General features: G+C 69.9%; 51 protein-coding genes and 2 tRNA genes (2 of these 53 running past the window's edge). 43 read left to right on the forward strand and 10 right to left on the reverse strand.

The features are described from left to right. Positions 1-996 carry the 3' end of a pyruvate, phosphate dikinase gene (gene ppdK / locus ACLJOK_RS00560; RefSeq protein WP_410815438.1) on the forward strand. It extends 1,713 nt beyond the left edge of the window, so only the last 996 of its 2,709 coding nucleotides appear in the window; the start codon falls outside the window, past its left edge; the stop codon is at positions 994-996. 41 nt (positions 997-1,037) lie between these two features. Here ppdK and ACLJOK_RS00565 read toward each other — a convergent pair whose 3' ends face one another. Further along, on the reverse strand, positions 1,038-1,538 hold the full coding sequence (locus ACLJOK_RS00565; RefSeq protein WP_410815440.1) for a roadblock/LC7 domain-containing protein: 501 nt from the start codon (positions 1,536-1,538) through the stop codon (positions 1,038-1,040). A gap of 254 nt (positions 1,539-1,792) precedes the next feature. Here ACLJOK_RS00565 and ACLJOK_RS00570 point away from each other — a divergent pair, with 254 nt between their 5' ends. The 3 genes from ACLJOK_RS00570 to ACLJOK_RS00580 are packed head-to-tail and all read left to right on the forward strand — an operon-like array spanning position 1,793 to position 4,265. Then, the gene (locus ACLJOK_RS00570; protein WP_410815441.1) at positions 1,793-2,146 is read left to right on the forward strand and encodes a VOC family protein; all 354 of its coding nucleotides are present in this window, start codon (positions 1,793-1,795) and stop codon (positions 2,144-2,146) included. Then, the gene (locus ACLJOK_RS00575) at positions 2,130-3,401 is read left to right on the forward strand and encodes a deoxyguanosinetriphosphate triphosphohydrolase (protein ID WP_410815442.1); all 1,272 of its coding nucleotides are present in this window, start codon (positions 2,130-2,132) and stop codon (positions 3,399-3,401) included. Before ACLJOK_RS00570 ends, ACLJOK_RS00575 begins: the two co-directional genes overlap by 17 nt. Before the next feature lie 15 nt (positions 3,402-3,416). Beyond that, a complete protein-coding gene (locus ACLJOK_RS00580) occupies positions 3,417-4,265 on the forward strand; it encodes a siderophore-interacting protein (protein ID WP_410815444.1) in 849 nt (282 codons plus the stop codon). Between the two features lie 7 nt (positions 4,266-4,272). Here ACLJOK_RS00580 and ACLJOK_RS00585 read toward each other — a convergent pair whose 3' ends face one another. Next, entirely contained in the window at positions 4,273-5,475 is a 1,203-nt protein-coding gene (locus ACLJOK_RS00585; protein ID WP_410815446.1) for a low temperature requirement protein A, read from the reverse strand. Between the two features lie 135 nt (positions 5,476-5,610). On the opposite strand from ACLJOK_RS00585, the gene dnaG reads away from it, so the two are divergent. After that, a complete protein-coding gene (dnaG, locus tag ACLJOK_RS00590) occupies positions 5,611-7,491 on the forward strand; it encodes a DNA primase (protein ID WP_410815448.1) in 1,881 nt (626 codons plus the stop codon). Next, positions 7,492-8,028 (forward strand): hypothetical protein, encoded by a 537-nt coding sequence (locus ACLJOK_RS00595; protein WP_410815449.1) that lies wholly within the window; start codon positions 7,492-7,494, stop codon positions 8,026-8,028. A gap of 9 nt (positions 8,029-8,037) precedes the next feature. On the opposite strand, the gene ACLJOK_RS00600 is transcribed toward ACLJOK_RS00595, so the two are convergent. Both ACLJOK_RS00600 and ACLJOK_RS00605 read right to left on the reverse strand, forming a co-directional pair. Next, a complete protein-coding gene (locus ACLJOK_RS00600; RefSeq protein WP_410815450.1) occupies positions 8,038-9,057 on the reverse strand; it encodes a TAXI family TRAP transporter solute-binding subunit in 1,020 nt (339 codons plus the stop codon). After that, a complete protein-coding gene (locus ACLJOK_RS00605; protein ID WP_410815451.1) occupies positions 9,054-11,120 on the reverse strand; it encodes a TRAP transporter permease in 2,067 nt (688 codons plus the stop codon). The genes ACLJOK_RS00600 and ACLJOK_RS00605 overlap by 4 nt, the downstream gene beginning before the upstream one ends. Before the next feature lie 330 nt (positions 11,121-11,450). Here ACLJOK_RS00605 and ACLJOK_RS00610 point away from each other — a divergent pair, with 330 nt between their 5' ends. Both ACLJOK_RS00610 and ACLJOK_RS00615 read left to right on the forward strand, forming a co-directional pair. Beyond that, the gene (locus ACLJOK_RS00610) at positions 11,451-12,383 is read left to right on the forward strand and encodes an ABC transporter ATP-binding protein (RefSeq protein ID WP_410815452.1); all 933 of its coding nucleotides are present in this window, start codon (positions 11,451-11,453) and stop codon (positions 12,381-12,383) included. A gap of 141 nt (positions 12,384-12,524) precedes the next feature. Beyond that, the gene (locus ACLJOK_RS00615) at positions 12,525-13,064 is read left to right on the forward strand and encodes a hypothetical protein (RefSeq protein ID WP_410815453.1); all 540 of its coding nucleotides are present in this window, start codon (positions 12,525-12,527) and stop codon (positions 13,062-13,064) included. A gap of 21 nt (positions 13,065-13,085) precedes the next feature. Here the strand turns inward: ACLJOK_RS00615 and ACLJOK_RS00620 are convergent, their stop codons facing one another. After that, positions 13,086-13,322 carry a flavin reductase gene (locus ACLJOK_RS00620; protein WP_410815454.1) on the reverse strand — a complete coding sequence of 79 codons (237 nt, stop codon included), beginning with the start codon at positions 13,320-13,322 and terminating at the stop codon, positions 13,086-13,088. A 272-nt stretch (positions 13,323-13,594) separates the two neighbouring features. Between ACLJOK_RS00620 and ACLJOK_RS00625 the strand changes: the two genes are divergently transcribed. The 5 genes from ACLJOK_RS00625 (at position 13,595) to ACLJOK_RS00645 (ending at position 17,913) form a co-directional block, all read left to right on the forward strand. Beyond that, entirely contained in the window at positions 13,595-14,383 is a 789-nt protein-coding gene (locus ACLJOK_RS00625; protein ID WP_410815455.1) for a helix-turn-helix domain-containing protein, read from the forward strand. Further along, on the forward strand, positions 14,374-14,565 hold the full coding sequence (locus ACLJOK_RS00630) for a DUF397 domain-containing protein (protein WP_410815457.1): 192 nt from the start codon (positions 14,374-14,376) through the stop codon (positions 14,563-14,565). The genes ACLJOK_RS00625 and ACLJOK_RS00630 overlap by 10 nt, the downstream gene beginning before the upstream one ends. Positions 14,566-15,156: 591 nt before the next feature. Then, complete coding sequence (locus ACLJOK_RS00635) at positions 15,157-15,945, forward strand: ABC transporter permease (RefSeq protein ID WP_410815459.1); 789 nt, start codon at positions 15,157-15,159, stop codon at positions 15,943-15,945. A 68-nt stretch (positions 15,946-16,013) separates the two neighbouring features. Further along, complete coding sequence (locus tag ACLJOK_RS00640; RefSeq protein ID WP_410815460.1) at positions 16,014-16,823, forward strand: ABC transporter permease; 810 nt, start codon at positions 16,014-16,016, stop codon at positions 16,821-16,823. A 61-nt stretch (positions 16,824-16,884) separates the two neighbouring features. Then, a complete protein-coding gene (locus tag ACLJOK_RS00645) occupies positions 16,885-17,913 on the forward strand; it encodes a YihY/virulence factor BrkB family protein (RefSeq protein WP_410815461.1) in 1,029 nt (342 codons plus the stop codon). A gap of 72 nt (positions 17,914-17,985) precedes the next feature. On the opposite strand, the gene ACLJOK_RS00650 is transcribed toward ACLJOK_RS00645, so the two are convergent. Beyond that, positions 17,986-18,459 (reverse strand): hypothetical protein, encoded by a 474-nt coding sequence (locus ACLJOK_RS00650; protein ID WP_410815462.1) that lies wholly within the window; start codon positions 18,457-18,459, stop codon positions 17,986-17,988. A 545-nt stretch (positions 18,460-19,004) separates the two neighbouring features. On the opposite strand from ACLJOK_RS00650, the gene ACLJOK_RS00655 reads away from it, so the two are divergent. The 17 genes from ACLJOK_RS00655 (at position 19,005) to ACLJOK_RS00735 (ending at position 41,358) form a co-directional block, all read left to right on the forward strand. Further along, complete coding sequence (locus ACLJOK_RS00655) at positions 19,005-20,183, forward strand: ROK family protein (RefSeq protein WP_410815463.1); 1,179 nt, start codon at positions 19,005-19,007, stop codon at positions 20,181-20,183. A 133-nt stretch (positions 20,184-20,316) separates the two neighbouring features. Further along, complete coding sequence (locus tag ACLJOK_RS00660) at positions 20,317-21,825, forward strand: sugar ABC transporter ATP-binding protein (RefSeq protein WP_410819187.1); 1,509 nt, start codon at positions 20,317-20,319, stop codon at positions 21,823-21,825. Beyond that, on the forward strand, positions 21,822-22,952 hold the full coding sequence (locus ACLJOK_RS00665) for an ABC transporter permease (protein WP_410815464.1): 1,131 nt from the start codon (positions 21,822-21,824) through the stop codon (positions 22,950-22,952). Before ACLJOK_RS00660 ends, ACLJOK_RS00665 begins: the two co-directional genes overlap by 4 nt. Before the next feature lie 97 nt (positions 22,953-23,049). Then, on the forward strand, positions 23,050-24,102 hold the full coding sequence (locus ACLJOK_RS00670; protein WP_410815465.1) for a substrate-binding domain-containing protein: 1,053 nt from the start codon (positions 23,050-23,052) through the stop codon (positions 24,100-24,102). A gap of 54 nt (positions 24,103-24,156) precedes the next feature. Then, positions 24,157-25,332: a Gfo/Idh/MocA family protein gene (locus tag ACLJOK_RS00675; RefSeq protein WP_372488403.1), complete on the forward strand. Its 1,176-nt coding sequence runs from the start codon at positions 24,157-24,159 to the stop codon at positions 25,330-25,332. Positions 25,333-25,976: 644 nt separating this feature from the next. Beyond that, entirely contained in the window at positions 25,977-27,143 is a 1,167-nt protein-coding gene (locus tag ACLJOK_RS00680) for an inositol-3-phosphate synthase (protein ID WP_410815466.1), read from the forward strand. Beyond that, the gene (locus ACLJOK_RS00685) at positions 27,127-28,086 is read left to right on the forward strand and encodes an SCO3242 family prenyltransferase (RefSeq protein WP_410815467.1); all 960 of its coding nucleotides are present in this window, start codon (positions 27,127-27,129) and stop codon (positions 28,084-28,086) included. The genes ACLJOK_RS00680 and ACLJOK_RS00685 overlap by 17 nt, the downstream gene beginning before the upstream one ends. After that, entirely contained in the window at positions 28,083-29,009 is a 927-nt protein-coding gene (locus tag ACLJOK_RS00690) for a sugar phosphate isomerase/epimerase family protein (protein ID WP_410815468.1), read from the forward strand. Before ACLJOK_RS00685 ends, ACLJOK_RS00690 begins: the two co-directional genes overlap by 4 nt. Before the next feature lie 20 nt (positions 29,010-29,029). After that, positions 29,030-29,638, forward strand: a complete 609-nt coding sequence (locus ACLJOK_RS00695; protein ID WP_410815469.1) for an EboA domain-containing protein — start codon at positions 29,030-29,032, stop codon at positions 29,636-29,638. After that, complete coding sequence (locus tag ACLJOK_RS00700; RefSeq protein WP_410815470.1) at positions 29,639-30,496, forward strand: TatD family hydrolase; 858 nt, start codon at positions 29,639-29,641, stop codon at positions 30,494-30,496. Then, positions 30,496-31,695, forward strand: coding sequence for a metabolite traffic protein EboE (gene eboE / locus ACLJOK_RS00705; RefSeq protein WP_410815471.1), 1,200 nt, complete (start codon positions 30,496-30,498; stop codon positions 31,693-31,695). Before ACLJOK_RS00700 ends, eboE begins: the two co-directional genes overlap by 1 nt. Then, entirely contained in the window at positions 31,692-33,107 is a 1,416-nt protein-coding gene (locus tag ACLJOK_RS00710) for an alkaline phosphatase family protein (protein WP_410815473.1), read from the forward strand. Before eboE ends, ACLJOK_RS00710 begins: the two co-directional genes overlap by 4 nt. Next, positions 33,104-34,171 (forward strand): polyprenyl synthetase family protein, encoded by a 1,068-nt coding sequence (locus ACLJOK_RS00715; protein ID WP_410815474.1) that lies wholly within the window; start codon positions 33,104-33,106, stop codon positions 34,169-34,171. The genes ACLJOK_RS00710 and ACLJOK_RS00715 overlap by 4 nt, the downstream gene beginning before the upstream one ends. 218 nt (positions 34,172-34,389) lie before the next feature. Further along, positions 34,390-37,248 carry a PQQ-dependent sugar dehydrogenase gene (locus ACLJOK_RS00720; RefSeq protein ID WP_410815476.1) on the forward strand — a complete coding sequence of 953 codons (2,859 nt, stop codon included), beginning with the start codon at positions 34,390-34,392 and terminating at the stop codon, positions 37,246-37,248. A gap of 76 nt (positions 37,249-37,324) precedes the next feature. After that, complete coding sequence (locus ACLJOK_RS00725) at positions 37,325-39,433, forward strand: ThuA domain-containing protein (RefSeq protein ID WP_410815477.1); 2,109 nt, start codon at positions 37,325-37,327, stop codon at positions 39,431-39,433. A 201-nt stretch (positions 39,434-39,634) separates the two neighbouring features. Next, positions 39,635-40,138 carry a sensor histidine kinase gene (locus ACLJOK_RS00730; RefSeq protein WP_410815479.1) on the forward strand — a complete coding sequence of 168 codons (504 nt, stop codon included), beginning with the start codon at positions 39,635-39,637 and terminating at the stop codon, positions 40,136-40,138. Positions 40,139-40,350: 212 nt separating this feature from the next. Further along, the gene (locus ACLJOK_RS00735; protein WP_030488695.1) at positions 40,351-41,358 is read left to right on the forward strand and encodes a sugar phosphate isomerase/epimerase family protein; all 1,008 of its coding nucleotides are present in this window, start codon (positions 40,351-40,353) and stop codon (positions 41,356-41,358) included. A 64-nt stretch (positions 41,359-41,422) separates the two neighbouring features. On the opposite strand, the gene ACLJOK_RS00740 is transcribed toward ACLJOK_RS00735, so the two are convergent. Next, a complete protein-coding gene (locus ACLJOK_RS00740) occupies positions 41,423-41,827 on the reverse strand; it encodes a hypothetical protein (protein ID WP_238678565.1) in 405 nt (134 codons plus the stop codon). Between the two features lie 264 nt (positions 41,828-42,091). On the opposite strand from ACLJOK_RS00740, the gene ACLJOK_RS00745 reads away from it, so the two are divergent. The 7 genes from ACLJOK_RS00745 (at position 42,092) to ACLJOK_RS00775 (ending at position 49,919) form a co-directional block, all read left to right on the forward strand. Beyond that, positions 42,092-42,164: transfer RNA gene (locus tag ACLJOK_RS00745), tRNA-Asn, on the forward strand. A gap of 157 nt (positions 42,165-42,321) precedes the next feature. Continuing rightward, positions 42,322-44,439, forward strand: coding sequence for an MMPL family transporter (locus tag ACLJOK_RS00750; RefSeq protein WP_410815480.1), 2,118 nt, complete (start codon positions 42,322-42,324; stop codon positions 44,437-44,439). Beyond that, positions 44,429-45,667: an FAD-dependent oxidoreductase gene (locus tag ACLJOK_RS00755; protein ID WP_410815482.1), complete on the forward strand. Its 1,239-nt coding sequence runs from the start codon at positions 44,429-44,431 to the stop codon at positions 45,665-45,667. The genes ACLJOK_RS00750 and ACLJOK_RS00755 overlap by 11 nt, the downstream gene beginning before the upstream one ends. 55 nt (positions 45,668-45,722) lie before the next feature. Further along, positions 45,723-46,670: a hypothetical protein gene (locus ACLJOK_RS00760; RefSeq protein WP_410815484.1), complete on the forward strand. Its 948-nt coding sequence runs from the start codon at positions 45,723-45,725 to the stop codon at positions 46,668-46,670. After that, complete coding sequence (locus ACLJOK_RS00765; protein WP_410815485.1) at positions 46,667-48,358, forward strand: M16 family metallopeptidase; 1,692 nt, start codon at positions 46,667-46,669, stop codon at positions 48,356-48,358. The genes ACLJOK_RS00760 and ACLJOK_RS00765 overlap by 4 nt, the downstream gene beginning before the upstream one ends. Positions 48,359-48,421: 63 nt before the next feature. Next, positions 48,422-48,498: transfer RNA gene (locus ACLJOK_RS00770), tRNA-Ile, on the forward strand. A 68-nt stretch (positions 48,499-48,566) separates the two neighbouring features. After that, a complete protein-coding gene (locus ACLJOK_RS00775) occupies positions 48,567-49,919 on the forward strand; it encodes a tyrosine-type recombinase/integrase (RefSeq protein WP_410815486.1) in 1,353 nt (450 codons plus the stop codon). Here ACLJOK_RS00775 and ACLJOK_RS00780 read toward each other — a convergent pair. Next, the gene (locus ACLJOK_RS00780) at positions 49,839-52,784 is read right to left on the reverse strand and encodes an NACHT domain-containing protein (protein ID WP_410815487.1); all 2,946 of its coding nucleotides are present in this window, start codon (positions 52,782-52,784) and stop codon (positions 49,839-49,841) included. The two genes, ACLJOK_RS00775 and ACLJOK_RS00780, sit on opposite strands and share 81 nt — an antisense overlap. 99 nt (positions 52,785-52,883) lie before the next feature. Here ACLJOK_RS00780 and ACLJOK_RS00785 point away from each other — a divergent pair, with 99 nt between their 5' ends. Then, positions 52,884-53,432 carry an HD domain-containing protein gene (locus tag ACLJOK_RS00785; protein ID WP_410815488.1) on the forward strand — a complete coding sequence of 183 codons (549 nt, stop codon included), beginning with the start codon at positions 52,884-52,886 and terminating at the stop codon, positions 53,430-53,432. 7 nt (positions 53,433-53,439) lie between these two features. Here the strand turns inward: ACLJOK_RS00785 and ACLJOK_RS00790 are convergent, their stop codons facing one another. Both ACLJOK_RS00790 and ACLJOK_RS00795 read right to left on the reverse strand, forming a co-directional pair. Beyond that, positions 53,440-53,910 carry an NUDIX hydrolase gene (locus tag ACLJOK_RS00790; RefSeq protein ID WP_410815489.1) on the reverse strand — a complete coding sequence of 157 codons (471 nt, stop codon included), beginning with the start codon at positions 53,908-53,910 and terminating at the stop codon, positions 53,440-53,442. Positions 53,911-53,914: 4 nt separating this feature from the next. Further along, on the reverse strand, positions 53,915-54,673 hold the full coding sequence (locus ACLJOK_RS00795; RefSeq protein ID WP_410815491.1) for a helix-turn-helix domain-containing protein: 759 nt from the start codon (positions 54,671-54,673) through the stop codon (positions 53,915-53,917). A gap of 135 nt (positions 54,674-54,808) precedes the next feature. Here ACLJOK_RS00795 and ACLJOK_RS00800 point away from each other — a divergent pair, with 135 nt between their 5' ends. From ACLJOK_RS00800 to ACLJOK_RS00820, 5 genes are all read left to right on the forward strand, one after another. After that, positions 54,809-55,048 carry a helix-turn-helix domain-containing protein gene (locus ACLJOK_RS00800; RefSeq protein WP_410815493.1) on the forward strand — a complete coding sequence of 80 codons (240 nt, stop codon included), beginning with the start codon at positions 54,809-54,811 and terminating at the stop codon, positions 55,046-55,048. Beyond that, positions 55,048-55,281 (forward strand): DUF6284 family protein, encoded by a 234-nt coding sequence (locus tag ACLJOK_RS00805; protein ID WP_410815494.1) that lies wholly within the window; start codon positions 55,048-55,050, stop codon positions 55,279-55,281. The genes ACLJOK_RS00800 and ACLJOK_RS00805 overlap by 1 nt, the downstream gene beginning before the upstream one ends. Continuing rightward, on the forward strand, positions 55,281-55,655 hold the full coding sequence (locus tag ACLJOK_RS00810) for an RRQRL motif-containing zinc-binding protein (RefSeq protein ID WP_410815495.1): 375 nt from the start codon (positions 55,281-55,283) through the stop codon (positions 55,653-55,655). Before ACLJOK_RS00805 ends, ACLJOK_RS00810 begins: the two co-directional genes overlap by 1 nt. After that, positions 55,652-56,572 (forward strand): ABC transporter permease, encoded by a 921-nt coding sequence (locus ACLJOK_RS00815; protein ID WP_410815496.1) that lies wholly within the window; start codon positions 55,652-55,654, stop codon positions 56,570-56,572. Before ACLJOK_RS00810 ends, ACLJOK_RS00815 begins: the two co-directional genes overlap by 4 nt. An 89-nt stretch (positions 56,573-56,661) precedes the next feature. Continuing rightward, positions 56,662-56,912: the 5' end (the start) of a cell division protein FtsK gene (locus ACLJOK_RS00820; protein ID WP_410815497.1), read on the forward strand. Its footprint extends 1,969 nt past the window's final position; only the first 251 of its 2,220 coding nucleotides appear in the window; its start codon is at positions 56,662-56,664; the stop codon falls past the right edge of the window.

Consider the following 56,912-nt stretch of genomic DNA (forward strand, 5'->3'; position numbering starts at 1 on the left):
CGCTTCGGTGCCGAGGGCATCGGGCTGTGCCGCACCGAGCACATGTTCCTCGGTGACCGGCGGGAGCTGGTCGAGCGGCTGATCCTGGCCCGAGCCCCGGGCGAGCGGGAGGCGGCGCTGGCGGCGCTGCTGCCGTTGCAGCGGGCCGACTTCGAGGAGATCTTCCGCGAGATGGACGGGCTGCCGGTCACCGTGCGGCTCATCGACCCGCCGTTGCACGAATTCCTGCCGCCGTTGGAGCAGCTCGCCGTGAACGTGGCGGTCGCTCAGGAACGCGGCGAGGACGTGGCCAAGGAGGAGGCGCTGCTCGCCGCCGTCCGGCGGATGCACGAGGAGAACCCGATGCTGGGGCTGCGGGGCGTACGCCTCGGCCTGGTCATCCCCGGCCTGTTCGCGATGCAGGTCCGGGCCATCGCCGAGGCGGCGGTCAGTTGCGTCCGCAACGGGGGCGTGGCCAAGCCGGAGATCATGGTGCCGCTGGTCGGGGCGGTGCAGGAGCTGGAGACGGTTCGCGCCGAGGCGGAGAAGATCATTGCCGAGGTGGTCGGGGACAGCGGCGTCGAGGTGCTGATCGGCACCATGATCGAGGTACCCCGGGCGGCGCTGACCGCCGGGCAGATCGCCGAGGCCGCCGAGTTCTTCTCCTTCGGCACCAACGACCTGACCCAGATGGGCTGGGGCTTCTCCCGCGACGACGTCGAGGGCGCGTTCTTCTGGCGCTACCTGGAGTTGGGCATCTTTGGCATCTCGCCGTTCGAGTCGATCGACCGCGACGGCGTCGGTCGGCTGGTGCGGATCGCCGCCGAGGAGGGTCGGGCCGCCCGACCCGGGCTGAAGCTCGGCATCTGCGGTGAGCACGGTGGTGACCCGGACTCGGTGCACTTCTTCCACGAGGTCGGCCTGGACTACGTGTCCTGCTCGCCGTTCCGGGTGCCGGTGGCCCGGCTGGAAGCCGGACGGGCGGTCGTGGAGACCGGCGGGTCGGACAGCCGCTGACGCACGTCGGCGGCGGCTGGTCACCCGGCCGCCGCCGGCGCTCAGATCGGCGGGCGACGCCAGGTGGGTCGGGACGAGCGGCGCAACTGCGCCGGCAGGGTCGCCATCGGGGTACGCGTGGCCAGCGGGGCGTGCGCGTCCGGCACGGAGGTCGCGCCGATGCCTGCGCCGCGAACGTCCAGGAAGGACCCCGCCCGACGGGCAACCGCCCGCGCCTCCTCGTGCAGCGCCTCCAGGTCCCCCGCCGTCGACACTGTGACCAGGGTCAGCAGGGCGCGGCGCCCGGCCGGGTAGGTGACCACGCAGCCGGCGGTGGTGCACACGACCGACTCCCGGAACTCACCCTGCCGGACGGTGTCGGCCACCCGGTGACCGAGCCCGAAACTCGCGGCGGCGAGCGCGGCGAGATGGGTGGCGTCGGTGCTGGGCAGGTCGCTGGAGATGAGCAGGCCGTCGGTGCCCGCGAGCACCGTGCCGGCGATGTCGGGTCGGCGTCGGCGCAGCCCGCGTAGCTCCGTTCCCATCACCGTGTCTGCGTCCACGAGCGTTACCCCTCACCGGTCGGGCTCTGCGTGTCAGTCGGCTGGTCACGTTCCGCGCTGGGAAGGCTACCGGTGGCGACTTCCGGCCGCGAGCCCGTAACCCTCGGCGATCGGTTGGCAACTGCGGGCCAATCGGTGGTTGTGTGGCCTTCGTCGATGCGTCGTGAGCGGGTCGAGCAGTGGTGGCGGGCGTAATCTTGGCTCGCTCGCACACGGCCGATTGGGCGCCGCGTCGAACGGGAAGAGGTGATTGCATGACCAGTGTCTGGGAGAGCCTGACTGTCGACGCCCGCGATCCGGCCCGACTGGCCCGTTGGTGGGCCGAGGCGCTCGGCTATCAGGTCGTCACCGAGACTCCGAGCGGCGTGGAGATCCGCCAGTCCCCGGACCAGTTGCCCGCCCTGTTCTTCGGCCCGGTGGCCGACGGCAAGGAGCGCAAGAACCGGCTGCACCTCGACCTGCGCCCCGCCAGCCGGGAGGCCGAGGTCGAGCGCCTGGTCGACATGGGCGCCCGGCACGTCGACATCGGTCAGGGCGACGTCGACTGGACGGTGCTGGCCGACCCGGAAGGCAACGAGTTCTGCGTGTTGCGTGAGCGCGAGGAGTGAGCCGGGGGCGGCGGACGCGCGGTTGGTCGAGGAGCCGCCCAAGGACACCGGGCATCGCCGGTCGCCGTACGAGCGCGACCGGGCCCGGGTGCTGCACTCGGCGGCGTTTCGTCGGCTGGCCACCAAGACCCAGGTGCACACCGCCGGCACTGACGACTTCCTGCGTACGCGGCTGACCCACTCGTTGGAGGTGGCCCAGATCGCCCGGGAGATGGGTGCCCGGCTGGGCTGCGACCCGGACGTGGTGGACGTCGCGGGGCTCGCGCACGACCTCGGGCACCCGCCGTTCGGGCACAACGGCGAGGCTGCGCTGGACCTGCTCGCCACACCGTGCGGCGGCTTCGAGGGCAACGCGCAGACCCTGCGGGTGTTGACCCGCCTGGAGGCGAAGGTGCTCGCCGCGGACGGCTCGTCCGCCGGGCTGAACCTGACCCGGGCGTCGCTGGACGCGATCGGCAAGTACCCCTGGCCGCGCCGGCCGGGGGAGCGCAAGTTCGGGGTGTACGCCGACGACGCGGCCGTCTTCGACTGGATCCGGGCCGGCGCGCCCGGCGACCGGCGCTGCCTGGAGGCCCAGGTGATGGACTGGGCCGACGACGTCGCGTACTCGGTGCACGACGTGGAGGACGGCATCCATGGTGGCTACGTCACGTTGCACCCGCTGCTCACCGACGCCGACGAGCGGGCCGCGCTCTGCGCCGACGTGGCCGCCGCCTACTCCGGGGAGTCGGCGGCGGACCTGGCCGAGGTACTCGTCGATCTGCTGGCCGGTCCGCTGCTCGCCCCGTTCGCCGGGTACGACGGCAGCCATCGCGCGCAGGTCGCGTTGAAGGCCACCACCAGCGGGGTGACCGGGCTGTTCGTGTCCGCGGCGGTGGCGGCGACGGAGGAACGCTTCGGTCCGGGCCCGCACCGCCGTTACGCCGCCGACCTGGTGGTGCCCCGCCTGGTACGGGCGCAGTGCGCGCTGCTCAAGGGCATCGCGCTGCGGTACGTGATGCGTCGCAGTGGCTTCCGGGGCCGCTATGAGCGGCAGCGGACGATGCTGGCGGAGTTGGTCGCCGCGCTGGTCCGGCACGCCCCGGAAGGGCTCGACCCGATCTTCGCCCCGCTGTGGCAGGCCGCCCCGGACGACCGGGCCAGGCTGCGGGTGGTGATCGACCAGGTCGCCTCGCTCACCGACCCGGCGGCGGTGACCTGGCACACCCGCCTGGTCGGCAAGGGGACACCCCCGACCGACCACGAGGCAGCTTAGGCTAACCTAACTGGCATGACGGAACGCTCCAGGAACGTCACCTCGGCCCGGGTGCTGCGCACCGAGCGGCCCACCCCGCACCTGATCCGGCTCGTCCTCGGTGGGGACGAACTGGTTGGCCTGCCGGTGGGCGAGTTCACCGACCACTACATCAAGGTGGTGTTCCCGCAGCCGGGGGTCGCGTACCCGCAGCCGTTGGACCTCGCCGCGATCCGTCGGGACCTGCCCCGGGAGCAGTGGCCCCGGCTCCGCGCGTACACGGTGCGGCGCTGGGATCCGCTGTCCGGGGAGCTGACCGTCGACGTGGTGTACCACGGCGACGAGGGGTTGGCCGGCCCGTGGGCCGCCGCGCTGCGTCCCGGCGATCCGGTGCACTTCGTCGGCCCCGGCGGCGCGTACGCCCCGAGCCCGGACGCGGACTGGCACCTGCTGGTCGGTGACGAGAGCGCCCTGCCGGCGATCGCCGCCGCGCTGGAGCGCCTCCCGCTGGGTGCCCCGGCCCACGTCTTCGTGGAGGTCGCCGACCCGGCGGAGGAGCAGAAGCTGCTCAGCCCCGGGGCCGTGGAGCTGACCTGGCTGCATCGTGGCGAACGCCCGGTGGGCGAGGCGTTGGTCGAGGCGGTGCGGGCGTTGGAGTTCCCGGCCGGCCAGGTGCACGCGTTCGTGCACGGCGAGGCCGCCTTCGTCCGGGAGTTGCGCCGATTGCTGCGCGGCGAGCGGGGCGTACCCCTGGACCAGCTCTCCATCTCCGGCTACTGGCGGCGCGGCATGGACGACGAGGGCTGGCGTTCCACCAAGGCCGACTGGAACCAGCAGGTGGCGGCCGAGGAGACAGTCATTCCGGAGCCCGCCGCGGCGGCCTGAGCGCCGCTCATCCCTCGGGGGTGTTCTCCTGGCCGGCCCGGGCGAGGCGCCGACTGAGCAGGACGGCGTACCCGACGACGGCCAGGGAGAGCAGCGACAGCATCAGCCTCGGCTGGTGCACCGTCGCGGTGATGAGGCTGACCGAGACCACCCCGTAGGCGGCGATCGCCAACCGGGCGGTGCTCGGTCGGGTCCACAGCCAGTACAGGGCGAGCCCGCAGGCCGTCCACACCACCATCGAGGCGCCCAGCAGCAGCCGCAGCTCCAGCGGCAGCCGGTTCGCGTTGTCGTCGACCAGCCGCACCACCTGCCCGAGCGCCCAGCCGAGCAGCAGCAGTGCACCGCCCAGCGGGATGTGCAGGTAGCTGTACGCCTGCCCGCCGCGTAGCCGGCTCTGGGTCAGTCGAGTGGTGACGAAGGTGGTGTAGACCCACCAGACGGCCGCCGGGATCAGGAAGGCCAACCCGGCGGTGAGGATCATGTGGGGCGGGGGGTGGTCCGGCACCGCGAAGAGCAGGCTGGCAAGGGCGCTACCCAGCACGATGATCGTGAACTGCCCGATCCGTTCCGGCAGGTGCCGGTTGTCCACCGGCCAGCGGTTGAGCCAGCGCGCACCGACCCAGGGCGTGGCCAGTTCGATGACCATCGCGACCACCCAGAGCACCGGGCGCTGCCGGGTGGGCGTGGTCAGCGACACCAGCCAGATCAGCCAACCCGCCCCGAAGCCGATCAGATAGATCGTCGTCACCAGCCGGGCCATCGGGCTGGTCGGCCGGGCACGCAGGTACAGAAGGAGCAGCACACCCCGCACGATCAGGTACCCGACCGGCAGGAGCACGCTCTCCGGGACCTCGTCGACCCCGAGGGTCATGGCGCCCGCGCCGACCAACGCGACCAGCACCAGCAGTCGGTGCAACGCGTCGTCCGGATCGAACCGGGTGTCGTAGTACACCTGCCCCAACCAGGCCCACTGGATCACCACGAAGAGCCCGATCACGGCCAGTACGGCCCTCGGCGACGGAGCCGGTTCGTTGCCCAGTCGGGCCACCACCGCCGCCAGCGCGTACACGAAGATGAGGTCGAGGAAGAGCTCCAACCAGGTGGCGTGGCGGTGTCCGGCCTCGTCTGCCGGAGGGGACTGTCCGCTCAGCCCGATCCGACCGGCAAGCCATTTGGGCAGGCGGGGGACGTCGGTCCGTACCCTGCGCATCTGGTCATGGTCCCCGTGCGGACCCGGCCTGCGGGCCGGAACCGCCCAGCCGGCAGCGGCCGTCGCCACACCGGCGTCCCCCGGCCGGCGTGTCGACGGTCCGGCAGGGCAGGATGTACGGCGAGGGGGTGGCGCATGGCTGGGCGGATCCGGGACGAGGACATCGCACTGGTCCGGGAACGCACCTCGATCGGGGATGTGATCTCCGAGACGGTCACCCTGAAGTCCGCCGGCGGCGGCAACCTCAAGGGTCTGTGCCCGTTCCACGACGAGAAGAGTCCGTCGTTCAACGTGTCCCCGGCCCGCAACGTCTGGTACTGCTTCGGCTGCGGGGCCGGCGGGGACGCGATCAAGTTCCTGATGGACGCCGACCACCTCAGCTTCGTGGAGTCCGTCGAGCGGCTGGCCGGCCGCGCCGGCATCCAACTGCGCTACATCGAGGACGACAAGGGCAACCCGCGCCCCCGCCCGCAGCAGGGTCAGCGGCAGCGCCTGGTCGCCGCGCACGCCGCCGCCGTCGAGTTCTACAGCGCGCAACTGAGCACCGCCGGCGCCCGGCCGGCACGGGAGTTCCTGGCGCGCCGGGGCTTCGACCGTGCCGCCGCCGAGCGCTACGGCTGTGGCTTCGCGCCGGACGGGTGGGACCTGCTCACCAAGCACCTGCGCCAGCAGGGCTTCACCCACCAGGAGCTGGTCACCGCCGGGCTGTCCCGGGAGTCCCGTTCCGGCACCCTGATCGACAGGTTCCGCCGTCGGCTGCTCTGGCCGATCCGCGACCTCGCCGGCGACGTGATCGGCTTCGGCGCGCGCAAGCTGTTCGACGACGACGACGGCCCGAAGTACCTGAACACCCCCGAGACGCCGATCTACAAGAAGTCGCACGTGCTCTACGGCATCGACCAGGCCAAGCGGGAGATCGCCAAGCAGGGTCGGGCGGTGATCGTCGAGGGTTACACCGACGTGATGGCCTGTCACCTGGCCGGAGTGACCACGGCGGTGGCGACCTGCGGCACCGCCTTCGCCGCTGACCACATCTCGGTCCTGCGTCGGCTCCTGTTCGACAGCGACGAGGTGGCCGGCGAGATCATCTTCACCTTCGACGGCGACGCCGCCGGGCAGAAGGCAGCGCTGCGCGCCTTCGAAGACGATCAGCGGTTCGTCGGGCGCACGTTCATCGCGGTCAGCCCGGACAACATGGACCCGTGTGATCTGCGGCTGGCCAAGGGCGACCTGGCGGTGCGTGACCTGGTCGCCCGCCGCGAGCCGCTCGTCGACTTCGCGCTGCGACACATGATCAGCCGCTTCGACCTGGACACCGTCGACGGCCGGGTCGAGGCGATGCGCCACGCCGCGCCGCTGGTCGCGCGACTCAAGGACCGGGAGAAGCGCCCGGAGTACGTCCGCAAGCTCGCCATGGACCTCGGCATGGAGATCGAGCCGGTGCAGCGGGCGGTGCTCGCCGCCAGCAACACTCCGCCGTCCAGTGCCCGCGACGCGGCCCCCGCCGCCCGGCCAACCTCGGCCCGCCCCGAGCCGGCACTGGACAGCCCGCAGTCGATGGTCGAGCGGGAGGCGCTCAAGCTCGCCCTCCAGCAACCGGTCCTGGCCGGGCCGATGTTCGACGCGGTCGAGGCCACCGAATACCGCCACCCGGTGCACGTCGGGGTGCGTACGGCCATCGCGGCGGCCGGTGGTGCCGCGTCGGCGGCCGGCGGCGCGGTCTGGATCGAGTCGGTCCGCGACGCCTGCGACGACCTGGCGGCCGCGGCGCTGGTCGGTGAGTTGGCCGTCGAACCACTGCGGATCGACGGCGAACCGGACCCGCGCTACGTGTCGATCACCATGGCCCGCGTGCAGTTCGGGTCGGTGACCGCCCGGGTCCGGGACCTCAAGTCACGCATCCAGCGGATCAACCCGGTCAACAACAAGGACGAGTACTTCGCCGCCTTCGGTGAGCTGCTGTCCCTGGAGCAGCACGCCCGGGCGTTGCGCGAGCAGGCTGCGGGAGGCCTCTAGATGGGACTGTTCAGCCGCAAGCCGAAGCTGCCGCCGGCCGACCGGCCGCCGCTGACCGCCGACGAGCGGGTGTTGGCCTGGGCCGCCGCCGGCAACGGCGAGGGCGACGGGGTGGTGGTCGCCACCAACCTCGGATTGTGGCTGCCCGGTCGAGGGCACCGGCTCGGGTGGCACACCATCCTCAAGGCGGTCTGGTCCGGCCGGGAGCTGACAGTCACCCCCGCCGAGCCGCTCGTCGAGCGGGACGGCTACACGGTGGTCGCCGACGGTCCGGCCGAGACGTACCTGCTGCTCGACCCGGGGGAGTTGCCGCACCAGGTGCGGGCTCGGGTGACCCGTTCGGTCGCGTACACCGAGCACCAGCCGGTGCCCGGCGGCGCGGCGCGGGTCGCGGCCCGGCGCGTGGCCGGGGTCGACGGTCTGACCTGGACGGTCCGACTCGACCCCGGCACTCCGGCGGACGACGAGACTCTGCTCGCCGAGACCGACCGGCTGGTCGGTGTGGCCCGCGCCGCCACCGCGCCGGCCGACGTCTGACCGGCCGGGTCAGTTCGCGCCCAGGTCCTTCAGGGCCTTCTCGGCGCCACGGTGCAGCGGCACCGGGTCTGTCTTGCGGGCGGTCTCCAGCGAGATGCCCCGGGCCGCCGGGTTCGCCTGGGCCAGTGTGTCCCGCTTGTCGAAGACCGTCCGGGTGATCGCGCAGGCGACGTTGGCGTCCAGGTCCTTGCGGACCAACAACACGTTGGGTACGACGATGGTCGGGGTGTCGGTCGCCGTCCGGTACGCGTCCCGGCCGATCGTCCCGGCCTGGTAGGCGGGGCTCAACGCTGTCATCTTCGGCAGCAACGGCGAGATGTCGACGAACTTCACCGAGTCGCCGGCGGTGGTGAACAGGTCGGTCAGGCCCCCGGTGGGCAGACCGCCGGACCAGAAGAAACCGTCGACGCTGCCGTCCTTGATCCCCTCGACCGTCTTGGTCAGGTCCAGTCGCTGTGCCCGGATGTCAGTGGCCGGGTCGAGGCCGGCGGCCTCCAACAGTCGGTTGGCGATCACCTCCGTGCCGGACTTCGGTGAACCGGTGGAGATCCGCTTGCCCCGCATGTCAGCCACCGAGGTGATCCCGGAGTCGTTGCGGACCACCACCTGGGTGTAGTTGTCGTAGATGCGGGTCAGCGCCTCCACCGGCTGCGGCGCGGTGAAGCTGCCCTTGCCCTGCACCGCGTTGACCGCCGTGTCGAACAGCGAGAACGCCACGTCGTACTGGCCACCGACCAGTTGCTCGACGTTCTGCACCGAGGCGCCGGTCTCGGCGGCGGTGCCGGTGAGCTTGCCGCCGGTCGCCCCGGACAACTGCCCGGCCAGGGCGTTGCCGACCACGTAGTAGACGCCCGTCGCGTTGCCGGTGGCGATGCCGACGCGGGTCTCCCTGGTCACCTCGCAGGTGACCTCGCTGGCCGCGTCGTCAGTGGCCGCGCCGCCCTGCTGACCCCCGCAGCCCGCGGCACCGACAGTGACGAGGGCGAGCGCGCTCAGGCCCGCCGCGAGCCGTACGTCGATTCGTCTCACAGTTGTTCCTCCAGAGGATTGGCTGGTGATCCGGACGATGACCGGTCGGCGGAGCCGCGTCGGATGAACACACCCGCCGCCGCGACGACGGCCAGCGCCGCGCCGACCGCTACCGGCACGGGTTCGAGCCAGAGCAGTGTGACGCCGGCGAGGGCGCCCAGCACCCGTTCCGGTGCGCCGGCCGGCCCCACGCCGGGCAGCCAGCCACCGGCGGCGACGGCGAGCACCGCCACGCTGAGCGCGGTGACCGCGGCGGCGAAGGCGATCCGCTGGATGCCGCCGATGCCGAGCAGACCGAGCCCGGCCGGCGTGATGACGAACGCGATCGGGATGAGGTACGCCGGTAGCGCGTACCGCAGGGTCTGCCACATGGTCGGCACCAGCCGGCCGCCGGTGACCGCGGCGGCGGCCACCGCGGCGAGCGCGGTCGGTGGTGACACCTCGGACAGCACCGCGAAGTAGAAGACGAACATCGCCGCCGCCGGCGCGGTGACGCCCAGGTCGAGCAGGGCCGGACCGACGATCACCCAACCGATCACGAACGACGCGGTGACCGGCACGGCCAGGCCCAGCAGGGTGAGCGCGACGGCGGCGAGCAGCGCGGTGAGCACCAGCACCAGCGTCGGGTCCGAGGTGGCCGCCTGCGCCCCGCCGATCAGCAGCGCCGCCGCCTGCGGCCCGAGGCCGGTCTTCGTGGTGGTCGCCGTGATGATGCCGGCGGCGGCGCAGACAGCGGTGACGGCGAGGACGCCGCGTACGCCGGTGACGAGCGCTGTCACCAGCCGGCCCGGGGTGAGCCGGTGCGCGCGGTCCTCGTTCTTGGGGGCCAGGAACGACAACGCGACGGTGAGCACGATGGCGAAGACGACAGCCCTGGTCGCGGACACACCGACCGCGAGGAACACGATGATGGCGATCAGCGAGGCGAAGTGATAGCCGAACCGGGCCAGCAGCCGCCAGGGCGAGCCGACGTCGATCACCACGGGGCGTACGCCGGAGCGGCGGGCGTCGATCTCCACAGCCAGCAGGATGCCGAGGTAGTAGAGCACCGTCGGGACCGTTGCCCAGCCCAGCACCTGGAGGTACGAGACGCCCAGGTACTCGGCGATGATGAACGCCGCCGCACCCAGGGTGGGCGGGGAGAGGATGGCGCCCACCCCGGCCGCGGCCAGCATGCCGCCGGCCCTCTCCGGCGGGTAGCCGGCGCGGCGCAGCAGCGGCCAGGTGACCGCGCCGATGCTCACTGTCGTCGCCGCGCCGGAGCCGGAGACGGTGCCGAGCAGGAAACCCGAGGCCACCGCCGTCCGGCCGGCGGCGGTACGCGAGCGCCGGAACGCCGCGGCCGACAGCTCGACGAAGAACCGCCCGGCCCCGGACAGCTCCAGCACCGCGCCGTAGATGGTGAACAGCACGATGTACGAGGCGGCCACGTCGAGTGGTGTGCCGTAGAAGCCGCTGTCGGAGTTGTAGAACGCGTCGACCAGTTGACTGAAGTCGAGCCCGGCGTGCGCGACCGGCCAGGACTGCGGCAGCAACCCGCCGTAGTAGCCGTAGCCGAGGAACAGCAGGCAGACCGCGGGCAGGATCCAACCTGTGGTACGTCGACACGCTTCGAGCAGCAGGAGCAGCAGGACGGTGCCCAGCACCAGATCCGTCGGCGCCAGCAGGCCCTGCCGGTCGAGGAACGCGTTGTAGCCGCCACCACCGCTGCCGATCTGAATCGGCAGGACGGGGTAGAGACAGGCCGCGACCGCCAGGGCCCCCAGGGCCCAGTCGGTCACTGTGGGCCGCGTCGACGCCTGTCGTCGCCGGGTGCGTAGGCGGGCCGGCAGCCGCAGGTCGGCCGGGTAGGCGAGGAAGACCAGCGGGAGTACGCCCGCCAGGAAGATGATCAGGTAATACTTGCTGCCCTGCGACAGGGGGCGGAACACCTGCCACAGGGCGAGAGCGCCCACCGCCAGCGCCGCCGCGGTGAGGAGCAGCCCCGCCGGCCCGGAGAGCACCCGTCCCGGTTTTTCGTCCTCGAACTGGGCGGCCAGGTCCCCAGTCGCCCGCTCGGCCACGCTGGGCTCGCTCGAGTCGGGCTCGCTCGGGTCGGGCTCGGGTCTGCTCGGGTGGGCCCTGCTCGGGTCGGCTTCCGGTCGTGGTCGGGGTGGCCCGGCGCCGGGGCTCACTGCCTGCGCATCAACGGGAGAGTTGGCTGGTCGGGCAGGTAACGGCGAACCATCGGGCGAGCTGATGGGCGACACAAAAGGACGATACACGTCGATTGGCTGACGGGTGGGGCATCGATCGGCGTTTCGCCGCCGGTGGTACGGACACCGGGGTGATCGGCCGGTCGCCGGCGGATATTTGCGTGGAGGGCTGTCGGACCCGACGGTTAGGGTCGGGCGGTGACTCCGGGGCGACCACTGATTCAGGCTCGCGGGCTGGTGAAGCGGTTCGGCGATTTCACCGCCGTGGACGGCATCGACGTCGAGGTGCGCCCGGGTGAGGCGTTCGGCTTCCTCGGGCCCAACGGTGCGGGCAAGTCGTCCACCATGCGGATGATCGGCTGCATCTCCCCACCCAGCGGTGGTGAGCTGCGCATCCTCGACATGGATCCGGTGGCCGACGGGCCGGCGATCCGGGCGCGGCTCGGGGTGTGCCCCCAACTGGACAATCTCGATCCGGAGCTGACCGTCCGGGAAAACCTGACCGTCTACGCCCGCTACTTCGGCATCTCCCGACGGGCGGCCCGGGAGCGCGCCGCCGAGCTGCTCGACTTCGTCCAGCTCACCGAGCGGGCCGACAGCAAGGTCGAGCCGCTGTCCGGTGGAATGAAGCGTCGGTTGACCATCGCCCGCGCGCTGGTAAACGATCCGGAGATCGTGCTGCTCGACGAGCCGACCACCGGGCTGGACCCGCAGGCCCGGCACCTGGTGTGGGAGCGGCTGTTCCGGCTCAAGCAGCAGGGCGTCACGTTGGTGCTCACCACGCACTACATGGACGAGGCCGAGCAGCTCTGTGACCGCCTGGTGGTGATGGACGGCGGCCGGATCGTCGCGGAGGGTTCGCCCCGGGCGTTGATCGCGCAGCACTCGACCCGTGAGGTGGTCGAGTTGCGCTTCGCCGCCGAGTCGCAGGAGCCGAACGCCTGCAAGCTCGACGGGCTGGGGGAGCGGGTCGAGGTGTTGCCCGACCGGGTCCTGCTCTACGTGCCGGACGGCGACGCGGCGGTCGCCGAGGTCACCGCGTTGGGGCTCCAGCCGGCGAACGTGCTGGTCCGGCGCAGCGGCCTGGAGGACGTCTTCCTGCACCTGACCGGCCGCACCCTGGTCGACTGACTGCCCCGAATGATCCACTCGGCTTTCTGGAAGTCGGGGTGATAGGCGGAGCGGACAACCCGATTTCCTGAAACCCGAGTCGATCAAGCGCCGGCCAGGACCGTAGGGTGACGGCGGCCTGTCGTAACCCGGGGGAGTTTCATGTCTGATCTGATGACCGCCAACCGACGTCAGGCCGGGCTCACCGCCCTCTACCTGGGCATCTTCGCGATGGTCTGGTTCAGTGTGCCGGCGGCGGAGCAACCGCTGCGTGCCCTGCTCGTGGTGGGCAGCATCGTCGCACTGCTCACCGCAGTGCTGGGCGGTGTGCTGTCCTCCCGACTGCGGGGTGCCGGCAGCCCCCGGGACCGGGCCGCCGACCGCCCGTACCTGCTCATCGTCGTGGCCGAGTTCGCCGCCGCCGGGCTGGGTGCCGCCGTGCTGGTCGCCGCCAACTGGTCCGAGTACGTTCCGGTGCTGGTCTGCCTGGTGGTCGGTCTGCACTTCTTCCCGCTCGCCCCGCTCCTACGGGATCCGTTGCTTCGCCCCCTCGGTGCCGCGCTGTGCCTGGTGGCGGTGGCGGGCCTCGTCACCGGCCTCGCCTCGGCGGTCTCCGCCGGGCTGGTGGTCGGCATCGGCGCGGGAGTGCTGCTGCTCGCCTACGCCGTGCAGGCGCTGATCCGCGCGTACCGGCCGGCCTGACCCGCTGCCAACGATCACCGCTCAACGGGCTCTGGCCCAGGTGATGAAACGGTCGGTCAGTCGGTCGTGACCGGCCTGGCCGGCGAGGTCCCCGGTCGCCTCGTAGAGCAACGTCGCGAGGTAGATGAGCAGGCCGATCCGGTTCTCGCGGTACTCGCCGAGCAGCGCCAGGCGGGCCGGCGAGCAGGGCCACGCCGCACCGCAGACCCGGCAGCGCCAGGATGGGCGTGCCGCTACGTGTGGGCGGTACCGGGGCATCAGTGCCCACCGCAGTGATGAGCCGACCAGGCGAGTGGCACGAGGGAACCTCCATCGGGTGGGTGGGGAGGGAGCGCCCCGGATCGGGGGTCACGGGACGCTCCCGGCCTGGTTCCGCCCGCCGTCTGGATCCCGTGAGCGGTTCCGCTGCGTGACAGTCTGGTGAGGACCCGACTACGGTGGGAGGTTCCGCACGCCGACGACCAGCGCGTACGGCAATCGGCCCGGCACGGTACGGGAATGTACGGGGGTTGTCCGTGGAGAGTTCGTCCATGCTGGAGCACTTCGCCGAGGAGTTGCGACTGGCCCGGGCCGCCAACGGGATGTCACAGGCCGCGCTGGCCGAGGCGTTGAGCTATTCCGGGGCGCTTGTCGCCAAGGTGGAGACATCCGAGCGCCGGCCAAGTCTGGACTTCGCCCGCCGGTGCGACGCCGTGTTCTCAGCCGACGGTCGGTTCGAACGCATCCAGCGGCGGATCAGCCGGGAGGCCGTCGTGCCGTGGTTCCGCGACTGGGCCGGCATCGAGCAGGAGACCACCGCGCTGCGCTCGTTCGAGCCGCTCTACGTGCCGGGCCTGGTGCAGACCGAGGGTTACGCCCGCGCCATCCTGGCCGGTGCCGGGCTCTTCGCGGCGGACGAGGTCGAGCAGCAGGTGACCGCCCGGCTCGACCGGCAGCACGTGCTCACCCGGGACCGGCCACCGCTGCTCAGCCTGGTCGTCGACGAGTACGCGCTGCGCCGCCACGTCGGCGGGCCGGAGGTGATGCGCGAGCAGTTGCGTCACCTGGTGAAGCTCGGCTCGGCCCTGCCCCGGGTCCGAATCCAGGTCGTGCCGCTGTCGGCCGGTGCGTACGCTGGGCTCGATGGTCCCTTCGTGATCGCCACCACCGCCACCGGTGAGGACGTCGTCTACCTGGACGGGCAGCGCCACGGGCAGGTCATCGACCGCGCCGATTACGTCAGGCAGATGGTCGAGGTGTGGGAGTCGATTCGGGGTGAGGCACTATCGCAGCAGCAGTCCCTCGACCTGATTGCGGAAGTGGCGGAGACATGGAGCTGACCGGCGCCCTGTGGCGCAAGAGCACTCGCAGCAACGGCAGCGGCGGCAACTGCGTGGAGGTTGCCAGCAACCTGCCGGGGCTGGTGGCCGTTCGCGACTCCAAGGACCCGACCGGCCCCGTGCTGGTCTTTCCGCCAGACGCGTGGCGCGCGTTCGTCGGCTCCGACTCCGTCCGCCGGTAGCTAGTGCGGTGACCACGAATCTTCACCGGGTCTATTCTCCGGCTGCTTGATCGGCCGTCCCTACCCATCGAGTCATGTGCTGATCGACGACCTCTCGTACCCGGCGACGGAGGTCCGTGTCGCTCATATCGCCCATCCCCTCGGCCTCTAAGACCGCAGCGGTAAAGCTGTCCGCGTCGCTGGGAGGGGCCTCGCGGAGCCGAAGGTTCTCTTCAGGGGGCAGGCAAAAGCCCAGCTTGATGCACAGCTCGTCGAGGACTCGTCGGACTTCAGAATTCCTGTCATCACGGTGGCCCATGAGGACAGCGTGTCGACTCCTGCCGTGAGTTGCCAATCCTGCCTACGTTTGTGGTCACCGCACTAGCGGCCACGTCGCTTAGATCAACTCGGCTTTTAGGAAGTCGGGGCATCGGGGCGGCTCTGACACCGCGACTTCCTAAAAGTCGAGTCGATCAACGAGCGGGGGGGCACGGTCGGCGCGGCGAAACCGGGGCGACAGGTCAACGGGGTCGTCGTAGGGTGACCGGCGGTCTGTCGTACCCCGGGGGTAGACAGGTCGTGATGGCCGACGCGGTGGGGCGGGGTGATCGGGTGAGTGTGGCGGGATCGGCGCGGTTCCCATGGGTGCCGGCGTACGCGGTGTTCGAGCACTACCTGGTGGGTCTGCGGCGCACCTGGCGGGCCGGGGTGTTCTCCTCGTTCCTGCTGCCGGTGCTGACCGTCCTCGGCTTCGGGGTGGGCGTCGGCGCCTACATCGACCAGGGCGTCGGCGGGGTGCGTTACCTCGACTGGTTGGTCCCCGGGCTGATCGCCTCGACCGCGCTCCAGGTGACCGTCGGTGACTCGACCTGGCCGGTGTTCAGCAACTTCCAGTGGGTCAAGACCTACTTCGCGCAGGGCGCGTCACCGCTGCGGGTGGGAGACATCGTGGCCGGGCACCTGGCCTTCGTGCTGTTCCGGGTGCTCACCACGATTGTGGCGTTCCTGCTGGTCACCGGGCTGTTCGGGGCGTTGCGGTCGCCGTGGGCGGTGGCCACCCTGCCGGTGGTGGCGTTGCTCGGGCTGGCCGTCGCCGCGCCGACCTTCGCGTACGCCGCGTCGGTGTCGAGCGACAGTTGGCTGGCGATGCTCTTCCGGTTTGCGGTCATCCCGATGACGCTCTTCGCCGGGGTGTTCTTCCCGGTCGAGTCGTTGCCCGAGGCGCTGCGCTGGCTGGCGTACGCGACGCCGTTGTGGCACGCAGTGGACCTGTGCCGCGCGGCCACGCTCGGCGTCGCCCCACAGTGGTCGATCGCCGGGCACCTGCTCTACCTGGCCGCCTGGGCGGTCGCCGGCTGGTTGCTGGCGGTGCGCGCGTTCCGTCGCAAGCTCGTCGTGTAACCGAGCAGGCCCGGCAGCCGAGCAAGCAAGAGCGACTCGTCGTCTGAAGAGCAAGCAGAGAGGGTGTCGTGATCACGCTGATCCTGCCCCGGCTGGTCGACGTCTCCGCCGCGTCCCGGCGGTCGGCGTCGGTGATCGGGCGCAACGTCGCGGCGCTGAAGTCGGTCTACTGGCTGCTGCTGCTCTCCGGCTTCGTGGAGCCGCTGCTCTACCTGCTCTCCATCGGGGTGGGCGTCGGCGCGCTGGTCGGCGACCTGCCGCTGCCCGACGGGCGGCTGGTCTCGTACGCCGAGTTCGTGGCCCCGGCGATGCTCGCCTCCTCGGCGATGACCGGGGCGCTCGCGGAGACCACCTTCAACTTCTTCGGCAAGATGAAGTACATGAAGCTGTACGACGGGATGATCGCCACCCCGGTACGGCCGTTCGAGATCGCCGTGGGCGAGTTGGGTTGGGCGATGCTGCGGGGCAGCGCCTATTCGGCGGCGTTTCTCGGGGTGATGGTCGCGCTGGAGTTGACAAGCGTCACCCGCGCGCTGACCGCCCTCCCGGCCGCGGTGCTTGTCGGGTTCGCGTTCGGTGCCCTCGGCATGGCGATCTCCACCTTCATGCGGAGCTGGCAGGATTTCGACCTGATGGGCTCCGCGCAGTTCACGCTCTTCCTCTTCTCCGGCACCTTCGTGCCGGCGCAGGCCTATCCGACGCTGCTGCACTGGCTCGTCGAGATCACCCCGCTGTACCGGTCGGTGCACCTGATCCGGGGGGTCGCGCTGGGCAGTGGTGGTTGGCTCTGGCTGCTCGACGTGCTCTACCTGCTGGCGATGGTGGCGGTCGGCCTGCTGGTGGCTTCTCGCCGAATGGCGAGGTTGCTCTACAAGTAGTGGTTATCCGCGCCCGTCGGCGGGGCATGTCCGGAGGTGACACCGACCAAGAGGAGGGGCGATGGCCTCTGACGAGTCTTCCGCCCAGCGTGAGCGTGAGCGTGATCCCGCCACCACGCCGGTCGGGCCCGACGCGGGCCCGGACAGCCCCACCGACCTGCCCGGCAGTGGCTGGAAGGCGGCGATGCGCCGCACGATCAGCGAATTCCAGGACGACAGCCTGACCGACTGGGCGGCGGCACTGACCTACTACGGGGTGCTGTCCATCTTCCCCGGCCTGCTGGTGCTGATCTCGATCCTCGGTCTGCTCGGCGAGAGCGCCACCGAGGGCGTCAAGGACACCGTCAACCAGGCGGTGCCGAACGACAGCATCCAGAAGATCATCGAGGGCGCGATCGATACCGCCCAGCGGAACGGCGGCCTGGCCAGCGTCGCGGCGATCATCGGTCTGTTGGCAGCGTTCTGGTCCGCGTCCGGCTACATCGGTGCGTTCATGCGTGCCTCGAACACCATCTACGACGTGCCGGAGGGCCGGCCGATCTGGAAGACGCTGCCGATCCGGGCCGGTGTGACAGCGGTGATCGGCGTGCTGCTGCTGGTCTGCGCGGTGATCGTGGTCTTCACCGGCCGGCTGGCCGAATCGGTCGGTGATGTGATCGGGCTCGGGTCGACGGCGGTCGCGGTGTGGGATGTCGCGAAGTGGCCGGTGCTGCTGATCCTGGTCAGCCTGATGTTCGCGATCCTCTACTGGGCCTCGCCGAACGCGCGGCACGGCGGCTTCCGCTGGGTCAGCCCGGGCGGGGTGCTGGCCGTGGTGATCTGGCTGGTGATCTCCGGCCTGTTCGCCTTCTACGTGAGCAACTTCGGCTCGTACGACAAGACGTACGGGACGCTGGCCGGGGTGATCATCTTTCTGGTCTGGCTCTGGCTGAGCAACATCGCGATCCTGCTGGGCGCGGAGTTCGACGCCGAGCTGGAGCGGGGCCGCGCCATCTCAGCCGGCCACGCTGTGGACGACGAGCCGTACGTCGAGCTGCGCGACGACCGCAAGCTCAAGAAGAAGCACAACCAGCGCGGCTCGGTCGATTGAGCCGGTGCGTCCTTGGCCGCCGGACCCGTCCAGGACCCGGCAGCCAAGACGCGCGCATTTAAGAAATAACCGTCAACTGCAGGCTGAAGTGAGGCACCAGCCGTTGAGCGTGACTACTTGCAGGTCATTCACCTTGTGCCAGCCGGGGTAATATTTGTTACCCGCGCTGTCGTAGTAAATGTAACCGCTGGGCACCTGGAATCCGTCGGTGTCCCGGAATTCGTAGTAGTACCTCGAGTCGGATGCGCTGCCCTGCCCGGCCGGCAGCCACATCGTCTTGCTGTTGGTCGGCCAATTGCCGGAGAGCTTGATGGATCGGCCGAGCCGGTTCTTCACCTCGCCGCAGAAGATCCCGGCGGTGCAGTTCCCGAGGGCGCCGAAGTCGCCCTCAGCAGCGCTGGAAGCGGCCTGCCGGACGGGCGCCGCAGCGGCGACACCAAGGTCGGAGCCCTTCGGGGATGGCGCCGCCTGGGCTGCCGATGGCGAGAACAGCGCGACGAACGCTACTGCGGACACGGCCGCGACAAAGCGCGTCGGTCGATTCATTGGGGTCCTTCCCGTCGGGGTGTTCGGGCACGCCAGAACGGTAGGTCATCGCGATTGAGGAATTGCGGTGCGCGACTCGCCCCGTAGCTGTCGATGCCCAGGAACGTTAACGAGCATGTTGATGACTGTCAACGTCCTTGCCAATTGTGGCGACTGTGGAGCCGACGATTCGGGTGGGCCGCGAGCGTCCACCTCGGTGGCGTAATCGCTGCTGAAGCACATCGATACCGATTGACACCGCTGGTGGTCGATGGTGACGACACTCTTCGTCGGATGCGCCCGGAGGTTGGCGTCGCCGCGGTGGGGGTCGGGGCCGGGTTCGTCCGTCGCCTCACCCGGTCCGTGGGTGCCGGTGCGACGAGGGGTGCACAGCGAAGCCGGTCCATCCCGTCGCAAGCTCGACCGAAACTTCTGTCCGTTTGAGCAAAAGTTAGCGTCGAAACAGCCGAAGCTCTGGACAGGCGATCCGACCGCTCTTACTGTGTCGGACACAACACATCGACATTGCGTCGATGTGAACGCTGCCAAAGAAGAGGGGGCCCCGGGTGCGCACCGTCGACCCCCTACACGTGCGCCTGTTGCGACTGCTTCGCGACGAGGGCGCCGTGTCCCGGGCCGAGCTGGGCGACCGGCTCCAGATGCCGCGTCCGCGCATGCTGGCCGAGCTGGATCGCCTGGTGACGCTGGGTTACGTGGCCGAGGCGGGGCTCGCCGCGTCCCGAGGTGGACGTCGCTCGACGCTCGTCGAGCTGAACCCGAAGCTGCGCTTCGCCGCCGTCGACCTCGGTGCCAGTTCGATGGACGTCGAGGTGGTCAACGGCCGCCTCGAACCGGTGGCCCACTACGCCGAGGCGGCCGACATTCGCAGCGGCCCGAAGGTGACCCTGCAACGGGTCAACGAACTGCTGCACAAGGCCCGGGTCGACGGCGCGTACGAGCGACTGGACGCGGTCGGGATCGGCGTACCCGGCCCGGTCAGCTTCCGCGACGGCGTTCCGGTCTCACCACCGATCATGCCGGGCTGGGACCGGTTCCCGGTGCGTGAGCTGCTCAGCCGGGAGCACGGCTGCCCTGCGGTCGTCGACAACGACGTCAACATCATGGCGATCGGCGAGCGGCACGGTGGGGTCGCCCACTCGGTGGACGACTTCCTCTTCGTGAAGATCGGCACCGGCATCGGGTGCGGCATCTACCTCACCGGCGAGGTCTACCGGGGCACCGACGGCTGCGCCGGCGACATCGGCCACATCCAGGTCGACTCGCACGGTCCCATGTGCTCCTGCGGCAACGTCGGCTGCCTGGAGGCGCTGTTCAGCGGCGCCGCGCTGGCCAAGGACGCCGCAGCAGCCGCCCGCAGTGGCACGTCGCCGGCGCTGGCCGAGCGGCTGGCGCTGCGGGGTGTCGTCACCGCGCTGGACGTCGCCGAGGGCGCCGTCGAGGGCGACGTGACCTGCATCCAGTTGATCCGGGACGGCGGACGGCGGGTCGGCGGAGTGCTCGCCGGCCTGGTCAGCTTCACCAACCCGTCCATGATCGTGATCGGTGGCGGGCTGGCCCAGCTGGGCCACATCCTGCTCGCCGAGATCCGCAGTGTGGTCTACCGCCGGTCACTGCCGCTGGCCACCGGCAACCTTCCCGTCGTCCTGTCCGAGCTGGGCGGCCGTGCCGGTGTCACCGGCGCGGCGGTGCTCGCGAGCGACGTCGCCTTCGGGGAAGCCGCATGAAGCTGTTCGAGATTCCGTCGTGAGCGAGGAGGAGACTGTGGCTCTGCCCGAGGATGACCCCGCCACCGCGTCGGCCGAGGCCGTCGCCGAGGCGCCGCTGGTCGAGGCTCCCGCCGACACCGTCGCGGGCGAGGTGGTCCTGCGCCTCACCGACCTGGTGAAGACCTTCCCCGGCGTACGCGCGCTCGACGGCGTGCAGCTGGAGGTGCGTGCCGGCGAGGTGCACTGCCTGCTCGGGCAGAACGGCGCCGGCAAGTCCACCCTCATCAAGGTGCTCGCCGGGGTGCACCAACCGGATTCCGGGCAGGTGGAGTGGCGCGGTGAGCCGGCCACGTTCGCCAACCCGCAGGCCGCCATGAAGGCGGGCATCGCCACGATCTACCAGGAGCTCGACCTCGTCGAGGACCTGTCGGTGGCGGAGAACGCGTTCCTCGGACACGAGTACCGCAACTTCGGTTTCGTCCGGCGCGGACGGATGGCCCGGCACACCCGGCAGATCCTCAGCCGGCTCGGCCACGGCGAGATCCCGCCGGGGCGGATGGTCCGGTCACTGCCGGCGGCCGGCAAGCAGATTGTCAGCATGGCACGGGCGCTGTCGCACGAGGCCCGACTGATCATCATGGACGAGCCGAGCGCCGTGCTGGCCCACGACGAGGTCGGCAACCTGTTCCGGATCATCCGAGAGCTGACCGCGCAGGGCATCGCCGTCATCTACATCTCCCACCGCTTGGAGGAGATCCGCGAGATCGGCGACCGGGTCACCGTACTCAAGGACGGCCGGACCACGGCGGCGAACCTGCCGGCGCGCGACACCCCGACCCGCGACCTGGTGAGCCGGATGACCGGCCGCACCATCGAGTACGTCTTCCCGGACCGGCCGACCGACGACTCCGCGGGTGCCGACCTGCTCCAGGTGGAGGGGCTTACCCGCACGGGCGAGTTCGCCGACGTGTCGCTGAACGTGCGTGCCGGGGAGATCGTGGGCATAGCGGGGCTGGTCGGCTCCGGTCGTTCCGAACTGCTGGAGACGATCTACGGTGCCCGCCTCCCGGAGGCCGGCACCGTGCAGATGGACGGGAAGGTCCTGCGGCCCGGCGTCGGCGCGGCGGTTCGCGCCGGCATGGGAATGGCCCCGGAGGAACGCAAGAGCCAGGCGCTGCTGCTCGGCGAGCCGATCTACCGCAACGTCACGCTGGCCACCTTCGGCCGGTACGCGCGGCTCGGCTTCACCAACGCCGCCAGGGAACGCGCCGAGGCGGACCGGATCGCGGAGACCCTGGAGCTGCGGCCCCGGGACGTCGACCGGCCGGTACGCACGCTGTCCGGCGGTAACCAGCAGAAGGTGGTGGTCGGGCGTTGGCTGCTCGGCGGCACCAAGTTGCTGCTTCTCGACGAGCCGACCCGGGGCGTGGACGTGGGCGCCCGGGCCGAGCTCTACCAGGTCATCCGGGGATTGGCCGCTCAGGGCGTGGGGGTGCTGCTGGTCTCCAGCGAGGTGCCCGAGGTGCTGGGTCTGGCCGACCGGGTGCTGGTGATGCGGGAAGGGCGGGTCGTCCGCGAAGCCGCGGCCGGCGAACTCGACGAGAACACTGTGCTTGACCTCGTGATGGCGGGGTCCTTGATGGAAGGCGCACCGGCATGAGCGACGCGACTCCCACTCCCACCGCGACACCGGAGCGCCCGCAGCTTCCGGCGCAGTCGCCGCCGGTGGACCCGGCGGAGACGGCGGTGGCCGGTAATAACAAGGCAGGATCCGGGGGCAAGCTCTCCTGGTGGCGGGGTGACGGTGGCGACGGCGCCAAGCGCAACCTCGGTCTGATCGGGGTGCTCGCCGCGCTCATCGTGGTCGGCGCTGTCACCAAGCCCGACCTGTACGGCGACCCGAACTGGGTCTGGAACAACGTCCTGGCCATTCTCCAGTTGGCCTCGGTCGTCGGCGTGGTCACGGTCGGGATGACCTTCGTGATCATCGGTGGTGGCATCGACCTGTCGGTCGGCGCGATCGTCGCGTTGGCCGGGGTCTGGTGCACCACTGTGGCCACCCAGAGCTACGGCGCCGGCGGCATGATCTTCGCCGCCCTCGCGGTCGGCATCTGCGTCGGCCTCGTCAACGGTGTGCTCATCTCGTACGGGCGGCTGGTCCCCTTCATCGCGACGCTCGCGATGCTGGTGGCGGCGCGTGGGCTCGCGGCGTCGATCTCCAACAAGCAGACCCAGGTGTCGAGCAGCACGTTCATCAACGACATCGCGGCGCGCAAGGTGATCGGGATCCCGATCCTGGTCTACATCCTCGGCGCGGTAGTGCTGGCCGGTTGGGTGGTGCTCAACCGCACGACCTTCGGCCGGCGGACCATCGCCGTCGGCGGCAACCCGGAGGCGGCCCGGCTGGCCGGCATCAACGTCCGGCGGCACACCATGCTGCTCTACGCGCTCTCCGGTCTCTGCTGCGGTATCGCCGCCATCATGCTCACCTCGCAGGCGACCTCGGCGCAGGCGGCGATGGCCAACCTGTACGAGTTGGACGCGATCGCCGCGGCGATCATCGGCGGGACGCTGCTCAGCGGCGGCCGGGGCACGATCGTCGGCTCGCTGCTCGGCGTCATCATCTTCGCCACCATCACGAACCTCTTCGCCATCAACGGCCTCTCCATCGAGGCGCAGAACATGGTCAAGGGCGGCATCATCGTCGCGGCCGTCCTGGTCCAGCAGTTCCAGTTCAAGTCAGTCACTCGGCTCCTCGCGCGGAACAGGGTCACCACCGCAACCTGACGCACCGCACCGTTGTCCTGGCGACGTCGAGACATTCGACGGTGGCCGGGCCTCGCACACCCTCAATAAGTCACATCCCGCTCCCAGGAGGTCATTAATGACCCAGCACAGTCGCGACCTGTCGCGCCGCCGGTTGCTCTTCGGTGGAGCCGCAGTGGGCGCCGCCACCCTGCTCACCGCCTGCACCAGCAACGACACCCCGGCCGCCAGCACCCAGACCAAGGCCGCCGGAAACACCGAAGGCAACAACGCCCCGGGCAAGAAGGTCGTCATCGGCTTCTCCGCCCCGGCCGCCGACCACGGCTGGATGGGCGCCATCCACGCCAACGCCAAGGCCCAGGCCGCGGCCTACTCGGACGTGGAGTTCAAGGAGGTCGACGGTGGGTCGAACTCCGAGGCCCAGCGCTCCACGCTCGGCACGCTGATCGCCCAGAAGCCGGACATCATCGTCGTGCTGCCGCACGACGGCAAGGAGGTCAACGCCGTTGCCCTCCAGGCCATGCAGGCGGGCATCCCGATCGTGAACCTCGACCGGGCGTTCCCCGACGCGCTGGCCTCGCGGCTGGTCATCAAGGGCGACAACTACGGCATGGGCGTCTCGGCCGGGCACTTCATCGGCAAGCAGCTCAAGGACAAGGGCATCGCCAACCCGGTCATCGGTGAGATCGCCGGTCTGGAGATCCCGCTGACCGTCGAGCGCAGCGAGGGCTTCAAGGCCGCCCTGGCGACGTACGGGTTCACTGTGAAGAACCGTCGTTCGGCCGAGTTCACCTCGGACAGCGGTCAGCGCGAGGCGTCCCAGCTGCTCCAGGCGCTGCCGAAGATCGACGCCATCTGGAACCACGACGACGACCAGGGCATCGGTGTGCTCGCGGCCATCAAGCAGGCCAACCGGTCGGAGTTCTTCATGGTCGGCGGCGCGGGCTCCAAGCTCGCGATCGACGCGATCAAGGCCGACAACACAGTGCTGAAGGCCACTGTCACCTACAACCCGTCGATGGCCTCCTCGGCGATCTCGCTCGCGCGTCTCATCGCGCAGGGTCGGGGCCTGGGCGACCTGACGGAGCTGCAGGTGCCGAAGGAACTGACCCTGGCCTCGGAGACGATCACCAAGGAGAACGCGAGCAGCTACGACAAGCTCGGGTTCTGACATACCGGGGGGAGACCCACCTTGTCCACGACAGACAAAGAACTGCGGGTCGGCATGGTCGGCTACGCGTTCATGGGCGCCGCGCACTCACAGGCGTGGCGCACCGTGAACCGCGTCTTCGACCTGCCGGCGCGGGCCCGGATGGCGTTGATCTGCGGCCGAGACACAGCGAAGGTGGCTGACGCCGCCGACACACTCGGCTGGGACGCGTACACCACCGACTGGCGTGACCTGATCAACCGGGACGATATCGACGTTGTCGACATCTGCACCCCGGGCGACAGCCACGCCGAGATCGCTCTCGCCGCGTTGGCCGCGGGCAAGCACGTTCTGTGCGAGAAGCCGCTGGCCAACTCGGTGGAGGAGGCACGGGCGATGACCGCTGCGGCGGATGTTGCCCGGGCCTCCGGAGTGCGCTCGATGTGCGGGTTCAACTACCGCCGGGTCCCCGCGGTCACGATGATGCGCCAGTTGGTCGCCGACGGACGGCTCGGGGTGATTCGACACGTCCGTGCGACGTACCTGCAGGACTGGATCGTGGACCCGCAGTTCCCGCTGGTCTGGCGGTTGCAGAAGGACAGGGCGGGCTCCGGCGCGCTCGGTGACATCGGTGCGCACATCATCGACCTGACCCAGTTCGTCACGGGTCAGCGGATCAGCGGCGTCAGCGCGGTCACCGAGACCTTCGTCAAGGAGCGGCCGTTGCCGGCCGAGTCGAGCGGTCTGGCGGCCTCGGTGGACGGCCACACGGCGCCCACCGGGACTGTCACCGTCGACGACGCCGCGGTCTTCGTGGCGCGGCTCGACGGTGGCGCGCTGGCCACGTACGAGGCGAGCCGGTTCGCGACCGGCCGCAAGAACGCGCTGCGCGTCGAGATCAACGGCTCGCTGGGCAGTGTGGTCTTCGACCTGGAGCGCCTCAACGAGCTGGAGTTCTACGACGCGACCCGCCCGGCTGTGGAGCAGGGCTTCAGCCGCATCCTGGTGACCGAGGGCGAGCACCCGTACATGTCGGCGTGGTGGCCCCCGGGCCACATCATCGGCTACGAGCACTCGTTCACGCACGAGATGCGCGATTTCATCGAGGCGGTCGCCACCGGTGTCGACCCGACTCCCTCCTTCGCCGACGCGTTGCAGGTCCAGCTGGTGCTGGACGCGGTGGCCCGTTCGGCGGAGCTCGGCTCCTCCTGGGCCGAGGTGGAACCGACGCTGACCGCGGCGGCTGTCTGACCATTGACCATCCGCGACGGCGGTGTTCGCACCGCCATCGCCCGACCGGCTTTCCGAAAGCCGACCGGCGAGGGACCAGCCACGGATTGCGCCCCGTGGCCGGGACAGAGGTCGGTTTCGGAGAGCGTGCAGCCGGGCCCCACGGCCCGGTGGCGCACGAGCAGGACGGTCGTCCGGTGCGACCGGACCGGGATTCCCCGGCCGCACCGGAGGACCGCCACCACCGGTGACCTCCGGAGGACCTGATGACACCGCCCGCCGCCGCCCCCACCCGTACCGCACCCGCTCGCCGGTTCCCGGCGGGTAGTGGTTCGGTCGGTGATCCGGTCGGCGCGGCGGCCTGAGACGCCCGGCCGGGGCATGCCAATGCCCCGAACGGCCGGATGCGGGGGAGGCAGGGTCGAGACGCCGACCCGACCCTGCCTACCAGCCCCGTCTGCTCGCACCTGCCGGGATCCGGCCCGGCGTCGTCGCCGCCGACGCCGACGTCGGAAGCCGGTGCTGTTCCGGTGCGGGGCGAGCGGACGGGGCCCATCCACCCGGCCCGAAACTTTCCGAAACCCGGCCGTATCTTTCCGAAACATATTCTGATATTCCTATATTTAGCGGTACCGACGATTCCTCGTGGATGGGGAAGGAGCACCATGCGAACAGGTGTCTGGCTGGTAGGAGCGCGCGGTTCCGTCGCGACCACCAGCATCGTCGGGGGGCTCGCGCTGCGGGCCGGCCTGGCCGGGCCCACCGGCTGCGTCACCGAGCTTCCCGAGCTGCGCGGCCCGGCCCTGCCGGCCATCGCCGATCTGGTCTTCGGCGGGCACGACCTGGCCACCACCCCGCTGTGCAAGCGCGCCGAGGCCCTCGCTGACGCCGGTGTCATCCCCTGGCGGCTGGTCGCCGCGCTCCGCGACGAACTGGGCGTGGTCGAGCAGGAGCTGCGCCCCGCACCGGTCGGCGACACCCAGGCCGACCGGGCCGAGGCAGTGGTCCGCGACCTGACCAGTTTTCGCGAGCGGCACGAGCTGGACCGGGTGGTGGTGGTCAACGTCTCCGCCACCGAGCCGGCCCCTCGACCGCACCCCGGGCACGCCGACCCGGCCGCACTGCGCGCCGCCCTCGACGGTCCGGACGAGGTGCTGCCGGTCAGCTCCCTCTACGCGTACGCCGCAGTGCTCGCCGGCTGCCCGTACGTCGACTTCACCCCGTCCACCGGGCTGCGGCTGCCGGCGCTCGCCGCGCTCGCCGAGGAGGCCCGACTGCCGTACGCCGGGCACGACGGCAAGACCGGGGAAACCCTGGTCAAGTCGGTGCTCGCGCCGATGTTCGCGATGCGCAACCTGGCCGTGGGCTCCTGGTCCGGGGTCAACCTGCTCGGCGGTGGCGACGGCGCCACCCTCGCCGACCCGGCCGCGAACGCGGCGAAGGTGCAGAGCAAGCAGCGGGTGCTCGGCGAGACGCTGGGCTACGTCCCGCAGGGCGGCACCCGCATCGAGTACGTCGAGGAGCTGGGCGACTTCAAGACCGCCTGGGATCTGATCACCTTCAGCGGTTTCCTCGGCACCGGCATGCGGATGGAGTTCACCTGGCACGGCTGCGACTCCGCGCTGGCCGCGCCGCTGGTGCTCGACCTGGCCCGACTCACCGCCGCCGCGCACGCCGCCGGACAGGTGGGGCCGCTGGCCGACCTGGGCTTCTTCTTCAAGGACCCGCTGGGCACGCCCACCCACTCGCTGGGTGAGCAGTGGGCCCGGCTGACCGCCTTCACCCGGCAACTGCACGACGGCGGGGACGGTGTCCATGACAACGTTGGCTGATCTCGCCGAGCTGGTCCGGGCGCCGGCCGCGCTCTCGGTGCCCGGTGACGTGATCGCCGGGGCCGCGGCGGCCGGCGCGTTGAGCCCGCGTACCCCTGCCCTGGCCGGCGCGTCGGTGCTGCTCTACTGGGCCGGCATGGCCGCCAACGACTGGGCCGACCGGCGCCTGGACGCCGAGGAACGGCCCGAGCGGCCGATCCCGAGCGGTCGGGTCACCCCGGCCGCCGCGGTCGGCCTCGCGGCGGGCCTCACGGCCGCCGGCGTGGGCCTGGCCGCCGCCGTGGGCGGTCGCCGCGCCGCCGCGCTCGCCGTGCCGCTGGCCGCCACCATCTGGGGGTACGACCTGCTGGCCAAGAACACCGCAGCCGGCCCGGCCGTGATGGCCGCCTGCCGAGGGCTGGACGTGCTGCTCGGCGCGTCCGGCGGCCGGATGACCCGGGCGCTGCCGGCGGCGGCCACCATCGCCGCGCACACCTGGACGGTCACCGCGCTGTCCCGCCGGGAGGTCACCGGCGCCGACGCCACCCTGCCGATGCGCACCCTCGCCGGCACCGCCGTGGTCGCCGCCAGTGCCGCCGTCGCCGTGCCGGGCACCCGACGCGCGGCCCTCCGAACGACGAACCAGGCCGGTGTCACCGACCGGGCCGAGACCGTCGACGAGGCCGGTGGGCGCGCGGGTCGCAGCCGGTCGGCCACGATCGCGGCGGTGCTGCCCGCAGTGCTGGCCGGCTGGTACGCCGCCCGCTACGGCGCGGCCCAGGCCGAGGTTGTCCGGGACCCGTCGGCCGGGCGGGTCCGCGCGGCCGTCGGCGCCGGGATCACCGGGTTGCCGGCCCTCCAGGGAGCCCTCACCGCACGGGGTGGAGCAGGTCTGCTCGGGGTGGCCGTCGCGGCGGCCGCGCCGCTGGGTCGACGGCTGGCCCGGAAGGTCTCCCCGACATGAGCGTCCCCGAGCCTCGGCCCGGTGCGCCGGCCGCTGACGCCACCACGCTGCGCCTCGGGTACGGCACTAACGGGTTCGCCAACCACCGCCTCGACGACGCGCTCGCCGTCATCGCCGACCTCGGCTACGACGGGGTGGCGCTCACCCTGGACCACGACCACCTGGACCCGTTCGCGCCCGGGCTCACCCGCCGGGTCGCCGCTGTCGGTCGACGGTTGGAGTCGCTGGGCCTGGCTGTGGTCATCGAGACCGGTGCCCGCTACCTGCTCGACCCGTGGCAGAAGCACGCCCCGACGTTGCTGCACGACGACCCGACCCGGCGGATCGAGTTCCTGCGCCGGGCCGTGCGGATCGGCGCCGACCTGGGCGCGGAGGCGGTCTCGTTCTGGGCCGGTGTCCGGCCCGAGGTGGTGTCACAGCAGTGCGCCTGGGACCGGCTGGTGGCCGGTTGCGCCACAGTGGTCGACGCGGCCGACACCGCCGGCGTCACCCTCGGCTTCGAGCCGGAGCCGGGCATGCTGGTGCAGGACATCGCGGACTGGCGTCGGCTGCACACCGCTCTCGACAACCCGGCCCGCTTCGGCATCACCCTCGACATCGGCCACTGCCGGTGCCTGGAGTCCTGGCCGGTGCCGCAGTGCGTCGCCGAGGTGGCCGACCACCTGGTCAACGTGCAGATCGACGACATGCGCCGAGGCGTGCACGAACACCTGGAGTTCGGCGTCGGCGAGATCGACTTCCCGCCGGTGCTGGCCGCGCTGCGCGACGCCGGCTACCGCGGCCTGGTCGCCGTCGAGCTGCCCCGCGACTCGCACGCCGCACCCGCCGTGGCCGCCCGGTCGATCGAGTTCCTGCGTGCCGCCGCAATGGCCGGCCGCACGAAGGACGAACTGCCCGCAGACATTCCTGGGGTGCCTGCGTAGCAACAAGGGGAGGAGACGGGATGACACCGGATTCACTACGGGCCGCGCTGGGAGGCGTACCCGATCCCGATTGGCTGGACACGGCGCTGCGCCGGGTCACCATCGAGCCCACCGCGATCACCCGGCTCTTTCCCGCCGCCGGCCGACGCTGCGGTCGCGCCGCGCTGCCCGACGCCCCCGGCTGGACCGCCGACGACGCGGCCCGGGTGCTGCTGCTCACCAGCCTGCCCGCCGACCACGCGGCGTACGCCGAGCGCCTCTACCAGCACGGTGACGCGGCCGAACGACGAGCCGTGCTACGCGCCCTGCCGCTGCTGCCGATCGGCGCCGACGGGGTTGCGTTGCTGCACGACGCGATCCGGACCAACGACACCCGGCTGGTCGCCGCCGCGCTCGGCCCGTACGCCCGGCACCTCGACCAGGCCGCCTGGCGACAGGCGGTGCTCAAGTGCGTGTTCAGCGGCGTCCCCCTGGCCAACGTGGCCGACCTGGACACCCGGGCCGACAGCGAGCTGACCGCGATGCTGGCCGCGCTGGCCGCCGAACGGCACGCCGCCGGCCGGGAGTTGCCCGCCGACGCCACCGACCTGCTCCACCGGCTCACCGCCGCACTGCCCCGGGAGGCGTGAATGCGCATCTTCGACCCCCACATCCACATGACCTCACGCACCACCGACGACTACGAACGAATGGCCGCCGCCGGAGTGCGCGCGGTGGTCGAGCCGGCGTTCTGGCTGGGTCAGCCGCGCACCAGCGCCGCGTCGTTCACCGACTACTTCGACTCGCTGATCGGCTGGGAGCCGTTCCGGGCCGGGCAGTTCGGGGTGCGCCACTTCGCCACCATCGCGCTGAACCCCAAGGAGGCCAACGACCCTCGCTGTCGTCCGGTGCTCGACCTGCTGCCGCGCTACCTGGACAAGGACGCGGTGGTGGCGGTCGGCGAGATCGGGTACGACTCGATGACGCCCGAGGAGGACGAGGCGTTCGCGGCGCAGCTCGCCCTCGCTGTGGCGTACGACCTGCCGGCGCTGGTGCACACCCCGCACCGGGACAAGGCGCGCGGCTGCGAGCGGACCCTCGCCGTGGTCGCCGAATCCGGCATCGACGCGGGTCGGGTGGTCGTCGACCACCTCAACGAGGTGACAGTGAAGCTGGTCCGCGACAGCGGCTGCTGGCTGGGTTTCTCCATCTACCCGGACACCAAGATGACCCCGCAGCGGATGGTGGAGTTGCTGCGGGAGTACGGCACGGAACGGATGCTGGTCAACTCGGCAGCCGACTGGGGGCGTTCCGACCCGCTGCTGACCCGGGCCACCGGCGAGGCGATGCTCGCGGCCGGCTTCAACGACGACGACGTCGACACGGTGCTGTGGCAAAACCCTGTGGAGTTCTACGGGCAGTCGGGGCGCCTCGACCTCAGCGACCTGGACACCGCTGCCGCAGTGGACCCGCAGACCGGCAACTCGATCCTGCGCGGCGGCAGCTGATGCGGCTGCGACATGCCGGCGGTGAGACCGTCCACCTCGGCTATTGCACAAACGTGCACCCGGCCGAGGACCTCGCCGGCATCCTCGGTCAACTGGACACCTACGCGGTGCCGGTCCGCGAGGCGCTCGACAGCGACCTGCTCGGGCTCGGCCTGTGGCTGGCCGCCCCGGTCGCCGCCGAGCTGGCCGCCGACCCGACGCTACGCCGCCGGTTGCGCACCGAGCTGGACGCCCGGGGCCTGGAGGTGGTCACCCTCAACGGCTTCCCGTACGCGGCCTTCCAGGCCCCGGTGGTCAAGCAGGACGTGTACCACCCGGACTGGACCACCGAGCAGCGCCTGACGTACACATTGAATCTGGCCCGGGTGCTCGCCGACCTGCTGCCCGACGACGCCGCCCGGGGTTCGATCTCCACGCTGCCGCTGGCCTGGCGTCAACCGTGGGACACCGGCCGGGCCGACGCGGCCCGACGCCGGCTGGACCAGCTCGCCGCCAGCCTGGCCGACGTGCAGCGGGACACCGGCCGTGAGGTGCGCATCGCCTTCGAGCCGGAGCCCGGCTGTGTGGTGGAGAGCACCGGCCAGGCGGCCGCGCTGCTGTCCGGGATGGACACCGATCGGCTGGGTGTCTGCCTCGACCTGGCCCACCTGGCCTGCGCCTGGGAGGAGCCGGCCGAGGCGCTGGACCGACTGCGGGCGGCCGGACTGCCGGTGGTGAAGGTGCAGGTCTCCGCCGCCGTCGAGGCCGCCGACCCGGAGGGCGGGGCCGAGGCGTTGCGCCGCTGGGTGGAGCCACGCTTCCTGCACCAGACAAGGGGCGCCGGTTGCGCCGGTCTGGCCGACCCGGCCGACCCGACGTACGCGGCCGACGACCTGGACGAGGCGCTGGACCGGGCGCTGCCCGGCCCGTGGCGGGTGCACTACCACGTGCCGCTGCACGCCCCACCCGAGGAGCCGCTCGGCTCGACCCTGCCGGTGCTCCGCGCGGCCCTGAGAGCGCTCTTCGACGGCCCGACCGCCGGCTGCGACCACCTTGACGTCGAGACGTACACCTGGGGGGTGCTGCCGGCCGCACGACGGCCCGGCACCGACGCGGAGCTGGCCGCCGGCATCGCGGCGGAGCTGGCCTTCGCCCGGGACGAACTGGTCGGCCTCGGCCTGACCGCAGAGCGAACCGTGAGCATGGGGGTGGCGCGATGAGCCGGCGACTGGTGGTCCTCGACGTGGTGGGGTTGACGCCCCGACTACTGGCGCACATGCCTCGACTGCGGGGGGTCGCCGACGGCGGCTTCCGGGCCGAGTTGGGCACCGTGCTGCCCGCCGTGACCTGCTCGGTGCAGTCCACCTTCCTGACCGGCGAGCCGCCCAGCGGGCACGGGATCGTCGGCAACGGGTGGTATTTCCGGGAGTTGGGCGAGGTGCTGCTGTGGCGGCAGCACAACGCGCTGGTCGGCGGGGACAAGCTCTGGCAGGCCGCCCGTCGGGCCGAACCCGGCTACACAGTGGCCAACGTCTGCTGGTGGTACGCCATGGGCGCGGACGTCAACTGGACGGTGACGCCCCGCCCGGTCTACTACGCCGACGGACGCAAGGAGCCGGACTGCTACACCGACCCGCCGGAGCTGCACGACGCGCTCACCGGGCGGCTGGGCACCTTCCCGCTCTTCACCTACTGGGGGCCGACCGCCGCGTTGCCGTCGTCGCGGTGGATCTGTCAGGCGGCCGAGCAGATCCTCGCCGACGTGTCACCCGACCTGACCCTGGTCTACGTCCCGCACCTGGACTACGACCTGCAACGCTTCGGTCCCTCGTCGGCCCAGGCCGCCGCGGCGGCAGCGGAGCTGGACGCGGTGCTCGGCCCGCTCCTGGACGCCGCCCGGGCCCGGGACGCCACGGTCGTGGTGCTGTCCGAGTACGGCATCACCGACGTGTCCCGGCCGGTGGACGTCAACCGGTTGCTGCGCGCCGAGGGGCTGTTGCACGTGCACACCCAGGCGGGCATGGAGTACCTCGACCCGTGGACGTCGAAGGCGTTCGCGGTCGCCGACCACCAGATCGCGCACGTCTACGTCAAGGACCCGGCCGACGTGCCGACGGTGGCGAAGCTCTGCGCCGGCCTGCCCGGGGTGGCCGAGGTGCTCGACGCCGAGGGCAAGGCGGCACACGGTCTGGACCATCCGCGCGCCGGTGAGCTGGTGCTGGTGGCCGAGCCGGACGCCTGGTTCACCTACTACTACTGGCTGGATGACGCCCGGGCACCGGACTTCGCCCGGCTCGTGGAGATTCACCGCAAGCCGGGTTACGACCCGGCCGAGCTGTTCTTCGACCCGGCCAACCCCGGTGCCGCGAAGGCCCGCGCCGGGGTGGCGCTGGCCCGCAAGAAGCTCGGCATGCGGTACCTGATGAGCGCTGTCGGCCTGGACGCCGGCGCGCGGGCGGTGCGCGGCTCGCACGGGCGGCTGCCGGACGACCCGGCGGACGGCCCGGTGCTGCTCTGCTCCGACCCGACCGCGGCCCGGGAAAAGATCGCGGCGACCGAGGTCAAGGCGCTGCTGCTGGAGCTGGCCGGGCTGAGCCCCGGCGGTGCCGGCGGGTCGGGGGAGGTCTCATGACGGTCACCGTCGCGCCCACCGACGCCAGCGAGCTGCGGGCGCGCTTCGACGCGGAGCTGGCCGGTTTTCTCAGCCGGCAGGGCCCGGACTGGCCGGACGGGGCGCCGCGGGGCGTGTTCACCGCGCTGCAACGCTTCGTGCTGGCCGGTGGCAAGCGGTTACGACCGCTCTTCTGCTACTGGGGCTGGCGCGGCGCGGGGGCGGCCGACGGCACCCCGATCGTGGTGGCCGCGGCGGCCCTGGAGCTGTTCCACGCGTTCGCGCTGATCCACGACGACATCCTGGACGGCAGCGACCGCCGTCGGGGTGAGCCGTCGGTGCACCGGCTCTTCGCCGACCTGCACGCCCGCTCGTCGTGGCGCGGTGACCCTGAGGCGTACGGCCGCAACACCGCGCTGCTCTGCGGTGACCTCTGCGCGGCCTGGTCGGATCAGATGTTCCACGAGTGCGGGCTGAGCACCGAGCAGGTGCACCGGGGGTACGGCGTGTTCGCGCTGATGCGTACCGAGGTGATCGCGGGGGAGTACCTGGACCTGGTCTCGGGTGTGGGTGACGGCTCGGTGGCCAGCGCGCTCACCGTGATCCGGATGAAGGCTGCCCGGTACACGGTCACCCGGCCGTTGCAGATCGGTGCGGCCCTGGCCGGCGCGGGGCCGGAGCTGATCGCCGCGCTTGGCGAGTTCGGTGACCCGTTGGGTGACGCGTTCCAGCTCCGCGACGATGTCCTGGGCGTGTTCGGCGACCCGGCGATCACCGGGAAGTCGGTCCTGGACGACCTGCGTGAGGGCAAGCCCACTGTCATGATGGCGCTGGCCCGCAGCGCCGCCGACCGGCCGCAGACCATCCGGCTGCGGGAGCTGTTCGGCAACCCGGCGTTGGACGCCGAGGGCGCGGCGGAGCTGCGCGACATCATCGAGGCGACCGGCGCGCGGGAGCGGATCGAGCAGATGATCCGGGTCCGGACCGAGGCCGCGCTCTCCGCCCTGCAGAGCGCTGTGGTGGCCGATGAGGCCCGCGCGGCGCTGGTTGCGCTGGCCGGACAGGCGATCGACCGACGCGCCTGACCGGCGACTTTCGATCAAATCGACAAAAGTTGGTGCTGAACCGCCGGAAGGTATGGACACATCGACACGTGCGACTTAGTGTCGTGACCAACACGAATATGTTTCGTCGAGGTGAACCGGCGGCGCGGTAACCCATCGACCCCCCATCACCGCTACGGCATCCGGCGCGACGGCGCGCGCCCGGCCTGGCAGTCACACGTCAGGAAGGGACAGCACAAATGTCCATGAAGGACGCTCCCAGACAACGGTCCCGACGATGGTTCTCCGCCGGATCAGCGCTGCTGCTGGCGGTCGCCGCCGGCACTGTCACCTTCGCCGCCGGCTCGGCCCCCGCCCAGGCGCACACGATCGTCGCCAGCGACTTCCAGCAGGTCGAGCTGGCCCGCGGCGTGACCGACATGGGTGAGCCGATGTCGCTGGCGGTGCTGCCGGACCGCTCGGTCCTGCACACCGCCCGCAACGGCACCCTGCGCCGCACCGACGCCAACGGCACCACCTCCGCGATCGGCACCCTGTCGGTCTACCAGCACGACGAGGAGGGGTTGCAGGGCGTCGGCGTCGACCCGGGCTTCGCCTCGAACCGTTACATCTACCTCTACTACGCCCCGCCGCTCTCCACCCCTGGCGGGGACGCGCCGGCCACCGGCACCGACTTCTCGGCCTGGAACGGGGTGAACCGCCTCTCCCGGTTCACCCTGAACTCCGACTTCACGCTCAACCAGTCCAGCAAGGTCGACGTGCTCGACGTTCCGGCCAGCCGGGGCGTGTGCTGCCACGTCGGTGGTGACATCGACTTCGACGCCGCCGGAAACCTCTACCTGTCCACCGGCGACGACACCAACCCGTTCGAGTCGTCCGGCTACTCGCCGCTGGACGAGCGGACCAACCGCAACCCCGCGTACGACGCGCAGCGCAGTGCCGGCAACACCAACGACCTGCGCGGCAAGATCCTGCGGATCAAGGTGAACGCCAACGGCACGTACTCGATCCCGTCGGGCAACCTGTTCGCCCCCGGCACGGCCCAGACCCGTCCGGAGATCTACGCGATGGGGTTCCGCAACCCGTTCCGGATCAGCGTGGACAAGGCCACCGGCGTGGTCTACGTCGGTGACTACGGGCCGGACGCCGGATCCACCAGCTCCACCCGCGGGCCGTCCGGCCAGGTGGAGTTCAACCGGGTCGCGGCACCGGGCAACTACGGCTGGCCGTACTGCACCGGCACCAACACCAGCACCGAGACGTACAACGAGTTCGACTTCGCGACCAGCGCCAGCGGCGCGAAGTACAACTGCACCGGCGGGCCGACCAACAACTCGTTCCGCAACACCGGCCGGACCACCCTGCCGCCGGCCCAGCCGGCCTGGATCCGGTACGCCGGTGACGCCGGCACCCCGACCGAGTTCGGCGGCGGCTCCGAGTCGCCGATGGGCGGCCCGGTCTACCGGTACAACGCCTCGTCGACCTCCACCACCAAGTTCCCGCAGTCGTTCGACGGGCAGTTCTTCGCCACCGAGTTCGGCCGGGGCTGGATCAAGCCGATCCACGTCAACTCCGACGGCTCCCGGGGCACCATCGACACCTTCCCCTGGGTCGGCAAGCAGGTCATGGACTCGGCGTTCGGCCCGGACGGCGCGTACTACGTGCTCGACTACGGCACCGGCTACTTCAACGGTGACGCCAACTCGGCGCTCTACCGCTTCGACTACGTCGGCGGCGGCAACCGGGCGCCCACCGCGAAGGCCAGCGCCAACCGCACCTCCGGCGCGGCCCCGCTCGCTGTGACGTTCTCCTCGGCCGGCTCGGCCGACCCCGAGGGCGGCGCGTTGACCTACGCGTGGGCGTTCGGTGACGGGACCACCTCGACCGCCGCCAACCCGACGAAGACCTACAGCGCCAACGGCACCTACACCGCCACGCTGACGGTGCGCGACCCGCAGGGCGCCACCGGCAGCAGCAGCGTGCAGATCAGCGTCGGCAACACCGCGCCCACGGTCACGATCAACAACCCGGGCAACGGTCAGCTGTTCGGCTTCGGGGACACGGTGCCGTACAGCATCACTGTGACCGACCCGGAGGACGGCACCATCGACTGCACGAAGGTCAAGATGACCTACGTGCTCGGGCACGACCAGCACGGGCACCAGATCACCTCGCAGACCGGCTGCTCGGGCTCGATCACCATCCCGGTCGACGGTGAGCACGACGACGCGGCGAACATCTTCGCGATCTTCGACGCCGAGTACACCGACGCCGGTGGGCTGACCACGCACACCCAGCACACGCTGCCGCCGCGGCACCGCCAGGCCGAGTTCTACGGCACCTCGTCGGGGATCAACGTGTTCAGCAAGACCCCGGCCGAGGGTGGCAAGACCGTCGGCGACATCAACAACGGCGACTGGATCGCGTTCCAGCCGTACCGGCTGGGCAACGTGACCTCGTTCAACGCCCGGGTCTCCTCGGCGGGTGCCGGTGGCACCCTCCAGGTCCGGGCCGGCTCGGCCACCGGCACCGTGCTCGGCTCGGCCACGGTCCCGGTGACCGGCGGCTGGGAAACCTTCACCACTGTCACCGGGACGATCAGCAGCCCGCCGACCGGTACGACCACGCTCTACCTGACCTTCGCCGGGTCGGGCACCGGGGCGCTCTACGACCTGGACGCCTTCACCTTCGTCACCGGGACGCCCCCGGCCGGTGGAGCCGGGGCGATCAAGGGCCTCGGCGGCAAGTGCCTGGACGTGCGCAACGCCGCCACCGCCGACGGCACGCAGATCCAGATCTACACCTGCAACGGCAGTACCGCGCAGACCTGGGCGGTCACCCCCAACTCCACGATCAAGTCGTTGGGTAAGTGCCTGGACGTGTCGGGCGGCGCCACTGCCGACGGCACCAAGATCCAGCTCTGGACCTGCAACGGGACCGCCGCCCAGAACTGGGCCGCCCAGGCCGACGGCACGCTCCGCAACACGTCGTCGGGCAAGTGCCTGGATGTCTCCGGCAACAGCTCCGCTGACAGCACTGTGGTCCACCTCTGGACCTGCGTCAGCGGTGCCGCCAACCAAAAGTGGATCCTGCCCTGACCTGACAGGTGGGGGCCCCTCGCCAACGCCTAGTGTGAGGTGAGGGGCCCCTCCTAACCGCAGTTGGGAGAGCGATATGCGCAGACGCCTGCGACCCGTCCTCGGTGCGGCCATGGCGGCACTCGCCGTCATTGCCTGCACCACCCCCGCCACCCCGGCCAGCGCCGCCGACGCCCCGTACGACGTGCTGGTCTTCTCCAAGACCGCTGGTTTCCGGCACGACGCGATCCCGGTCGGCATCCAGACCATCCGCGACCTGGGCGCGGGGAACAACTTCACTGTCACCGCGACCGAGGACGCCGCCGCGTTCACCACGAGCAACCTCAACCAGTACGAGGCTGTCGTCTTCCTCAACACCACCGGCGACGTGCTCAACGCCAGCCAGCAGACCGCCTTCGAGTCGTACATCGGCTCGGGCCGCGGATACGTGGGTGTGCACGCCGCAGCCGACACCGAGTACGACTGGCCGTTCTACGGCAACCTCGTGGGGGCGTGGTTCGCCTCGCACCCCGCGATCCAGCAGGCCAACATGAAGGTGGAGGACCGGGGGCACGCGGCCACCGCTCACCTGCCGCAGACCTGGACCCGCACCGACGAGTGGTACAACTACCGCACCAACGCCCGGTCGAGCGCGCACGTGCTGGCCACCCTGGACGAGTCGTCGTACTCCGGCGGCGGCATGGGCGCCGACCACCCGCTGAGCTGGTGCAAGAGCTACAGCGGCGGCCGGTCCTTCTACACCGGGGCGGGGCACACCCAGGCGTCGTACGCGGAGTCGGGGTTCCGGAACCACCTGCTCGGCGGCATCCGGTACGCCTCCGGTCGGAGCAAGGCCGACTGCCGGCCCGAGACCGGCTACACCCCGCTGTTCAACGGCTCGACGGCTGGTTGGTCACAGGCCGGTCCGGGCAGCTTCACCAACACCGACGCCACCCTGACCTCGGTCGGCGGCATGGGGCTGTACTGGTACAACGCCAAGCAGTTCACCAACTACTCGCTGAAGATGGACTGGAAGCTGGCCGGTGACGACAACTCCGGCATCTTCATCGGGTTCCCACCGTCGAGTGATCCGTGGTCGGCCGTCGACAACGGGTACGAGATCCAGATCGACGCCACCGACGCGGCCGATCGCACCACCGGCGCTGTCTACACCTACAAGTCGGCCGACATCGCCGCCCGCGACGCGGCGCTGAACGCGGCGGGGGAGTGGAACACGTACGAGCTGCTGGTCGAGGGTGAGCGGCTACAGATCTTCCTCAACGGGGTGAAGATCAACGACTTCACCAACACCAACCCGGTCCGCTCCCTGGCCGGTCACATCGGTATCCAGAACCACGGCACCGGTGACGACGCCTCGTTCCGCAACATCCGGATCAAGGAGCTGGGCACCACGCCGCCGCCCACCGGCACGATCCAGGCCGAGGCGTTCAGCTCGGCCAACGGCGTCTCCGCGTTCACCAAGGCGGGCGCCAACGGTGGGCAGACCCTCGGCTACATCGAGCCGGGTGACTGGGCCGCGTACAACGGAGTCAACCTGGCCGGGGTCACCTCGTTCACGGCCCGGGTCGTCTCCGGCGGCGCTGGTGGCGCCATCCAGGTGCGCACCGGTTCGGCCACCGGCCCGGTGCTCGGCACTGTCGCGGTGCCGAACACCGGCAGTTGGACGACCTACGCCAACGTCTCCACTGCGCTGTCCAACGTCCCGTCCAGCACCCAGAACCTCTACCTCACCTTCACCGGTAGCGGCACTGGGCTCTTCGACCTGGACGACTTCACACTGGTGAAGGGCAGCGGCGGCGGCACCGGGGTCGGCCCGATCAAGGGTCTCGCCGGCAAGTGCCTGGACGTGCGCAACGCCGCCACCGCCGACGGCACCCAGATCCAGCTTTACACCTGCAACGGCAGCACGGCGCAGACCTGGACCGTGACGCCGAACTCGACGATCAAGGCGCTCGGCAAGTGCCTGGACGTCTCCGGCAGCGGCACCGCCGACGGCACCAAGATCCAGCTCTGGACGTGCAACGGCAGCGGCGCGCAGAACTGGGCCGCCGCGTCCGATGGCACCCTGCGCAACCCGTCGTCGGGCAAGTGCCTGGACGTCTCCGGCAACAACTCCGCCGACAGCACCGTCGTGCACCTCTGGACCTGCCTCAACGCGGCCAACCAGAAGTGGACCCTGCCCTGACCGACTGACCCCCTGACCCCCTGACCGCGGAGGGGCCGCGACTCACGTCGTCGGCCCCTCCGCGCCGTCGATCTTGCCCTTTCGGTCGGGATTAATGCCCGCAATGCCGACCTTTCGACAACACAGAGTGCAAGATCGGCGGGAAGGGGGGTGGGGACGCCGGGAGGGTGGCGCACAGGTTGCTGCCGTACCTTGACCTGCATGGGGTTGTTCGCGCAGTGGCGTGGGACGGTGCTGGCGCGAGGCCATCAGCTGCTCGGTGCGCTGGGCCGGGCCGACGAGCCCGACGACCCGTCCGAGCCGGCGCCCAGCCTGAACCGCCTTGACGCGTTGGTGGAGGGCTTCACCGCAGGTCAACCGGTGCGGTGGACGATGGCCGGGCAACCCCGGCCGCTGCCCGGCCCGGTCGACGTGGTGGCGTACCGGATCATCGAGGAAGCGCTGACCAACGCTTGCCGGCACGCACCGGGCGCTCCGGTCGGGGTCCGCCTGCGCTACGACGCCGCGGGCATCACCATCGAGGTCCGCGACGAGGGCGCCGGTCCCGCTCCGTCCGGCGGCGGCACCCAGAGCGCCGGGCGAGGTCTGCTCGGGGTACGCAGGCGCGCCGAGCGGCTCGGCGGCACGTTCTCGTCCGGCCCGCGCGCCGGTGGCGGCTTCACCGTACGAGCCGTCCTGCCCGCACCCGAGGAAATGATCGGATGATCGGCCGACCGCGGGGCTTCCCCGATGGGGCACTGCGGAAATAGGGTGGGGGTCGGCGACCGTGCTGGTGGCCGGTGACCCGGTGGGAGGCGCAACCCGCCGGGCTCAGGTGTGTTCCGCACCCACCGGTGACCGCCCGGGTGCCGCGTACGTCCGGTCACCCTCGCCCCGGTCCGCACAAGGAATCCCCATCACAACAGGGGAGAAGGACAATGGCGCGACCCATCACGCTCTTCACCGGCCAGTGGGCCGATCTTCCGTTCGAGGAGGTCTGCCGGCTCGCCTCCGAGTGGGGCTACGACGGTCTGGAGATCGCCTGCTGGGGCGACCACTTCGAGGTCGACAAGGCGCTCGCCGACGACTCGTACGTCGAGCGCAAGCGGGAGACCCTCGCGAAGCACAACCTTGAGGTCTTCACGATCTCCAACCACCTCGTTGGTCAGGCGGTCTGCGACCACCCGATCGACGAGCGGCACCAGGACATCCTGCCCGGCCGCATCTGGGGCGACGGGGAGCCCGAGGGGGTTCGTCAGCGGGCTGCCGAGGAGATCAAGGACACCGCGCGGGCGGCGGCGAAGCTCGGGGTGAAGACGGTCGTCGGCTTCACCGGTTCGTCGATCTGGCACACCCTCGCGATGTTCCCGCCGGTGCCGCCGTCGATGATCGAGCGCGGCTACCAGGACTTCGCCGACCGCTGGAACCCCATCCTCGACGTGTTCGACGAGGTGGGAGTGCGGTTCGCGCACGAGGTGCACCCGAGTGAGATCGCGTACGACTACTGGACGACGAAGCGGACGCTGGAGGCGATCGGCAACCGGCCCGCGTTCGGGCTGAACTGGGACCCGTCGCACTTCGTCTGGCAGGAGCTGGACCCGGTGAACTTCATCTTCGACTTCGCCGACCGGATCTACCACGTGGACTGCAAAGACGCGAAGGTGCGTACCGGCGATGGCCGGCGTGGCCGGCTCGCCTCGCACCTGCCCTGGGCCGACCTGCGGCGCGGGTGGGACTTCGTCTCCACCGGCCACGGTGACGTGCCCTGGGAGGACTGCTTCCGCGCGTTGAACGCGATCGGCTACACCGGCCCGATCTCGGTCGAGTGGGAAGACGCTGGAATGGACCGGCTGGTCGGCGCCCCGGAGGCGTTGCAGTTCGTCCGCCGGCTCGCCTTCGACGCACCGAGCGCCGCCTTCGACGCGGCGTTCAGCAGCAAGGACTGACCGCACGTCGGACAGACCACGGGCCGGTCGCCCTGCGGCGACCGGCCCGTCGACGTGCGATTGGTCAGAGCGTGCTGGCGTTCGTGCCCGAGCCGGACGGCTTGGTGCGGGGGTTCGTGGACGACGGCGACCCGGAGGTCGTGCCGACCGTGCTGGTGCCCGTCTTGGCGCCCACTGTGGCGGGCGTGCCGGCGAACGCGTCGTCGGCGGCGGTCAGCTCCTGCTTGCCGGTGCTGCCGTTACCGTTTCCCAGCTTCTCGCCCAGTTTGGTCTGGCCGAGCTTGTCCTTGCCCTCGCTGTAGAGCTTGTTGGCCTGGGCCTGCGCGACCCCGGCCGCCTCCTGGACGGTCGGGTGGTCGAGCACCTTGCGGCCCCGGACCACTAGCTCTTCGTACTTTTCCCGGCCGGCACGGGCGCCCAGGACGAATCCCGCAGCCAGCCCGCCAAGAAACATGATCTTTCCGCGCATGGCGGCTCCTTCCGTACCTGACGCGCCGTCACCACCCCGGCGAGTTGCCCCGTCGGAAGGCGACCTGTTCGCGCCTGCGTCCTCTGTCCGCAGCTAACTACCCATCCTGCTCTCCGCTCAAGCATGCTTGTGCCGGGATGGCGATTTACCCCTATTGTCAGGGCGGCGGCGGGGAGGGAACCCACTGGACCGCCACCGGGGTATGTCCTGTACTCTTGTCCCGTCGCAAGGCGTCGGGGAGATCCGAAGTCGCGCGGAGCACGATCCCCTGTAGCTCAATTGGCAGAGCAGCCGGCTGTTAACCGGCAGGTTATTGGTTCGAGTCCAATCGGGGGAGCTCTTCCACGTACGCCCGTCAGCCACCGGCCGGCGGGCGTTTTCGTGTGCGTGACCCGGTTTCACCCACCTTCGACCGGCTTGCCCGGCAGGATGGTCGATGTCGACTGAGGCTACCGCTGCGTCGATTGATGCGTCGATCCTTGGGGTGAGTGCTGATGTCCGGACGAGGCGGCAAGGCCACGCTGATCGCGGTGGCGGTCGTGCTGGCCTGGTTGGTGATCGGCGGCGTGTCCGGCCCGTTCGCGGGCCGCCTCAGCGAGGTCGCCACCAACGACAACGCGGCCTTCCTGCCCACCGACGCCGAGGCGACCCGCGCCCAGGACCTCGCCGGCGAGTTCGTCGACCGGCAGACCATCCCGGCGCTGGTCGTCTACGAACGGCCCACCGGGATCACCGACGCCGACCGGCAGCGGGTGAGCGCCGACGCCGCCAGCTTCGCCCAGATCCCCGGCGTGGTCACCCCGCTGCCCCCACCCATTCCGAGCGAGGACGGCCAGGCACTCCAGGTCGTCGTACCGGTGGACGACGCCGAGGGCGAGGAGATCGGCGCGGTCGTCGAGAAACTGCGCGACATCACCGGCGGTGACCGGGACGGGCTCACCGTGGACGTCTCCGGCCCGGCCGGTCTGCTCGCCGACCTGATCGAGGTCTTCTCCGCCATCGACGGACCACTGCTGCTGGTCACCCTGGTCGTGGTGCTGGTCATCCTGCTGATCGTCTACCGCAGCCCGGTCCTCTGGATCTTCCCGCTGCTCGCCGCCGGGATGTCGTACGCCCTCGCCTCGGTCTTCGTCTACCTGCTCGCCGACGCTGATGTGGTCAAGCTCAACGGGCAGGCCCAGGGCATCCTCACCGTGCTGGTATTCGGCGCCGGCACCGACTACGCGCTGCTGCTGATCGCCCGCTACCGGGAGGAGCTGCACCGGCACGACCGCCCGTGGGACGCCATGAAGACCGCCTGGAAGGGCGCCGCGCCGGCCATCATCGCCTCCGGCGGCACTGTCATCGTCAGCCTGCTCTGCCTGCTGCTGTCCAGCCTCAACTCCAACCGGGCGCTCGGCCCGGTCGCCGCCATCGGCATCGCCGCCACCCTGCTGGTGATGCTCACCTTCCTACCCGCGCTGCTGGTGCTCGGCGGACGGTGGGCGTTCTGGCCCCGACGCCCACCAGCCGACCAGGCCGACCCGCGGGCCGAACACGGCATCTGGAGCCGCATCGCCGGCTTCGTGGCCCGGCACGCCCGCCCGATCTGGCTGACCACCGCCGTCGTGCTGGCCCTGCTGACCCTCGGCCTCACCCAGCTCGGCGCCACCACCCTCGGCCAGTCCGACCTGTTCACCCAGCGCACCGACTCGGTCGACGGTCAAAAGGTGATCTCCCGGCACTACCCGGCCGGCACCGGCAGCCCGGCCACCATCTTCACCACCGAACAGACCGCACGGCAGATCGCCCAGGTGGCGAAGGACGTGCCCGGCGTCGCCGACGTCCGCCCCCTTCCGGCCGGCCCGCAGACCGGCCCACCCCAGGAGAACGCCGCCCCGAAGGTCGTCGACGGGCGGGTGCAGCTGGAGGCGACCCTGGCCGACCCACCCGACAGCGACGGCGCCGAGCGGACCATCCGCGAGCTGCGGGTGGCCGTACACCAGGTGCCCGGCGCGGACGCGGTGGTCGGCGGCTTCACAGCGATCAACGTGGACACGTCGGACGCCGCGAAGCGCGACCAGAACGTCATCATCCCGGTGGTGCTGGTGGTCATCGCAGTGATCCTGGCCCTGCTGCTGCGTGCGCTGCTCGCCCCGCTGCTGCTGATCGCCACAGTGCTGCTCAGCTTCGCGGCGACCCTCGGCCTCTGCGCGCTGCTGTTCCGCCACGTCTTCGGCTTCCCCGGCGTGGACTCGGCGTTCCCGCTGTTCGCGTTCGTCTTCCTGGTCGCGCTCGGCATCGACTACAACATCTTCCTGATGAGCCGGGTCCGCGAAGAATCGATCAAGCGCGGCACCCGCGCTGGCGTGCTCGCCGGCCTCGCCGTCACCGGCGGGGTGATCACCTCCGCCGGCATCGTGCTCGCCGCGACGTTCTCCGCCCTCGCCGTCCTGCCACTGGTGGTGCTCGTCGAGTTGGGTACGGCGGTCGCGATCGGGGTACTGATCGACACCATCATCGTCCGGTCGCTGCTGGTGCCCGCACTCGCGTACGACATCGGGCCGAAGATCTGGTGGCCGGGCCGGTTGTCCCGGGCGAACGGTGAGCGGGAGGCGCGCGGTGCTGGCTGAAACCGATGTGGTCATCGTCGGCGGCGGCCTGGCCGGCCTCGCCGCCGCCCGCCGGTTGCACCGCGCCGGCGTGCCCTGGCGGCTGGTGGAGGCCGAGGGTCGGCTCGGCGGCCGGGTCGCCACCGACGTGGTCGACGGTCACCTCATCGACCGAGGCTTCCAGGTGCTCAACACCGCCTACCCCCGGCTCGGCACGCTGCTCGACACCGACCAGCTCAACCTCGGCTACTTCACCTCCGGGGTGCTGGTCCGCAAGGGCGACAAGCTGCTGCGGCTGGTCAACCCGCTGCGCGAGCCGACCGGCGGCCCCGGCACCGCGCTCGCCGGGGTCGGCTCCCTGCTCGACCGGCTGCGCTTCGCCGCGCTCGCCACCGGCTGCGCCACACTGCCCGCGTCCCGGCTGCTCGCCGCGCCGGAAACCACCAGCGAGACGGCGCTGCGCCGCGCCGGCCTCTCCGACGCGATCATCGAGGAACTGCTGCGACCGTTCCTGTCCGGTGTGTTCATCGAACGGGAACTCTCCACCTCCAGCCACGTACTGGCGATGGTGCTGCGCTCCTTCGCCCGCGGCCGGATCGGCCTGCCCGCCGAAGGGATGGCCGCGCTGCCCCGGGCCATCGCCGCACCGCTGCCCGCCGACCTGCTCGACCTGGACACCCCCGTCGCCGAGGTCACCCCGGGCCGGGTCCGCACCCAGGCCGGCGACATCCGCTGCCGGGCCGTCGTGGTCGCCGTCGACCCGCCCGCCGCGGCCGCGCTGCTGCCGGCCCTGGCGACGGTACGCATGCACAGCTACACCACCTATTACCACAGCGCGCCCGAGCCGCCGCTCAGCGAGCCGATCCTGCTCGTCGACGGCGACCGACGCGAACTCGTCGCCAACACCGTGGTGCTCAGCAACGCCGCCGCGACGTACGCGCCCGCCGGGCGGCACCTGATCGCCACCTCGGTGGTCGGCCCGACGGCCCCACCCGAGCCGACCATCCGGGCCGAGCTGACCCGGCTGTACGGCCGCTCCACCGCCGACTGGACCCACCTCACCACAGTGGCCATCCCCGAGGCGCTACCCGCCGCACCGCCGCCGCAGGGACGACTGCGCAAGCCGGTGGCGTTGGGGGAGGGCCTGTTCGTGGCCGGTGACCACCGGGACAGCCCATCGATCCAGGGCGCTCTCACCAGCGGCTGGCGCGCCGCCGGCGCGGTGCTGGACGAGCTGCGCGCCGGCTGAACCCCGCCCTGAATGAGGGCCCCGCCGCGGTAGTTGATCACCTATGATCGCCGCCATGCCCGCCCCTCTACCGGCCCCCACCTTCGACGCCGGTGCCGCGTACCCCGAGGTCGAGGACCTGCGCAAGGCGCTCGATGCCGCCGACTGGCCCGCCGTTCGCGCGATGGTCGCCGACCGCGACCCGGACGGCCGCACGCTGCTGGCCCGGGTCGTCGGCGATCAGGTCGGGATCGAGGCGTTCCTCCAGCGGGCGTACGACGACAACCCCGAGGACCCACATGCCGGCGTGCTGCTCGGTGCCTGGCTGATTCGCGCCGGCTGGCGCATCCGCAGCTCCTACCGCGCGCAGCACGTCAGCCGGTCCCAGTTCGCCACGTTCCACGAACACCTGCGCCGCTCCGAGCAGGTGCTCATCGACGTCACCGCCCGGCACCCGGACGACGCGGCCGCCTGGACCCAACGGATCACCAACAACCGTGGCCTCCAACTGGGGCAGGCCGAAGCGCGCCGCCGCTACGACCGCCTCGCGCAGCACCACCCACACCACGCGCCCGCGCAGTCGAGCCTGCTCCAACAGTTCTGCCCGAAGTGGAGCGGCAACTGGGACCGCGCGTTCGGTTTCGCCAGGGAGTGCGCCCAGGCCGCCCCGGACGGCGCGCTGAACGCGGTAGTGATCGCCGAGGCGCACCTCGAACGCTGGCTGGAGTTCGACACCGAACGGGAGCGTGCCGCGTACCTGCGCGACACGGCGGTGGTGGGCGAGGTCATGCAGGCCGGGCAGCGGTCGGTGCTGCACCCGGACTTCGTCGACCGGCCCGGCTGGGTCTCGGTTCGCTCGGCGTTCGCGCTGATCTTCAGCCTGACGGAGCAGTGGACCGCCGCCGCCAGCCAGTTCACAGCCCTCGGCAACCGGGGCACCGAATACCCCTGGGACTACGTCGACGGAGCCGCAGGCTTCACGAAGTTCCGCGCCAAGGCGTACGCGAAGGGCGGCCAGTCATGATCCAGCACCTGGACGTGGACGGGGTTCCCACGCTGCTCGCCGCCACCGGCGGGCCGATGCGCGCCGGGCTGACCTTCCGGGTCGGCACCGCCGACGAGACGCTCGTCCGCTCCGGCATCACCCACCTCATCGAGCACCTCGCGCTCGCGCCGCTCGGCCTGGCCGACTACCACGTCAACGGGGCGACCGCCCAGGCGTTCACCACGTTCCACACTCAGGGCTCCGAAGCGGACATCGCGGCATTCCTCACCGCTGTCTGCGGGAACCTCTCCGACCTGCCGGTGGCGAGGCTGGACGTCGAGAAGGAGATCCTGCGGACCGAGTGGAGCAGCCGGGGCGCCGCCGCTGTCGACAGCATCCCGCTGTGGCGACACGGTGCCCGGGACTACGGGCTGGTCAGCTACCCCGAGTGGGGCCTGGGCGCGCTCACCGCCGACGACCTGCGCGAGTGGGCCGCCCGGTGGTTCACCCGGGAGAACGCGGTGCTCTGGATCGCCGGTGACCGGGTGCCCGCCGAACTGCGGTTGGCTCTGCCCGCCGGGACCCGCCAGCCCGCACCGACGGCGTCGTCGGCGCTGCCGCAGACGCCCGCGTACTTCGTGAGCGGCTCCCGGGCCGTCGTGCTCGACTCGGTGGTGCGCCGCCGCGCCGCCGCCAGTGTCTTCAGCGCAGTGCTGGAGCGGGAGCTGTACCGCTCGCTGCGCCAGGAGGCCGGCCTTTCCTACACCACCACCACAGGGTACGAGCCACGCGGCGACGGTTACGCCACGCTGCGGGCACTCGCCGACGCGCTGCCGGAGAAGCAGGACGCTGTGCTCGGCGGCTTCATCGACGTGTTGGCCAAGATGCGAGTCGGGCGGATCGAGCAGGCGGACCTGGACGCCACCATCGCCAAGCGGGAAGACTTCCTCGGCATCGCCGAGGTGGACGCGGCACGGCTGCCGTCGTACGCCCTCAACGTCCTGACCGGAGAGCCGAACCTCAGCGTCGACGAGCACCGGGCCGAACTCAAGGCCGTCGACCTCGCCGACCTGCACGAGGTGGCTGGGGAGATGATCGCGTCGGCACTGCTGATGGTGCCCGGCGGACTCACCGCCGACTGGGCCGGCTTCGCCGCCGCACCCACTCACTCGGCCGAGATCCTGCAGGGCACCACCTACTCGTCGAAGGAAGGGAACGCCGCGCTGCGCGTCGGCGTGGACGGGGTGACCCTCCTGCAGACCGGCGACCCGCTGACCGTCCGGTACGGCGACTGCGCTGCCATGCTGGTCTGGCCGGACGGCGCCCGACAGCTCATCGGCTCGGACGCCATCGCGCTGCACATCGAGCCCACCCTGTTCAACCTGCACCCGGGAGTCATCCCCGCCATCGACGCCAAGGTGCCCGGCGACCGGCGGATCCCCATGCCGGCCCGTGCCCCGGACGCGATCCCACAGCCACAGGCCGCCGTACGGCAGGCCACGCAATCCGCCACCAGCACCTGGTGGGAACTCCCCGTGATGGTGCTCAGCGGAATGGGCGTCCTCGTGGTCGGCGCACTGAGCGTGCTGCTGACCCTCGCCATGCTCCTCACCGAGACCAAACCGGGCGAAGAAGCGCTCTGGGGCGCCGTCGTGGTGCTCTGGCTGCTCACTGTTATTCTCACGTTGCCCATCGTGAAGCTACGGCGACGGCGGCGGAGTCGATGAGGTGGGGCTGGATCGCTGCTGGCCCGTGATCCACCGGGCGGGATAAGATCCGGCGCGGTGTTCGGGGCGGTAGCTCAGCCGGTTAGAGCAGGGGACTCATAATCCCTCGGTCGCGGGTTCGAGTCCCGCCCGCCCCACCAGTACAAACACTCGGTCGCCGATCTTCGCGTGGTGCCACTCGTGGTGCGGGCGCGCTACGGTCGGCCCCATGGCGACGGCGAACGGGCGTGCGAAGCGTCAACGCGGCGAGATTGAGGAATTGCCCAGCGGCTCACTCAGGGTGAAGGTCTACGCGGGCATCGACCCCATCACCAAGAAGCGGCACTACCTGACCGAGACCATCCCGCCCGGTCCGACCGCCCGTAAGGAAGCCGAGAAAGCGCGTACGCGCTTCCTCGGCCAGGTGGACGACCGGCGCAACCCGCGTACCCGTGCCACCGTGGATCAGTTGCTTGACCGGTGGCTAGAAGTGCTCGACGTGGAGACGTCGACCCGGCAGGGGTATGTCAAGAAGCTGAACAAGCACGTACGGCCGTTGCTCGGCAAGCTGCCGGTGGGTCGGCTAGACGCCGAGACGCTGGAGTCGTTCTATGCGGTGCTGCGGAAGTGCCGGGACCACTGTGGAGGCAGAAGCCGGAGGGCGATCGAGCACCGGAAGGCAGGGCCGCACGACTGCACCGACAAGTGCCGGCCGCACGAGTGTAAGCCGCTCGCCCCTGCATCGATTCGGCAGATTCACTGGATCCTGTCCGGTGCGCTGAACCGAGCCGTCCGGTGGCGTTGGATCGCAGTCAACCCGGCAGATCAGGCAGAGAAGCCCGGGATGCCTCAGCCCAACCCGCACCCGCCAACGGCGCCCGAAGCCGCCCGGCTGGTCATGCAGGCGTGGAAAGACCCGGACTGGGGCGCGTTTGTATGGCTGGCCATGACGACCGGCGCTCGCCGGAGCGAATTGTGCGCGCTGCGGTGGTCTGCCGTTGACTTGGACAATGCCGTGCTGACCCTGCGGAGCGCGCTGTACGTGGACGACGCGGGGAGGCTGCGGGAGAAGGACACCAAGACACACCAGCAGCGGCGTGTCGCCTTGGACGCAGAGACAGTGAAGGTGCTGGAGGACCAGGTGGCGCGTTGCGAGGAACGGGCCTCAACCCTGGGTCTGCCGGTGAGCGGTGACGGCTATGTCTTCTCGCCCGATCCGGACGGCGGTGCTCCGTTGGCGCCGGACACGGCCACGCAGCGGTTCAGCCGGATGGCCGCGCGACTGGGCATAACCTCAACTCTGCATGCGCTGAGGCACTACTCCGCGACGGAATTGATCGCCGCTGGCGTGGACGTGCGGACGGTTGCAGGTCGTCTTGGTCACGGCGGCGGCGGATCGACAACGCTGCGGGTTTATGCCGCTTGGCTGTCGGAATCGGATCAGCGCGCTGCTGCTGCACTGAGCGCCCGTATGCCCCCGCGACCTTCAGCGAGCGCTGAACTACCACACAGCGTCGCTCCTCGCCTTGTCGACAAGCGATTTGCGACCAGTAACCCAATTGGCCATCCAGGCGGGCCGTAGGGCACGGATCTCGTCCAGTTCCTCGCGGCTGAACTTGGCCGCCTCGGAGATCTCGGCTGCCACCAACTCATCAATATTATCCCCAAGCCTGTGTCGGAGGCAGCGGTAGAGAAGATCGCCCCTAAGGTGATCGTTCAGCTCTTCCATAAAGACACTGACTGAGCCCGGATTTACCTCCGCCGCCACGAGCGCGAGCCAGAGCGCGATTTCCGTGAGGAATGAGCCCGATGCTCCCTTAACAAAGCTCACCCTCAACAGCCGTCGATATATTTCTGTGATGGCAGCGTCAAGACCCGCTGCCTCATCGTGAGGCACGTTAGGCGACCGAACAGATAGTGAGCGGTGAAATTTATCCGCTGCATTGAGTTCGGCTTCGGAGATCGCTTCTCCCAAGATGTATTTGATGGCACCAGCGGCGAAAATCCCGAGCTGTGGGGTGCCGAAGCAGTCCAGCACCAGCGGGAAAGTTCCGATGCTCTTCTTTTCAGTGCTCAATTTTCCGAGCATAGCCAAATACGTACGAACATAACTGTCGGATCTGGCTAGCTCCTTCTCCTCAGACAGCAACACGGCGGAAACAATGTCGCCCCATTCGTCCGAGTGCAGGTCGCCCTCGCCCGAGATCTGTATGCGCGCCCACCTCGACGCGAAGGCGTGCCGGAACCTCTTGCGTGCAGCCTCGGTCGACTCCTGGTGTCCGAAGCGATATCCTCGCTGACTATCTAGGTACGCGGAGATCTCTCTCTCCGCAAACCCTTGCTCGGTGAGAAGTCGTCCGCATATGTTCCGAGGATCCTTGTAAAGCTGAAGTAGGGAGATGAAAGCGCGACGGTCTTCGAGTGTTGTCGCATGCTGCGGTCGCCAGAGGTCGAACGCTTGGATCAGCACTTCACTGACGAGGCGAGCACCGACAGGGGTTGAGTTAAGAACCCGAAGGCAGAGCGGAACGTGTTTTCCCGCTGCGACCTTGCGCCCTTCCTTCCCAGCTCTCATCAATGCTCGCAGTAGCGCCTCCGACCCCCGGTAAGCTTTGTCATCGTAGGCTTGGAACATCAGATCAGGGAGAACCGAGCTGGGATTCTTCTTGTATGCCTCGAGGATCGATTCGAGGACGCTTTCCTGAGATTCGGCTCGATGCACGATCGCTTCGGCTGCGTAGTACTCCATGAAAGTTCGGTGCGTAAAGGAGAATAGCCGTTCCCCGCGTTCCGAGTGTCCGACTGCCGTGAGTAGCCAAGCCCGTCCTGCGCAAAATTCCAGAAACTCCCGTGCCCTGACTTCAGCATCCCTGGGATCAACGCCAGCCGTGTCGGCGAAGTAAGCCCCGATGATCCTCGTCAACTGCTTTTCTTCTACACCGCCCGCCGCAGACGGAAATTTGTAAAAGAAATCAGCCAATTCTTCCATAAGGGTGTGGCCGTAGCGTTTGTGGTCCACCGGCTGCGGAATGTGCCGGATGGCATCCCAACTGTGGAACAGAAGGTCCGCACACTGCTTGTATACGTCCCGCTGATTCATTGGGATGTAGCCGCGCAACCGGTACAGCGTGCAGAGAAGCGAAAGCATGAGCGGATTGCGACGTACGTCATCAATCTCCATCGACTCGTGCAAGAAGGCGGATGGATCTTTGGAGCTTCTGTGCATGAGCCTGAACCAGCGGTTTACATATTCGGTCACCTGGTCGAGTGAGTACTCCTGTAGCTCGAATGTCGGGAATCTTCCTTCGGCGAATCGAGCGCTCTCGTATCCGACCTTCCGAGTGGTTGCAATCATAGATGTTAGCGGCCATTCCTGCGCCAGCAGCTCAATTTTTTCAATCAATTTGCGGCGCTGATGTATCTCAGTCACCTCGTCAACGCCGTCGAATATTACGAAAGCGCGACCTAGGGCTAGGAGTTGTTCCACATCGCGCCGTTCAACGGAGAGTCCGAGGCCGTTTATTGCCCGCTCCACGTGCTGGATCGCTGGTGCTGTGACGTCTGCCGAAAGCTCTCGGCATCGCACAAGTATAGGAGCGAGGTCCTTCGACGCGCGATTGGCGATGGTGTTCACTAGGCGCGTGACGAGCGTGCTCTTGCCAACACCTGGGTTCCCGATTACCGCGACCCGCACACCCGCGATAGGATCCTTGAACACTTCGGCCAGGCTTGCGTGTGCTGGTGTTTGGGACTGGAGGCTTCTCTCAATATAAAGTTCCTCGTACCGGAATCGGTGGCGTTCTTGGGCATGCTCCAGATGCATCTCGTTAGAAGCATCACCAGCGATTCGGCAGATATCAGCACACAGTGCTCGAAGCTGTGTCACACGATTCGGGTTTGAGGTGGCCTCGATCGTTGCGCGGATATAACGGGGCGCGGTTGGCAACGTAACCCCTGCGGCCCTGTTAGTTGAGTCAACGAGGCGTGCTGATTCTGCTTTACCGACGCGCGCAACTGCGCTCGGCTGCGGCGCAATCGCCTCAAGGTGTTTTATCAAGAGCTGCCATACCACCTCGGACGAATGGGTCCAAGCCCGAGGATTCGGTCCGCCCCAGTCCGAGACGCGTTGATCGAAGGCGTTCCTAAGGTATTTTAGGGACCTGTCGGCATCTTCATGGTTTTCGCGGACTGCTTTTAGGAGTACGTACCCCTGAGCCAGTGCAGCCACTTCGGCTGTGTTGATGAAGTCGGCTATGTCGTTGAGGTCCGAGTCGTTGACGATAATTTGCTCGTCGTTGGAGTGCCTGAGCAAGAAGGCGCTCACGTCGACCTCGGGCGCCAGTGGACTTCTCATAGCGCCGTGCACAGATGCCATGAACTTGACCAGCAGCGATCCCAGCGCCTCGCCAGCGGCGCCGGTGGCAATGGCGGCTGCAACGTCGGCCATAGTTCCCCCTCCTAGGTCTGGGAGAGGCTAGTCGTATTGAAGGCCGCTCGCTACACCTCGGCTGCCGACATCCGCTTTGGCAGTCAGTAAGCTGACAGGATGGAGTCTCGGACCGCCGCCCGCGTTCTGGCAGAGCAGTTGCTCGCCTCTGCTTTGCCGCGCCGTTGGAGTCACGTCACAGCGGTTGCCAGAAAAGCGAATCAAATTGGCTCTTTGTTCGCAGAGGCGGACAAAGAGGCGCTCGTTGCGGCTGCCTGGCTGCACGACATTGGCTATGCGGCTGAAGTCGCGCAGACTGGCCTACACGCCCTTGATGGCGCCCGTTGGCTGCGGCGCTCCGAGTGGGATCCTCGGGTTTCGGCACTGGTCGCCTATCACTCGTGTGCCATTTATGAAGCCGAGGAGCGGGGTCTATCCCATTTCTTACGGTCGGAGTTTGCCGATGAAGAATCAGCGGTGCGCGACGCCCTTTGGTACGCAGATATGACTACAGGGCCGGACGGCCGGGAAATGACAGCCTTGCAGCGGCTCGCGGAGGTGAGGCAGCGCTACGGCCCGTCTCACGTTGTGACGCGATTTTGGGCGCGGGCGGAGCCGGTTCTTCTAGCGGCTGTCGCTAGAACGGAACGTCTTCTGCAAGCAGGCTAACTAACGGTCAGCCGATATACGGCTCGCGTCGACGCTCGTACCCGTGCTGGATGCGCAATCGAATTGAGGAGTGAATATCAAGGTCCGATAGTTCTTGCCGACTTGCCCAACGGACTTCGGACGATTCACTGCTCGGGGTCGGGCTGCCGCCTTGATACCGAGCACGGAAGCATATTGAAAACTGTTGACGCACTTCTCCGTCGCTGTAAGCCATGACATGCTTCGGGTCGGTGTAGACGCCGACGATTCCAGTGACCTCGACGTCAATTCCGGACTCTTCCTTGGTTTCGCGTACCGCTGTTTCTGCAATGTACTCGCCGAAATCTTGGGCACCGCCGGGGATTGCCCACAGCCCGTTGTCGGTCCGCTGAATGAGCAGCACACGATCCTGTGCGTCGAGGACGAAGACGGTCACCGCAACGACGATGCTGTTGGCCTTCGGCGCGCGCGGGTCGTCGTAGTACTCGGTCCTGGCCATGTCCTCAGCTTGCCACCGCTGGCTGCCACACGGGCAACGAGGACTCCCACACCCGGTCGAAGCTGTCCGCGTACGTGTCGAAGAGGTCGCCGCCGGCGAGCCGCCGCAAGTGCATAACGGGCGTATGTGCGGCCGGGAAGCCGAAGACGTGCGAGTTGACGATCATTTCGTCATCGAACCGGAAGATGGAGTTGTAGAGCGTCGTCCGGTGAAAGTGCACATTCACGCCCTGGATGTTGCGTAGCCGCTGGTAGAAGGCGAGCACGTTCCGTACCTTGCCTGCCATCGCGTCGCCGATGCCTTCATCCGCCCCGCGTTGCGCCACCTCGGGGCTGTCCGGGTCGCCAAGCAGGATCTCAACTCGCGTACCGGCCGCTGCCTTCGCCTTGAGCGTGGCCACCAGCTGCGGTTGCTGTTCGGGCAGGAACAGTCCTGCATAAACCAGGATGCCGACTCGTTCCTGCGCTCCCGAGATCAGTCGTCGCCAGAGGTCGTCCGGCACGGCTGCGCGTCGCGGGTAGACCTGCACCACCTCGGACTGTGCAACGCGGTTCGCGCGCTCCTGGGATACGGCACCCGGCCACAGGTACGACTCGCTTTCCTTTACTAGCGCGGCGATCGCGTGCCGATAGCGCGGGTATGGCGCCCGCCCCTGCGTAATCCAGCGTTCCACGGTCTTCGGGTCCACCTCCAGCCGGTCGGCTATCGCTGATGGTGTCAAGCCGTTGCGGAGCATCGCATCGCGTAGCCGGTCGTTCGGCACTGCCGCCTCCAAGGAACGTCTAGGGACGACTTGAAGATAGCAAGGACGTCCCTAGTCGTCCAGTGTGGTGGTGAAGGCGTCACGCCTCGTGATCGGAACCTATGTGCACCCCGATCAATGAGCCGGAGGACACCGATGAAGACCGATCAGCCTGCTGGCCACCCCCAGCGGTTCTACACCGTCGCCGAAGCGGCTCGATTGCTGCGTACCTGCGACATGACGTTGTACCGGGCGATCCGCGTGGGCGAGTTCCCGGCCATCCGGATTCGCGGTCGCTACGTCGTTCCCGCGAAAGCCATCGACGCGATGGAAGCCGGCGCCCTGGCGAACGGCCAAGTCGACGCCGCCGACTACACCACCCGGAGCGTGGCGTGATGGCGACCTTCGACTACGAGCCGAGCGCCATCGACCTGGCCGTGATCGATACGGAGTGGCCGCTGATCGCGGCCGAGCTGGACGTACTCGACGCTGAGATCACGCTGCTCTACGCCGAGGACCACGGCGGCCCGACCGCGCTGGACTGGCGTCGGCTGCGCCGGGCGGAGGCCCGCGTCACCCGCGCCGCCACCGACAACGCCACCCGCACCGACCCGCGCCGCGCGGCCTGATGTCGCGCGTCCGCGCCGCCTACTTCGACCCGGACGGGGCGCGGTACGGCATCCCCACGTACTGGTGGAGGGGTGCCCCGCCCGGCTTCGCCACCCGTCGTCAACTGACCGCCGCCGGCCTACGGCCCGGTGGTCAGCCGATCGCCGCTCAGGTGCTCTGGCGCGGCGTCGGCGGGACTCGCACCGCGTACCTGTACCGGCTCGACCTCGCCGCTCCGAAGCGCACTGCAACCCCCGCGCAGCGCGCCGCGATCGGCAAGGCACTCACGGCCCGCCGGACCTGCCCGACCTGCCACGCGGTCCGCCCGTACTTCATCCCGCGCTCGCTGGGCGAATGCCTCGCGTGCGCCTTCCCCCAGGAGGACACAGCATGACCGCCCCCGCCATCAACGGCACCAAGTACCCGCAGCCCGTCGACGAGCTGCTACCGGCCGCCCGCACGCTCAGCGCCGAACTGGGTGAGGTTCCTTCGCGGAACCGGCTGATGACGGAGTACCGCATTGGTGCACCGAAGGCGACCGAGTTGCGGACGCGGCTGGTCGAAGAGAAGGCCCGGGAGATCGTTGCCCGGGACATCACGACCTACAACCTGGTCCGAGGTGGGACCGGCGGCGCGACTGACGCGGATGTCGCCGACGCGGCCCACCGGGTAGCGGCCGACCCGACCGCCTCTGACTATCTACGGGAGACGGCCCGGGATGTGCTCGCGAAGGTCGCCCCGGATCCGCTGGCGGACCCGGTCGTGCCCGAGGACGCGCCGCCGGCCGCCCCGGAGTCGCCCCCCGCGTCGGAGATCTCGTCGACCGACCCGCCCGAGCAGGTCGCGCCGGTCGGTCACCCGGACACGGCCGCCCCGCCCGCGCCGGCCCGGTCGGCGGTGGTGTGGCCGGTGGTGCTGCTGGCCCTGCCCGCGTTCGTCGCCATCTGGTCTGGGTGGGTCGGCCTCGGCGGACTCACCGGGTTCGGCATCGTGCACCCGCTACCCGGGATCTGGGACAGCTTCTCCATCAACAGCGCGATCACCCTGCCGATCGGGGTCGAGACGTACGGCGCTTACGCCCTCTACGTGTGGCTGTCCGGCCGGGTGCCCGAGCGGGCACGGACGTTCGCCAAGTGGTCCGCCCTCGGCTCCCTCGCGATCGGCGCGCTCGGGCAGGTCGCCTACCACCTGTTGGAGGCCGCCGGAGTCACCTCGGCCCCGTGGTGGATCACCACCGCCGTGGCCTGCCTTCCGGTCGCGGTGCTCGGCATGGGCGCCGCACTCGCGCACCTCGTCCGCAACCACGACTAGCGCCGCCCGGCGGCGCGGCCCCTGGCTTCCCAACCTGCGCCGCGCCGCCGGCCCCTACCGATCTCCCGACCGTTGGAGGAACCCCCATCATGACTGCCCCTGATGACAACCGTTTCGACTGGCAGGCCGCACAGAACGACCTGACCGACCCCACCACCGGCCCGGATGCCGAGGTGGTCGACCTGGACGACGCCCGCGCCCGCCGGGTGCCCCGCCCCCGCCCGCCGGCCGACGCCGACGACACCACCGAGGACGACAGCACCGAGGACGCCGAGACGATCGACGACGGCCCGGAGCGCCTCGGCGGGTTGGTCGACGCGGCCGAGGACATCCCGCCTGA

It is taken from the genome of Micromonospora sp. 050-3, assembly GCF_046549335.1.
GTDB lineage: Bacteria > Actinomycetota > Actinomycetes > Mycobacteriales > Micromonosporaceae > Micromonospora > Micromonospora trifolii.

Excerpts from the sequence above, each read along its gene's own strand:
- ACLJOK_RS00690 (WP_410815468.1), top strand. The coding sequence starts at position 28,083 with ATGAGCGTCCCCGAGCCTCGGCCCGGTGCGCCGGCCGCTGACGCCACC.
- ACLJOK_RS00650 (WP_410815462.1), bottom strand. The coding sequence starts at position 18,459 with ATGAATCGACCGACGCGCTTTGTCGCGGCCGTGTCCGCAGTAGCGTTC.
- ACLJOK_RS00815 (WP_410815496.1), top strand. The coding sequence starts at position 55,652 with ATGACCGCCCCCGCCATCAACGGCACCAAGTACCCGCAGCCCGTCGAC.
- ACLJOK_RS00685 (WP_410815467.1), top strand. The coding sequence starts at position 27,127 with ATGACAACGTTGGCTGATCTCGCCGAGCTGGTCCGGGCGCCGGCCGCG.
- ACLJOK_RS00775 (WP_410815486.1), top strand. The coding sequence starts at position 48,567 with ATGGCGACGGCGAACGGGCGTGCGAAGCGTCAACGCGGCGAGATTGAG.
- ACLJOK_RS00620 (WP_410815454.1), bottom strand. The coding sequence starts at position 13,322 with ATGCCCCGGTACCGCCCACACGTAGCGGCACGCCCATCCTGGCGCTGC.
- dnaG (WP_410815448.1), top strand. The coding sequence starts at position 5,611 with ATGGCTGGGCGGATCCGGGACGAGGACATCGCACTGGTCCGGGAACGC.
- ACLJOK_RS00670 (WP_410815465.1), top strand. The coding sequence starts at position 23,050 with ATGACCCAGCACAGTCGCGACCTGTCGCGCCGCCGGTTGCTCTTCGGT.
- ACLJOK_RS00710 (WP_410815473.1), top strand. The coding sequence starts at position 31,692 with ATGAGCCGGCGACTGGTGGTCCTCGACGTGGTGGGGTTGACGCCCCGA.
- ACLJOK_RS00570 (WP_410815441.1), top strand. The coding sequence starts at position 1,793 with ATGACCAGTGTCTGGGAGAGCCTGACTGTCGACGCCCGCGATCCGGCC.
- ACLJOK_RS00630 (WP_410815457.1), top strand. The coding sequence starts at position 14,374 with ATGGAGCTGACCGGCGCCCTGTGGCGCAAGAGCACTCGCAGCAACGGC.
- ACLJOK_RS00720 (WP_410815476.1), top strand. The coding sequence starts at position 34,390 with ATGTCCATGAAGGACGCTCCCAGACAACGGTCCCGACGATGGTTCTCC.
- ACLJOK_RS00765 (WP_410815485.1), top strand. The coding sequence starts at position 46,667 with ATGATCCAGCACCTGGACGTGGACGGGGTTCCCACGCTGCTCGCCGCC.
- ACLJOK_RS00810 (WP_410815495.1), top strand. The coding sequence starts at position 55,281 with ATGTCGCGCGTCCGCGCCGCCTACTTCGACCCGGACGGGGCGCGGTAC.
- ACLJOK_RS00715 (WP_410815474.1), top strand. The coding sequence starts at position 33,104 with ATGACGGTCACCGTCGCGCCCACCGACGCCAGCGAGCTGCGGGCGCGC.
- ACLJOK_RS00615 (WP_410815453.1), top strand. The coding sequence starts at position 12,525 with ATGTCTGATCTGATGACCGCCAACCGACGTCAGGCCGGGCTCACCGCC.
- ACLJOK_RS00695 (WP_410815469.1), top strand. The coding sequence starts at position 29,030 with ATGACACCGGATTCACTACGGGCCGCGCTGGGAGGCGTACCCGATCCC.
- ACLJOK_RS00595 (WP_410815449.1), top strand. The coding sequence starts at position 7,492 with ATGGGACTGTTCAGCCGCAAGCCGAAGCTGCCGCCGGCCGACCGGCCG.
- ACLJOK_RS00680 (WP_410815466.1), top strand. The coding sequence starts at position 25,977 with ATGCGAACAGGTGTCTGGCTGGTAGGAGCGCGCGGTTCCGTCGCGACC.
- ACLJOK_RS00730 (WP_410815479.1), top strand. The coding sequence starts at position 39,635 with ATGGGGTTGTTCGCGCAGTGGCGTGGGACGGTGCTGGCGCGAGGCCAT.
- ACLJOK_RS00585 (WP_410815446.1), bottom strand. The coding sequence starts at position 5,475 with ATGCGCAGGGTACGGACCGACGTCCCCCGCCTGCCCAAATGGCTTGCC.
- ACLJOK_RS00645 (WP_410815461.1), top strand. The coding sequence starts at position 16,885 with ATGGCCTCTGACGAGTCTTCCGCCCAGCGTGAGCGTGAGCGTGATCCC.
- ACLJOK_RS00580 (WP_410815444.1), top strand. The coding sequence starts at position 3,417 with ATGACGGAACGCTCCAGGAACGTCACCTCGGCCCGGGTGCTGCGCACC.
- ACLJOK_RS00740 (WP_238678565.1), bottom strand. The coding sequence starts at position 41,827 with ATGCGCGGAAAGATCATGTTTCTTGGCGGGCTGGCTGCGGGATTCGTC.
- ACLJOK_RS00750 (WP_410815480.1), top strand. The coding sequence starts at position 42,322 with ATGTCCGGACGAGGCGGCAAGGCCACGCTGATCGCGGTGGCGGTCGTG.
- ACLJOK_RS00800 (WP_410815493.1), top strand. The coding sequence starts at position 54,809 with ATGAAGACCGATCAGCCTGCTGGCCACCCCCAGCGGTTCTACACCGTC.
- ACLJOK_RS00780 (WP_410815487.1), bottom strand. The coding sequence starts at position 52,784 with ATGGCCGACGTTGCAGCCGCCATTGCCACCGGCGCCGCTGGCGAGGCG.
- ACLJOK_RS00700 (WP_410815470.1), top strand. The coding sequence starts at position 29,639 with ATGCGCATCTTCGACCCCCACATCCACATGACCTCACGCACCACCGAC.
- ACLJOK_RS00760 (WP_410815484.1), top strand. The coding sequence starts at position 45,723 with ATGCCCGCCCCTCTACCGGCCCCCACCTTCGACGCCGGTGCCGCGTAC.
- ACLJOK_RS00625 (WP_410815455.1), top strand. The coding sequence starts at position 13,595 with ATGCTGGAGCACTTCGCCGAGGAGTTGCGACTGGCCCGGGCCGCCAAC.
- ACLJOK_RS00805 (WP_410815494.1), top strand. The coding sequence starts at position 55,048 with ATGGCGACCTTCGACTACGAGCCGAGCGCCATCGACCTGGCCGTGATC.
- eboE (WP_410815471.1), top strand. The coding sequence starts at position 30,496 with ATGCGGCTGCGACATGCCGGCGGTGAGACCGTCCACCTCGGCTATTGC.
- ACLJOK_RS00665 (WP_410815464.1), top strand. The coding sequence starts at position 21,822 with ATGAGCGACGCGACTCCCACTCCCACCGCGACACCGGAGCGCCCGCAG.
- ACLJOK_RS00675 (WP_372488403.1), top strand. The coding sequence starts at position 24,157 with ATGGTCGGCTACGCGTTCATGGGCGCCGCGCACTCACAGGCGTGGCGC.
- ACLJOK_RS00735 (WP_030488695.1), top strand. The coding sequence starts at position 40,351 with ATGGCGCGACCCATCACGCTCTTCACCGGCCAGTGGGCCGATCTTCCG.
- ACLJOK_RS00725 (WP_410815477.1), top strand. The coding sequence starts at position 37,325 with ATGCGCAGACGCCTGCGACCCGTCCTCGGTGCGGCCATGGCGGCACTC.
- ACLJOK_RS00785 (WP_410815488.1), top strand. The coding sequence starts at position 52,884 with ATGGAGTCTCGGACCGCCGCCCGCGTTCTGGCAGAGCAGTTGCTCGCC.
- ACLJOK_RS00790 (WP_410815489.1), bottom strand. The coding sequence starts at position 53,910 with ATGGCCAGGACCGAGTACTACGACGACCCGCGCGCGCCGAAGGCCAAC.